Origin of the sequence: Streptosporangium carneum, assembly GCF_027922005.1 — a bacterium.
Lineage (GTDB): Bacteria > Actinomycetota > Actinomycetes > Streptosporangiales > Streptosporangiaceae > Streptosporangium > Streptosporangium carneum.
The window spans coordinates 227,680-283,252 of record NZ_BSEV01000007.1 but is presented as its reverse complement, the minus strand read 5'-3'; the positions used below and the strand labels follow the sequence as shown (position 1 = coordinate 283,252).

The following is a 55,573-nucleotide window of genomic DNA, read 5'->3' as shown; positions in this document are numbered from 1 at the left end:
TCTCCTTGACGTTGCGGAACTTCCTGGTCGTGCCCATCGCCCAGCCGTGGATGTCGATCGTGCCGGTCCGCGGGTCGACGGAGAAGGAGGTGGGGCTGTTCTGCGGCACGCCGTCGGGGCCGACGGTGGCCAGGCGTCCCAGTGTCTGGCTCGCGAGATAGTCGAGCTCGGCCTGTGTGAAGGTCATGCGTCCAGCGTGCAACCTCAATCATGGTCGAGGTCAAGTTAGAGTGGAGCGTGTCCAAGAACATGGAGATCACCGTCGGCCAGCTCGCCGCGCGCAGCGGCGTCGCCGTCTCCGCCCTGCACTTCTACGAGGCCAAGGGGCTGATCCGCAGCCGCCGCACGGCGGGCAACCAGCGCCGCTTCAGCCGTGACACGCTCCGCAGGATCGCCTTCATCCGGGTCTCGCAGCGGGTCGGGATCCCGCTCAGGACGATCCAGGACGCGCTGTCCGCCCTGCCGGACGAGCGCACCCCGACCCGGGAGGACTGGGCGAGGCTCTCCGCGACCTGGCAGAGCGAGCTCGACGACCGGATCAGGCAGCTTCAGCGGCTCCGCGACGGCCTGACCGACTGCATCGGCTGCGGCTGTCTCTCCCTCGACCGCTGCGCGCTGGCCAACCCCGACGACGCGGCGGCGGCCAGGGGACCGGGCTCGCGCCTGATGCTCGCGCGGCGTGAGAGCCGTGAGTGCTCTCCCTGCCAGGACACGGCCACCGGCGGCGGGTCAGAGGCCGTGTGCGCGTAGCCAGATCCGGTTGGCGCGCTGGTCGGCCAGGACGCGTCCGACGTCCTGGCCGGGGCCGGGCGCGTCCTGCTCAACGACCAGCCAGCCCTCGTAGCCGCGCAGCTCGCGCAGGACGCCGGGAAGGTCGACCTCTCCCGCTCCGAGGGCGGGGAAGGCGTCGCCCGCGATCACCGCGGCCAGGTCGCCGCCCGCTGCCCTCTCCCGGTCGCGCGCCCGCCTGCTGGCGTCCTTGAGGTGGACCTGCCTGATCCGGTCGCCCCAGTGCCGCAGCGCGGTCACCGGGTCGCCGCCAGCCAGCCAGAGGTGGCCGGTGTCCAGGCAGAGCGACACGTCGGTGAGGTCGAGGAGCCGCTCCACCTCCTCGGGGGTCTCCACGAGGGTGCCCAGGTGGTGATGGAAGACGGGTTCGATGCCGCGGTCCCTGCAGCGGTCGGCCGCCTCCTGGACCCGCGCCGCGAACTCGGCCCAGGCCTCGCCGGGCAGGCCGGGGGCGACGCCCCGCGCGAACCTCCCCGGATGGGGAGGGCAGGCGAGGGTGAGGCGCGGCGCGAAGCGCCCGTCGGCGACCGGCACGCTCGCGAACACCGCGAGCGCGGTGTACAGCCCGGCCAGGCCCGCGGCGAAGGCGTCCTCGTCGTCGTAGCGCAGGTCGACCTGCCCGCCCGCCAGGCCCATCCCGGTCCTGGCCAGCCGGTCGAGCAGCCCGGAGCCCGTGCCGAGGTAGCCGATCGGGCCGGAGTCGACCCCCTCGTACCCGACCTCGGCCAGCGCGTCGAGCAGGAGGTCGGGGCTGGGCGGCGCGCCGTGGGCGCGGTTGATCCCGAAGTTGACGGGCGCGTTCGCGACCTTGATCGACACGGCCTACTCCACGCAGGTCAGCCAGCGGATGGGGTTGTCGTGGGTGATCAGGCGGATGACGTCCTCGCCGACACCCGCCTCGCGCAGCCTGGGCAGGAAGGTGCGGAACAGGTGGCTGTAGCCCGCGCCGCCGTACCTCTCGATCTCGGAGACCCTGGACAGGCCGCTGCTGAGCAGCAGCCTGCGGGCGTGCCCCGCCTCGATGAGGTCGAGCGCGTCGCGCAGCCGGTCGGAGCCCAGGGAGGTGAGGCAGACGTAGCCGCCCGACTCGACGATCTTGCGTGCGCTCACGGGGTCGGCTCCCGCGTCGGCGACGCTGATCCGGTGGGCGGGCAGGCCCTCGGAGAGCAGGATCTCCATCAGGGTCAGACCGCCGCGGTGGTGGGCCGCGACCGGCAGGCCCGACAGGAGGGACGCCCTGGCCGCCGCGATCGCGCAGCGCTCCTCGACCGGGGTCGGCTCCTCGTCCCAGAAGCCGATCTCGCCGATCACGCCGGGGCGGGAGCCGGTGCCGTCCAGACCGTCGTCGATCTCGGCCAGCAGGTAGCGGGTGAGCGCGTCCACGTCGGCCTCCAGCGCCCAGCCGGGGGTGAACGGTCCCGCGAAGAACCCGGTTCCGGCGATCACCGCCACCCGGCTGCACGCCGAGACCCTGGACAGGGTGGCCGCGTCGCGGCCCGTGCCGATGCAGCTGAGCTCGACCACCAGGCCGAGCCCGTCGGACCGGCGCAGCTCGCGCAGCTCTCCGGCGACCGCCTGCTCCTCGTCCAGCCAGCGGTGCGGGTCGGACGGGGCGCCCGCCGCCCAGCGGAGGTCGGTGCGCAGGTGCTCGCGGGGCAGGACCGTTCCGTCGATGGCGGACACGGCGCAGGGGCCGTTGACAGTCCTGACGCTGATGGTCTTGACAAGGGGAGCCTCAGACATGAACGGACATTAGCTCACTTTTGGGACGAAAATCACCCAAGTCTGCAGGGTTTTACCTTGGAGTTGTCGGTTTCACTGTCAAAGCCGAGGGTGAGATCCCGGGTTTTCCCGGTCTGGAAGGGGATGGCGGAACGGGGATGTCGGCGCCCGGGAACTGTCGGTCGTCCTCGCTAGGGTCCCGCGCATGATCGCCGAACAGTTCGAAAGCCCGTTCAGCGCCGTCGGGCGCATGGTGGTGCTCGTCGACGACCTCGACGCGGCTCTGGCCTTCTATCGTGACGTCCTCGGCTTCACCGTGCTCCACGACCAGAGCGTGGACGGCTACCGCTACCTGCACGTCGGCCTGCCGGGGCAGCGGCCGGTCGGGCTGTGGCTCATGCCCGTCGCCGACGAGCGGGAGCGCGGGCTGGTGGGACGGCAGTCCGGCGGCCAGCCGCTGCTCGTCCTGTACACCGACGACCTCGACCGGGTCGGGGAGCGTCTCCGCGAGCACGGCGTGCGCGTGTGGAACGAACAGCAGGACGCCGCCAGTCGGTCCCTGCACTTCGCCGACCTGTACGGCAACACGCTGGTCGCCGCGGAGGTCCGCGTCCCGCCCTCCGTGTCCGGTTCCTAGTCCCTGAGCTCCCCGCCCGCGCGCTCCGGGATCGTGAACGCGTCATGTCCCGCACAATGACCGCAGATGGGGTGAGCGGCCCTATTCTTAAGCGAAACCGACAGGCCGGGAGAGTGCGTGGCTATCTCAGATGAGGTGCGGAAGACCCGCGACGAGTCCGGGCGCCCGTCGGAGACCGGCGACGCCGACGCTCTGAAGGACGACGCGGCTCGCCGGTCGAGCATCCAGAGCTGGCTCGACGGCATCAGGTCGACCCAGGCGGGCCGCCTCACCCTCAAGATCGTCATCGGTGTCATCGGCGCCGTGCTGGTGGTCGCGGGTCTCATCATGGTTCCCTTCCCCGGGCCCGGCTGGCTGGTCGTCTTCGCCGGTCTGGCCGTGCTGGCCACCGAGTTCCACTGGGCCCACCGCCTCCTGGAGTTCGGCAAGCGAACACTGGCCGGCTGGACGGCCTGGCTCGGCCGCCAGGGCTGGCCCGTGAAGATCCTGGTGGTCCTCGTCGCGGCCGCCGCCGCCCTGGCGATCGTCTACTACGGCCTCAAGCTCAGCTTCCACCTCGACCTGATCGCCGAGGCTCGCGAGCTCCTGAACCGCTGACGCCGCCGGTGATCCTTTGCCCGGAGCCGACGTTCACATAACCGTTTCGATGCGTCACCCTCCGTAGTGTCCTCTGCGTCTCAACCCCAAAGACGCAAGGAGAGTGACGCACGATGCGCACCCTTTCTTCGATGTTCGTCATCGTCGCGGCCGGAGCGGTCGTCATGACGGGCACGGCTCACGCCGACAGCGTGAACCTGACCGCGACGGTGAACCCCGGCGCGGAGGTGTCCCTCAGCCCCGAACTCGTCCCCACGGCCCCCTACAAGGGCCGCGTGCTGGTCAAGCTGGACAACAACACCCAGCCGACGGAGGTGCGGATCGGCAACTGCCACGGCCGGCACATCGGCAAGGTGGCCATCGCCGCCAACGACCACGCCGCCTACGTCGCGGCCGCCGACTCCCCGGCCCCGGCCTGCGTCCGCTTCAGGGTGAAGAACGTCGGCGACCAGCCCGTCACCGTCGCGGGCGTCGGCTACTTCTAGACCGGTCGTTTCCGGACAGGCGTCCCAGGGCCGGTCGTCCACCGGCCGGCGTCCGGGGACGGTGTTCCGGACCGGCGCCTCCGGGCCTGCGTCCGGGGGCGGTGTTCCGGACCGGCGCTTCCGAGCAGGGGCCCTGGGGGTGCCTCCCCGAGCGAACTCCCTGGCCGGTCCGACGCGGTGAGCCGGGCGAGGGCGGCGAAGGCCGTCCCGCCCGGCTTCTCTCATGGAGCCGTCGCCGGGCCGCCGGGGAAACGGCCGGAAGCGGCCGTTGATCCGGATCACCCTTGTCAGGCGGACCGATTCGTTATAGATCACAAACTATGAGGACCTCCCGCCCTAAGCTGCGGCCGTGCCTGTGACTCCTGGGATTCACCGACTGCTCGGCAGCGCTGTCATCGCGATCTCCGTGACCGCGCTGGCCCCGCCCGCCGCCCACGCCGCCCTGCCCGCCGACGTCACGTTGCCCGACACCCGGGTGACCGTCCGCGAAAGTCCTGGAGACCCTCTGACGGTGACCTCCTACACCTTCGACAATCTCGCCTACCTCCGCAAAGGCGATGTCTTCGGCAAACAGGCCGGCTACCAGGAGATCACGGTGTCGCCCGGGGGAGCCAAGGCGCTCGCGGTTCCCACCTCCTACAGCTCCGGTCACGACTCGGTGCTCCTGGCCGACCTGGTCGCGGAGAAGGCCGTCAAGGTCCAGACCGTCCAGAAGCCGCTCGTCGCCCACTTCGCCCACTGGTCCCGCGACGGCCGCAAGGTGGTCCTGACCGCCCAGCGGAAGGCCGGGACCGGCTGGGAGACCACCGGGTTCGTGATCGTCGACGCGGTGGCGAAGACAGCCCGCACCGTGGCCGTTCCCGGGGTGGACAAGGCCGCCAGGTTCCGGTGGACCCCGGACAACGCCCAGCTGGTGGCCGCCTACCAGAGCGGGCTGCGCTTCTACGGCCAGGACGGCTCCGTCAGACGCACCCTGACGAAGACCGGGGCTCCCGCCGGGGGCGAGGACGTCTTCTCCCCCTCGGGGAAGGGGCTGATGACCTGGTGCCCGGCGAGCTACACCGAGTACGTCTGCGTCTGGGACCGCGTCTCCGGCAAGCTCGCGGCCAAGGTGAACATCAAGCCGAAGGCCCTGCTCGGCTGGTGGGACGAGCGGAGCTTCATCGCCGTCGTCCCCAGTTCGAGCGGCTATCGGGCCGTGCTGGTCGACGTCAAGGGCAAGGGGCTGCGGGTCCTGGCCGACGTCTCCGCCGCCGACTGGAACAAGAAGATCTATCTGAGCTACACACGCGGCTGAGCGGCGAGTCCGAGCGGCGAAGCGGGCGGGGCCGGATCTCCGGCGCCGCCCGCGCCCGTGCGCGGCGACCGGTCGCCGTGTGCGCGGCGACCGAGCCCGCCCGTGCGCGGCGACCGGTCCGGCTGCCCCGGTCGGCCGGTCCGGCCGCTCTCACGAGGGGCGACAACCGGGCTGCAAGGGGGATGCAGGCGGACGAACCTACGGTGCGGCCATGGAGGAGATGCGCTACACCAAGACTTTCAGGCCGTTCCTGTTCATCCCCGGCGCGCACATCGTGTGGCTTCCGCTGGGACTGTTCTTCGTGGTTCCCGAGCTCATGGGCCACGAGATCGAGATGAAGCGCGGATCCGGGCTGACACTTGGGATCGTCTTCTGCGTCTTCGGGGTGGTCGCCGTCGTCGCGACCCTCCTGCTCGCCGCCTTCCTGAGCGGGTGCGACCGCAGGCGGGCGTTCCTGCGTGAGCACGGCCTGCGGGCCCAGGGCGTCGTCACCGCGGTCTCCGGCACGCCCAGCAGGATCAACGGCAGGGCGCTGATGCGCCTGCACGTCGAGGCGCCCGAGGTGCCCGGACTCGCGTTCAGGCAGCTCACCTTCGACCCGCTTCCCGAGGGAACCGCGGTCACCGTGGCCTACGACCCCGAGAACCTGCGCAGGGGATTGCTGGTCACGGCCTGAGGGGCTCCTCGCGCGCCCGCTCGGGGGCGCCCCGGGAGGCTCCGTACGGCCTGTCCCGAGGCCCCGGCGCGGGCCGGAGGCCCTCGGCGTCGCGCGGGCGGCGGGTCAGAGGTACAGGCCGGTGCCGTTGTCGGTCTGCGGTGTGGCGATGGCGTGCAGGTCGCGTTCGCGCATGACGAGGTAGAGCTGGCCGTGGACCTCGACCTCGTGCTGGTCCTCCGGGCTGAACAGGACCTTGTCGCCGACCTTGACGGACCGGGCGTTCGCGCCCGCGCCGCAGACCTCACCCCAGACGAGCCGGTTGGCCATCTTCACCGTCGCGGGAATGACGATGCCCGCGGTGCTGCGCCGTTCCTCGGACTCCTGCTCGACCTTGACCATGACGCGGTCGTGGAGCATCTGGATCTCGAATTTCGGGTCACCCACAGTAGAAGCTTATGGGAACGGCGGCACCGCGCCGGCTGATGTCCCAAGTCCGCCCTCTCTTCTCCCGTCAACCGCGCCGGCGGTTCGTCCGCCGCCGGTCGCCGCCGTGGCGGGTGCGGCCGAGTGCCTCGCCGGGGCTCGAGTCCGGGGCCGGAGGTATTGATAACACCTGAGGTACGGAAAGTAATATTTCGCGCTATGACGTCTTCTGAGCTCGTGAACGACTTCCTCAGCTGGCATCTGGAGGCCAATCCCATCCAGGCCGCCCTCATGGGAGCCGAAGGCTACGACCGGACCCTCGGCGACTTCACGGAGGCGGGCATCCTCGCCAGGGAGCGGGAGTCGCGGCGCTGGCTGGAGCGGTTCCAGGCGGTGGAGGAGGAGCAGGCGGGCAACCGGAGCGCGGAGAGCTTCGAGGACGGGATCGACCGCGGGCTCGTGATGTCCACGCTGCGCGGATCCCTGGCCTACGAGGCGTGGCCGACCTGGCGCCGGGATCCCTCCGTCTACGTGGGGGCGATCTTCGCCTCGATGTTCAGCCCGTTCCTGCACCGGCTGTCTCCCGAGGCGGAGCTGGTCGAGGCGGCCGTCGCGCGGCTGGCCGAGGTCCCCGACGTCCTGGCGGCATGCCGTGCGAACCTGGATCCGGCACTGGCGGCGGCGCTGCTGGTGGAGCGAGGGCTGGGCCAGGCGCGGACCGCGCGGCGCTTCCTCACCGAGACGGTTCCCGGCCAGGTCGCGGACGAGCGGTCGCGCGCCCGCCTCGCCGCGGCGGCGGAGCCCGCCGCCGCGGCGTTCGACGAGCTGGTCGGGTTTCTCGAGGGCTTCGAGGCCACGGGCACCTGGCGGATGGGCGAGGAGCTCTACTCGACGCTGCTGCGTGAGCGGGAGATGCTGGGCTACGGCGCCGACGAGCTGCTCAAGCGCGGCCAGGCCGCCTACGACGAGCTGGACGCGCAGATGCGCGAGGTCGCCAGGCGGCTTCCCGGCGGCTCCGACGATTGGCACGCCGCCGTCACCGCGCTCCAGGACGACCACGCGCCGACGCTGGAGGACATGCGGGCCGAGTACGAGTTCGAGACCGAGCGGGCCAGGGAGTTCGTGCGCGAGCGCGGCCTGGTGACGTTCGCCGAGGGCGAGGAGTGCCGGGTGGTGCCGTCGCCGGAGTTCCAGCGGCCCATCCTCTCCGTCGCCTCCTACATGCAGCCTCCGCCCCTTTCCCCCTCCAGGATCGGGCACTTCTTCGTGCCGTTCACCCCCGACTCCTTCACCGAGGAGCAGGTGCGCCAGCGGCTGCGCACCAACGCCAGGGCGCAGATGCCCTCCATCGCCGTCCACGAGGCCTACCCCGGTCACCACTGGCACCTGTCCTGGGTCGCGGGCAGCCCGCGCCGGGTTCGCAAGCTGTTCCGCACGCCGTACTTCGTCGAGGGCTGGGGCCTGTACGTCGAGAAGGTCATGCGGGAGCAGGGCTACTTCACCACTCCCGCCCAGGAGCTCGCCCACCTGGACTTCCGCCTGTTCAGGGCCGCCCGCATCGTCGTGGACACCTCGCTGCACTGCGGTGACATGAGCGTCGAGGAGGCGGAGGAGTTCATGACCACCAGGTCCTCGCTCACCCCGGGAACCTCCAAGGGGGAGGTCAACCGCTACTGCGCGTGGCCGACCCAGGCTCCCTCCTACCTCACCGGCGCCCTGGAGATCGACCGCATCCGCGACGACTACCTGGCCGCGGGCCGTGGCGACCTGCGCGCCTTCCACGACACCCTGGCGGGCTCGGGAGGCCTGCCCCTCGGTCTGGCCAGGAAGGTGGCCCTGGAAGGCTAGGGACATGTCCGAGAACGGGTCCGCGGGGGTGTCCGACGCCGAGGCGAGGGTGCTGAACGCCCTCGACGACGCCGAGACGGTCAGGCTGCTGGCCGATCTGGTGCGGGTGCCGAGCGTGACCGGCTCCGACGCCGAGTCGGAGCTGCAGCACCGCTGCGGGCGGCTGCTCGCGGAGGCGGGGCTGGACGTCGACCTCTGGAGGCTCGACCTCGACGCGCTCAGGGCCGCGCCCGGCTTCCCGGGAACCGAGGCCCCGCGGACCGAGGCCTACGGCGTGGTCGGCGTCACGGAGGGGGAGGGCGAGCCCGCACTCGTCCTGCAGGGACACGTGGACGTGGTGCCCGTCGGCGACCCGGCCAGGTGGGAGGGCGCCGACCCCTTCGACGCCAGGATCGCCGGCGACGTCCTGCACGGCAGGGGAGCCTGCGACATGAAGGGCGGGCTCGCGGCGAACCTCGCCGTCGCCGTCGCGCTGCGCAGGTCCGGCGTACGGCTCGCCCGCCCGCTGGCCGTGCACTGCGTGGCGGGGGAGGAGGACGGAGGACTCGGCGCGTTCGCCACCCTGGCCAGAGGCCACGGAGGCGCGGCGGCGGTGATGACCGAGCCGACGGGAGGGACGGTCATCACCGCGACCGCCGGCGCGCTGACGTTCCGGATCGAGGTGGAGGGGCGGGCGGCCCATGGCGCGACCCGCTATGAGGGGGTCAACGCCCTGGAGGTCTTCTGGCCGGTCTTCGAGGCGATCAGGCGTCTGGAGGCCGACCGCAACCGCGACGCCGACCCGGTCTTCGCGGGCAACCCGCTGCCGTACCCGATCGAGATCGGCACGGTCCGCGCGGGCGACTGGGCCAGCAGCGTGCCCGACCTGCTCGTCGCGGAGGGCAGGCTCGGCGTGCGCCTGGACGAGGACCCGGCACGCGCCCGTCTCGCCCTGGAGACCGCGATCGCCGAGCTCGGCCCGCCGTGGCTGAGGGAGCATCCTCCCAGGGTCACCTGGCCGGGAGGGCAGTTCGCGAGCGGGCGGCTGCCCGCGGGTCACGAGCTGCTGGACCAGGTGACCCGCGCGGTGGCCGAGGCGACCGGGAGCCGCCCCGCGGAGGCGGCCGCGCCGTACGGCAGCGACCTGCGCCTCTACGCCGCGGGCGGCGTCCCGGCCCTGCACTACGGGCCCGGCGACGTGCGCCTGGCCCACGCGCCGCGCGAGCGGGTCGACCTGCGCGAGGTGTGGGCCACCAGCAGGGCGCTGGCCCTGCTGGCCGTACGGCGCTGCGGGATCAGGAGCTGAGCGTCAGCCGGTCGTGACGCCGGACTCGACGGGCAGTCCCGCCTCGGTCCAGTCCTGGATGCCCTCGCGGTACTTGCGGACGTCGGTGTAGCCGAGCGCGGTCAGCCGCCGGGCCACCGCCTCGCTGTTGCCGCAGGCGGGGTTCGAGCAGTAGGTGACGATGGCGGCGTCCTTGTCGGGGAGCAGTTCGGCCGCGCGCTCGGCGACCTCGCTCTCGACCAGGGCGATCGCGCCGGGCAGGTGCTGCTGGGCGTAGTAGTCGCCGCCGAGGGCGTCCAGGACGACGACGGCGCCCGCCTCGATCGCGGTCCTCAGCTCGTCGCGGGTGATCAGTGCTGTCATGGCTGGCCCTCCAGGACCTAAAAGGACTATAGTCCGTTTGTGTGAGTGATCTGGAATCTAGCGGACCGCAGTCCGCTTCGTCAACCGAGTCGCTGCGCGTGCTGCTGGACGAGCCTCGGAGGGAGCGGGCCGACGCCGCGCGCAACCGTCTGAAGGTGCTGGCGGCGGCGGCGAGGCTGTTCCGTGAGAAGGGCGTGGACGCCGTCTCGATGGACGCGGTCGCGGCCGAGGCGGGAGTGGGCAAGGGCACGCTCTTCAGGAGGTTCGGCGACAAGGCGGGGCTGGCCGTCGCGCTCCTGGACGAGCGGGAGCGCGAGCTCCAGGAGGCGATCCTGAGCGGCCCCGCGCCCCTGGGCCCGGGAGCCCAGGCCGCCGAGCGGCTTGCCGCGTTCGTCGAGGCCTACCTCGACTACCTGCTGGGCCACCTCGACCTGGTCAGGATGTCGGAGACCGCGAGCCCGGGGGCCCGCTACCGCATCGGCGCCTACCGGTTCTGGCACCGCCACGTGGCGATCCTGCTCGCCGGGACCCGCCCCGGCTGCGACGCCGACCCCCTCGCCCACGCCCTGCTCGCCGCGCTGGCCGCCGAGCACGTGACGGCCATGGTCGCCGAGTACGGCGAGGCGCGCGCGCGGCGGGCGGTCCGCACGCTGGCCCTGGGGTGACCGGGGCGGATCGCGGCGACGACGTGGGGTCCGCGCTCCGGACGGCTGACGGGGCGGACGGGCCGCCGCCCGGCCTCCCGGCGCGGTGACGTCCCGATGCCCTGACGCCGGGACGCCTGCCCCGCGCGAGGCGTCACGACGTCGGGCCTTCCGCCCGGTCAGCCGTACGGCCGAGCGGACGAAAAGGCCCCGCGCCCTACCGGGCGTCGCTTCCCTGCGGCGCGCCGGGCGCCGCTAGCACCACCAGTCGGTCAGGTATGACGAGCCGACCCCGGCGGGACGCGCGCCCGCCCGCATGCACACCAGGGAGCTGTTGACGGTCTTCAGCGCGTTTCCGTAGTTCCTTCCGGTGCCGATGGTCCTCAGGTCGCACTGCCTCCACGTGGTTCCGCCGTCTCCGGAGATGTCGATCCAGATCTGGTCGCCGTTCTGGGAGTTCTGCACGCGCGTCCACGCGTACTGGACCCCGTTGATCTGCCCGGTGCGCAGCTCCAGCGTCCGCCCCGGCATCGGGGTCGACTTGACGGTGCTGACGCCGGTGGCGTTGACGGGGTTGACCATTCCGGCGCACGAGACCGGGACGGCGGCCCCGGCGGCGGCGTCTGTGGCGGCGTCTGTGGCGGCGTGGGCGGCGGCGGGGGCGATCAGCAGCGAGCCGGCCGCCACGACGCTGAGCGCCGCGCGCTTCCCGAAGGTCATTCGCATGGTGATCCTCTCCGTTTCCGAGCTCGGATGAGAACGTCTCGAGCTCTGACAGGGGTGGGGGAACGCGGTGACCGGCCGGTCTTTCGCTCCTGGCGCCGGCGCCGCGCTGTTTCCAGACCGAGGTTGCGGAAGGCCGGGACATCCCACAAGGAAGATTGCCAAGATGGGACGTTGAGATGTCCCAACCACCGCGAGCTGTGAGGTTTCGGATCTGCTGGGATACAGGTGAGACGACTGCCTCGGCAGCCCTGGGGCCCTGTGGCTCGCCTTCGCTGCGGAGACGCAATGACACAGGGGGAGGAAGTCCAACGGTTCGCCGCCCGGCTTCGGGCGCTCAAGGACCGTTCGGGGGTGAGTTTCGAGGCGCTGGCGCGCCGGAGCGGGATCAGCCGTTCCAGCCTGCACCGCTACTGCGCGGGCACCAAGATTCCCGCGGCCTACGGCCCGGTGCACGCCTTCGCCAAGGCCTGCGGCGCGAGCAACGAGGAGTCCCGGGAACTGCACCGGTTGTGGGCGCTGGCCGACGCCGCGCGACCGTCGTCCGCGGCGGCCGGGAGCCCCGCGGCGGCCGGGAGCCTCACGGAGGAACCGGACGCCGGGCGCCGGCGGGACGGCGCGACGCCGGACAGCGCGGCCCCAGACAGCGCTGCCCCGGACAGTGCGCCCCCGGAGGAGCCGCGGGTGGTCGCGCCCGCGCGGTGGTGGCGTCCCGGCGGCAGGCGGGTGGGGCCGTCTCTCGTCGCGGGGGTCGTCCTCGCCGCGGCCGCGGTGACCGTCGTCCTCATGTCGGGAGCGGGCCGCGGCGACGGTCTGCCGACCATCGCCGAGAGCCGGTCAGGCACGGTGACGGCCACCGTCCGGGTGTTCAACGTCGAGGGCGACTGCAAAACCAGGAAGGAACGGGTTCCGGCCTGCAGCATGGGCCTGGCCCGTGACCCGCGCAAGAGATACGACGTCCACAACGTGGTCGGCCATCGCATCTGGCACGGCGACGTCCTCAACGCCGACTGCGTCTTCCACGAGGGCGAGCGGGTCGAGGACGAGACGGGCGTCGGCACGACACGCTGGTTCCGGGTCTGGCTCGACGACGTTCCCGGCGGCGCCGCCTGGCTTCCCGCGGTCCGCACCCATGACGACCCGAAGGTGCCGCCCTGCACGGGATAGCGGCGGCCCGCGTCCCGTGGGAGAGCCGCGGGTGACGGGGCCCGCAGGGGTGCGCGGCCCGGAGGCGACGTCCCCGGCCGCGCGTCCCGGCGCGAGGACGCGTGGGCGCGCCGGCCTGTCCCGGGCGGGCTCGGGACAGGTCAGGCGTAGGCCCCGCGGACCTCGACGATGTCGGCCAGGGGGAACTCCAGGTAGTCTCCGGCCTCCTCGCACCACGCGTCGAGCACTCCGCTGCGCAGCTCGCCGTGGCTGATGGTCGCGGTCAGCCCGTCGGCCAGCCTGATCGCCGCCCGCACCCCCCGGTCGACCACGAAGCCGAGCAGCGACTGCTGGGCCGTCGGCAGCCGGGAGGCCATGCGGCCGATCACCGCCCACGTCCTGCCGTTCTGCTGGGCGGCGCCCCCGTCGACGGCGAGCAGCCGCTGGGCGTGCTCGCGCGGATCGGGCGGGATCTCGAACAGGGAGTAGGGCGGCTGCTCGAACTCGGCGACGCGGCCACCGGGCAGCAGGATCAGCCGCCCGCTCTGGGGCTCCTCGATCCGGGCCCGGCGAACGGTGATCTCCCCGGTGTCCTCGATCGGGACCGGGGCGTAGCCGTTCTCCCGCAGCGCGGCCAGGGTCTTGGCCGCGGGCACGGCACTGGCCAGCACGGTCGGCGCGAGCAGCCGCAGGCCCAGTCTGCCGAGCCGTCTGTGCCCGGCGATCTCGGCCAGCAGCACCGGGTCGGAGGCCTGCACGATGCAGGCGACCGTGGTGACGGTGACCTCGCCGTGCCGCCTGGCGACGTCGCGCACGAGGTACTCCAGCGGCTGCGGAATCGTGCCCACCTCGGCGAGCTCGGCCAGCAGGTCGTCGGCGGCGCACCCGGCGTCCATCGCCCGCCGTACGCTCATCGGGCTGAACCGCCACACCGAGGCGGCCCCCCTGGACTCGCGGTCGGCCGCCCGGTCGAGCAGCTCGGCCAGTTCGGCGGAGGGCGGGCCCGTCACCACGGCGGTGAGGTCGGCCCCGAACAGCGCGCTCCGCCGTACGCTGGCCAACGCTCTGGTCGAGCACTCCACCAGCACCGGATCGTTCTCCACGAGCGGCGTCGAGTCGTCGTTCTCGTCCCCCGCGGCGTCCAGGACGGCCAGCGCGCGGCCCAGGTCGGTGATCGTGTCGTAGGCGACCAGCCCGAGCATCCTGGCCTCGTCGAGCACGGCGGGCGCGCACTCGGCCAGGAGCGGCTGCTCGAGCAGCGGGGCGTGCCAGTGGGCGGAGCCGACCAGCCCCGCCCGGTCGGCGCACGCCGTGCTGGCGGGCAGGCGGGCCAGCACTCCGAGCACCGCCCGCCTGGCCCTGGCGACCATCGCCCCCATGGGGTCGTCGCCGAGCACCGTGCCGTACTTGCCGTCGATCCGGCGCAGCGAAGAGCGCTCCATCCGCCACCACGCCGACAGCAGCACCCGCAGCCTGGCCGCGGCGTCGTCCAGCCGCCAGCGGTCGAACTTCTCGGTCGGAACCAGCCCGCCCGCCGAGTCGTCCCAGGCCAGCAGTCTGGCCACCGCGCATATCTCCAGCAGCAGCCGGGTCTCGTCCTCGTCGCAGCCGGTGTCCCTGGCCAGCCTGCGCACCTCGCGCACGCCGACCCCGCCCGCCTTCAGCAGCGGCAGCGGGACCTTGGCGGTGTTCTCCAGCATCGCGGCGCAGCGCTCGACCATGTGCGGGGCGGCCAGCGTCATCAGGTGGTCGACGGCCTCGGGATCCACCGGGATGGTCGCCAGGTCCGGCGGGGCGGGGGTGAACGGCGGGTGGTAGCCGGGGCCGCGCAGCGCGAGCGCGACCTCCCTGGGCATCTCGGCGGTGTTCCAGCTCGGCCGGAAGAGCAGCCCGTGGTCGCCGGCCCACTTCTCCGGGGAGCCCGGCGCCACGAACCGGCCCCCGTCGACGTCACGGGCCGGGCCCTCCCAGGCGAACTCCTCCAGCAGCCGTCCCGTCCCGTCGGGCGCCCGCTCCAGCAGCGTGGCCAGCCGCGCGGGGTCGGAGAGCGTCTCGGCGACCTTGGCGATCGTGTGGCGCTTCGGGCCGTGGGGCAGGCCGAGCGTCCTGGCGAGCGCGCGCAGGGCGTCGGCGCTCACGGTCCACGAGTCGAGGTAGTGCGTGAGCGGCTCGCCGAGGCCGCACGGAGCGGCCCACCGGCGGGCGACGCCGTCGGCGATCCTGATCAGCCCCTCGTCGTCGGGCCAGGCCAGGGCGTGGTCGAACAGCAGGTCGACCCAGGGGGCGATCTCGGCCTCCGGCACGCCCATGAACCCGGCCAGCGCCTCGAGGTCGACGCGGCCGCCCATGGCCAGCGCCGCCTGCGCCACCTCCAGTGAGGGCAGCGGAAGGCCGCGCATGACCGCCGTCACCGCGGACCCGTTTCCCAGCCGCTGCGCCAGGGTGTCCAGGCGGCGCGGCCACGGCGGGGCGATGGCGTCCGGCCGGTTGGCCAGAACCCGGGTGAGCCGTTCTTCGTCGAGGGTCTTCAACCAGCCGTGCAGATGATCGTTCATCTCGCAGCTCTCTGCAGGAATCTCGCGTGGGGACTCTCCGTGAGCCATAAACATCCACGGTAATGCAGAGGGCATCTCGGCGGGATGCACCGCGCAGAATGCGACTGGTTCCAGCGATGTTCTCCGGGTTTTGACCGCTCCCGGGACCGCACGTGGGGGTACGCGGCGGCCCCGGGAGCCGGTCGGCGCCAGATGAGGGGAAGAGGCGGCGCCTTTTCGGGGAGGGCGATGGGGCCGGAACGGCCGCCCTCGGGACCGTCGTGGACGGCTGCCCCGAGGGTCTGGCGGGGACGGCTACCTGAGGACGGCCCAGACGATCTTGCCGTAGGGCGCCAGGGGGGCCCAGCCCCAGCGGGCGCTCAGCGACTCGACGATGTGCAGTCCGAGCCCGCCGATGTCCAGGGGTGACGGATCGCGCAGCGTGGGGAAGCCCGATCCCGGGTCGTTCAGCGCGCAGGCGACCAGGCCTCCCCGGCGCAGCAAGGAGAGCCTGATCGGTTCCTTGGCGCGGGACTCGGCCAGTCGCAGACCGTGCCTGAAGGCGTTCGTGGCCAGCTCGGAGACGACGAGCTCCATGTTCTCGCTCAGCTCGCTGAGCTTCCAGCCGGTGAGCGTCCCCGTCGCGAAGCTGCGGGCGGAGTGCACGGACTCTGCCTGCGGGGGGAGCACGAAGGTGGCGCTGGCCATGGCCGTCGACCCGGAGAGGAGGTCGCGGGCGGCGTCTGGCCACCAGCCGACGGGGGGCCACCAGTCAAGCGCCGTCCAGGAGGTTCGGGAGAGCGCGGTTTGGGTGGACTGCACATCGATCATCATGGTGCAAACTCCCGTGCAGGTGCAAGAGCGAATGCACGTGCATAAGGTGTGTGCAACCGCTACGGTTACCCATGAATTCGGCAATCGGGACAGAAAGGGGATCTTGTCCGCGGCTAGGGAATCTTGTGCCGCGAAGTGACAGACTGTCGATCAGGAAAGCGAGCGAGGAGCAACCACGTGTCCATGGACCCGCCAGGTACCGGTTCCACCGTTCGGCGCATCATGCTCGGCGCAAGCCTGCGCCGTCTGCGTGAGGAGAAGGGGCTCCCCCGTGAGGTGGCCGGATTCCACATCCGGGCCTCGGAGTCCAAGATCAGCCGGATGGAGCTGGGACGTGTCGGTTTCAAGACACGGGACGTGGAGGACCTGCTCACCCTGTACGGCGTGCTCGATGACGCGGAACGGCGCGGCCTGCTGGAGATGGTCCGCGAGGCGAACACCCCCGGTTGGTGGCACAAGTACGGCGATCTCCTGCCGAACTGGTTCACCACCTATGTGGGGCTGGAGGAGGCGGCGAACGTGATCCGCACCTACGAGGTGCAGTTCGTTCCCGGCCTGCTGCAGACGGCCGCCTACGCGCGCACCGTGATCCGGTTGGGCTACCCGGACGTGCCGGAGGCGGACATCGAGCGGCGTGTGCATATGCGCATGCAGCGTCAGGAGCGTCTGACGAAGAGGGACAGCCCGCGCCTGTGGGCGGTCATCGACGAGGCGGCCCTGAAGCGCCCGATCGGAGGACGGGAGATCATGCGGGAACAGCTCCAGCACCTGCTGGAGGTGGCCTCGCTGCCCAACATCACCATCCAGGTGATGCCCTTCCGGTTCGGCATGCACGCGGCCGAGGGTGGTGCGTTCAGCATCTTGCGGTTTCCCGAGTCCGACCTGTCGGACGTCGTTTATGTCGAGCAGCTCTGGGGTGCCCTCTACCTGGACAAACGTGAGGACATCGATCCATACCTCACGGCTATGGAGCAGCTGTGCGTGGAAAGCACCACGCCTGGGGGCACCGCCGAGATCCTCGGCGACCTTCTCAGAGAGATCTAAATGAAGCACACCTACAACGGCATGCCCGCCACGGACCTGGCCGGGGCGAGTTGGCGGAAGAGCCGTCACAGCAACTCGACGGGCAACTGCGTCGAGTTGGCCGAACTGCCCGACGGCAGTATCGCGGTCCGGAACTCCCGCTTTCCGGGAGGGCCGGCGTTGATTTACACCCGCGACGAGATCCGTGCGCTGGTGCTCGGGGTGAAAGACGGGGAGTTCGACAGCCTTACGGTGTAACGCCGTTTTCACACCAGGCGCGCGTGGTTGACCTCGGCGCGCCGGTGACGTAACTCGGGGAGCGGGTCGGCAGGAAAGAGTTGGGCCAACAGCGAATGGGGGTCCAAGCCGTGCTCGACCAGATGACCTTGTATCCCGTGGCCGACGACGTGCTCTTCGCACCGGGCGGTCGCGTCGTGATCCGCACCTATGGCGTCGCCTCGCAGGCCACAGGCGACGGTGCGATCACTCCGGTGTCCTACCGCACATGGGTCACCGGAGTGCGCGACCAGCCCTGTTACCGGCGGTGGGGCCACTTCGAGGACGCCCGCCGCGGTCACGAGGGGTTCTCGAGCGGCTGACGGGCCGAGGCCCGCGGCCCGGCGCGGTCGCGTCGACGGCCGCCTCGCGCGGGTCGCTCAGACGGGAGCGTTCCAGGCGAGCACGACCGGCTCGCCGTGTTCGAAGCCGAGCCTGGAGTAGGTGCCGGTGTCCAGACGGAAGAGACGGCCGTCCTGCGGAGGCAGGCCGAGCCAGCGGGCGCACAGCACCCGCAGGTAGTGCCCGTGGGCCACCAGGACGACGTCGCCCTCCGCCGCCCGAGCCCTGTCGATCACCCGGTCCACGCGCGCGGCGACCTGGGTCACGCTCTCGCCGGGATGCTCGGCGTCACCGGGGACGATCCCGTCGCGCCACAGATACCAGCCGGGACGCGTCCGGCGGATGTCCGCGGTGGTGATGCCCTCGTAGCCGCCGTAGTCCCACTCCCACAGGTCCGGGTCGACCTCGTAGCCCGTCAGCCCGGCGAGGTCGGCCGTACGGCGGGCCCGCAGGGCGGGGCTGACCAGCGTCAGGCCGAAGGACCTGCCCTTGACCAGCGGCGCGAGCGCCCGCCCCTGGTCCTCGCCCCTGCCGGTCAGCGGCAGGTCGGTGCGCCCCGTGTGGCGTCCGTTCCTGCTCCACTCGGTCTCGCCGTGCCGCAGCAGAATCATCTCGTCCATAGGGGATCCATCATGCCGCCACGGCCCGCGCGCCGCGCGGCGCCCCACGGACTTCCCGCGCGGGCACGGGGCACGCCACCCCGAGCGCACGCTCGGGGGAGGAGAGCGTGAGAAGCTGAGGCCGTGACGATATCCGTGGGTTTGGTGGGCGCGGGGCCTTGGGCGGAGATGGTGCACGCGCCGATGCTGGCGGCCGGACCGGACACGCGCCTGGCGGGCGTGTGGGCGCGACGCCCCGAGGTCGCGGCCAGGTTCGGCGTCCCGGTCTTCGACCGGATCGAGGAGCTGTTCGACAACTGCGAGGCGGTGGCGTTCTCCGTGCCGCCCGCCGTACAGGCCGAGCTCGGCGTGCTCGCCGCCAAGGCGGGCAAGGCGCTGCTGCTGGAGAAGCCGCTGGCCGCCGACCTGGACGGGGCCAGGCGGCTGGCCGAGGCGGTCGCTGAGGCGGGCGTCCCCTCCCAGATGGTCCTCACCTGGCGTTACTCGGAGGCGACCAGGGCGTTCCTGGCCAGGGTCTCGGCCATCGAGCCGTTCGGCGGGCACGCGGCCAACGTCTCCGGATCCCTGCTCGGCGGCGACTTCGCCACCCCGTGGCGGCTCGAGCGCGGCGCGATCCTCGACGTCGGCCCTCACATGATCGACATGCTGGACGCCGCGCTCGGCAGGGTCGCGGGGGTCCGCGCCCACGGTAACCCGAACGGCTGGGTCGGCCTGCTGCTGGAGCACGAGACGGGCGCGGTCAGCGAGGCGTCGCTGTGCATGAGCGTGCCGGGGGAGACGCCGCCCTCCCACGTGGAGGTCCACGGCCGTCTCGGCTGGGAGCGCATCGACGGCGGCCAGCTCGGCTCCGACGTCTTCGCCGTGATGCTCGCGGAGTTCGCCGAGACCGTGGAACGCGGCGGCGGCCACCCCCTCGACGCCGCCCACGGCCTGCGCCTCCAGGAGATCATCGACGCCGCCGAACGGCAGCTCGGCTAGGGGGGGCCGCGCACCGGAAGAAGAGGCGCGTGAACCCTTGACGAAGGGTTCACCAGGAGGATTGATAGCGTTTGTCCGACGCGCAGCGCGTAGCGAAGTCCGGTGTGAGCCCGGCGCTGTCCCGCAACTGTCATGGCCCCACGGGCCGAGCCAGGTCGCCTTCCGCTGTGCCGACGTCGTCGACCCTCGTGGAAAGGGTGACCCCGTCCCTTCACGGGTCTCTCTGTTCCGGTAACTGAAAGGACCCCGCGTGAGGCCCGTACGCACCGCCTTCGCAGGCGCGCTGCTCGGAGTGCTGACACTGGCCGGATGCGGCCAGAACTCCGCCCCCCAGGGCACGACCGCTTCGGCGGCCCCCACGTCCGCGACCCCCTCCGCGTCGTCGGCGACGGCGTTCGCCGGAAGCGACGGCTTCCCCGTCACGGTGCAGGCGGGCAACGGGCCGGTCGTCGTCCAGAGCAGGCCCGAGCGGATCGTCTCGCTGTCGCCGACCGCGACCGAGAGCCTCTTCGCCGTCGGCGCGGGCTCCCAGGTCGTCGCGGTCGACGACCAGTCCGACTATCCGGCGCAGACGCCGAAGAGCGCACTGTCGGGCTTCAAGCCGAACGTGGAGGCGATCGTCGAGAAGAAGCCCGACCTGGTCGTGCTCGCGAACGACATCGACGGCGTCGTCGCCAAGCTGGGCAAGCTCGGCGTCCCGGTGCTGCTGGAGCCCGCGGCGACCAAACTCGACGAGGCCTACGACCAGATCGCCGACCTCGGCGCGGCCACGGGCAACACGGCCAAGGCCCAGGAGGTCGTCACCGGGATGAGGAAGCAGATCGACGATCTCGCCGCCGCCGCGCCCAAGGACAAAAAGCTCACCTACTACCACGAGCTGGACAGCACGCCCTACTCGGCGACGTCGACCACCTTCATCGGGCAGATCTACGGACTGTTCGGCCTGACCAACATCGCGGACAAGGCTCCTGAGGCGGCGGGCGGCTATCCCAAGCTCTCCGCCGAGTTCGTGGCCAAGGCGGATCCCGACCTCGTCTTCCTGGCCGACACCAAGTGCTGCGGCCAGTCCAAGGAAACCCTCGCCAAGCGCCCCGGCTGGTCCGGGCTCTCCGCGCTCAAGAAGGACCAGGTCGTCCTCCTCGACGACGACATCGCCTCTCGCTGGGGTCCCCGGGTCGTCGACCTCGCCAAGCAGGTCGGCGACGTCGTCCGCAAGGCCACGACCAGCTAAGTGACCAGGCTCTCCCGCCCCTCGGCCCCTTCCGGCGACAAGGACGCTCCTGTCGGCGGCGAGATCGTCCCGCCCGGCGGCAGGAGCGTGGCGGCCCGGCGCGCGCCGCGGCGGGCGGCCGGGCTCGGTCTGGCGCCGGCGTCGGCGGCCTGCTTCTTCCTGCTGGCGAGCATGCTCGCCGCCCTGCTGGCGGGAGCCGCCGACATGGCTCCGGGGAAGGTGGCGCTGCAACTGCTCGACTGGCTGCCGTTCGTCTCGCTCGACTCGGGACTGGCGCCGGTCGAGCGGGCGCTGCTGTTCGAGCTCAGGCTGCCCAGGGTCCTGCTCGCCGCGATCGTCGGCGGGCTGCTGGCCTGCGCGGGCGCCGGTTACCAGGGCGTGTTCCGCAACCCGCTGGCCGACCCCTACCTGCTGGGCGCGGCGGCGGGAGCGGGGCTGACGACCACCGCGGCGATCGTGTTCATGAAGGGCGACGGCAGCGCCCTCGTCGTGCCGGTCGCCGCGTTCGCGGGGGCCGTCGGCGGCGTGCTGCTCGCCTACGCGCTGGGCAACGTCGCCGGGCGGGGCGGCGGCACCGCCACCCTGGTCCTCGCCGGAGTGGCCGTCACCTCCTTCCTCTCCGCGGTCCAGACCTTCCTGCAGCAGCTCAACGTGGAGGAGCTCCAGCGCATCTACAGCTGGATCCTCGGCAACGTCGGCGGCGGCTGGGACCAGGTCTGGCTGGTCGCCCCGTACGCCCTGGTGTCCGTGGTGGTCCTGCTCCTGTACGGCAGACTGCTGGACGTCCTGTCGGTCGGCGACGACGAGGCGGCCAGCCTCGGCCTCGACGTGGCCAGGGTCAGGCTCGTCGTGCTGCTGGCTGCCTCCCTGGCGACCGCCTCCGCGGTCGCGGTCAGCGGCCTGATCGGCTTCGTCGGCATCGTGGTGCCGCACGTGGTCCGTCGCCTGGCCGGAGGGTCCTACCGGGTCGTGCTCCCGATCTCACTGGTCGGCGGCGGGGCCTTCCTGGTCCTGGCCGACCTGATCGCCAGGACCGTGATCGCCCCGGCGGAGCTGCCCATCGGCGTGGTCACCGCGTTCGTCGGCGCGCCGTTCTTCGTGGCCGTGCTGCGCCTGACCAGGAGGGTGGACACGTGAGCCGCGTCGAGGTGCGGGACCTCGCCGTCGTCCTGGGGACGCGGACCGTGCTGTCCGGCGTCGACTTCGAGGTGGGCGGCGGTGACTGGCTCGCCGTCATCGGGGCCAACGGGGCGGGCAAGTCCACCCTCCTCAGAGCACTGGCCGGGCTGCTGCCGCACTCGGGAGAGGTGCTCGTGGACGGTGTGCCGCTGCGGAGGCTGAAACCCAGGCAGCGGGCTCGCCTGCTCGCCTACGCCCCGCAGACCCCGGCGCTGCCCGCCGACATGACGGTGTTCGACTACGCCCTGCTCGGCCGCACGCCGTACATTCCCCATCTCGGCAGGGAGAGCCGTGGGGACCGGGAGGTGACGGCGTCGGTGCTGGAACGGCTCGACCTGTCCTCCTTCGCCTCGCGCGCGCTCGGCCACCTGTCGGGCGGCGAGCGGCAGCGGGTCGTGCTCGCCAGGGCTCTGACGCAGCAGGCCCCCGTGCTCCTGCTCGACGAGCCGACCACCGCCCTCGACCTGGGACACCAGCAGCACGTCCTGGAGCTCGTCGACCGGCTCAGGCTGGCCGACGGGCTGACCGTGGTCACGACCCTGCACGACCTGAGCCTCGCCGGCCAGTACGCCGACTCGATGATGCTCGTCGCGGGCGGCGGGACGGCGGCCTCGGGCACTCCGGCCGAGGTCCTGACCGAGGAGCTGATCGGCAGGCACTTCGACGCCCGCGTCCGCGTCGCGACGGGCGTGGCCGGCAGGCCCGAGGTCCACCTGGAGCGTCCTTGACACACCCTCGAGACAACGGCGCGACGCCGGACCGGACTGTGGAGCGGACGATGGAACTGAGTCACCGCGAGGAGGACGGGGCCAGGCTGGCCTCGCTGCTGTGGGAGTTCGGTCCCGGCTGGAGGGCGATCTCCTCGGCGATGGTCGGCGGCGGCATCGGGCCCGCGAGGTGGGCGCTCAACGCCCAGGTGATCGGCGGCTACTCGCGCATGGACCCGGTCGAGCACCTGCTGGAGATGGCCCCGAGGGGGCCCGGCGTCGGCATGCTGACCGCCGCCTCGGTCGACCGCTTCACCACGGCGACGGACGGGGGAGTGGAGGCGGCGGCGACCGTCGGCCTGCGCGTCCCCACCTGGGCCGCGGCCCCCGACGGCGTCCCCGACCCCGAGCTCGCCCCCATGCATCTCCCCGGGACGATCAACATCATCGTCGCCGTGCCGGTCGCGATGACCGACGCCGCCCTGGTCAACGCCGTCATGACGGTCACCGAGGCCAAGACCCAGGCGCTGGCCGAGGAGGGCTTCCCCGGCACGGGCACCGCCTCGGACGCGGTCTGCGTGGCCGTACGCGAGGAGGGGCCGCGGGAGCTGTTCGGCGGCCCCAGGTCGACCTGGGGCGCCCGCGTCGCCCGCGCGGTCCACGACGCCGTACGGCGCGGCGCCCGCGACTGGATGAACCGTGACGGATCGACTACTTCAGGTTAGGGAATCGCGGGAAGTGCCATGCGGGTGGAAGTGAGACTCCCGATACTGGGCAGGTGACCGCGATGGCGACGACGGAGCCGACGACCGGGCGGACGGTTCTTCCAGGAGAGCCGCCGTTCACCGTCGACGACCTGCTCAGGTTTCCCGACGAGGGGAGCCGCTACGAGCTCTTCGACGGAAGTCTGCTGATCAGCCCCCCTGCGACTCCTGCGCACCAGCGTGCGGTCGTCCGTCTCGCGCGGATCGTCGAAGACGCCGCACCGGTGGAGTTCCAGCCGCTTCCGGGAGTCAACCTCCGGGTGGGGCCCCGTGACTTCTTCATCCCCGACCTCGTCGTGGTGCCGACGGAGGCCGTCGCCGAGACGGAGCTGATGTTCACGCCGGACGACGTCCTGCTGGCGGTTGAGATCGTCAGCCCGACCACCCAGATGCGTGACAGGCACATGAAGCGGTCCGCCTACGCGGCGGCGGGCATCGAGCTGTACTGGCGGATCGAACTGTCCGAGGGGCCCTGCCTGCACGTCCTCGAGCTCGTGGGAGACGACTACAAGCCCGCGGGAAAGCACGCCGCGGGCAGGGTGGCTGACCTGTTCGCCCCGTTCGAGGTGAGCTTCGACCCCGCGGTGCTGCTGCGCCCCCGCGGTTGAGCGGACCTCTCCTCCCCGCGCGTGTGCTCCTCCACATCCCTGCCCCCTCCACACCCGTGCGCTCCGCCGCGCGTGACTCTCGTGCGCCCCTGCCCGGCGCCGCGACCCCGCCTCCGCGCTTTTCGCGCTCTCCGTCGTGTGCGACGTCATCGGCCCGCCGTACGGTGACGGCGATCGACGTGTCCCTCACCGGGCTGTCCGATATAGATGCTTTGTCTGGAGCTGTGCTGGCTGAGGGGGCTCTGTCCGCCGGATCTTCCGTCGTGTGAGCTGGGTGATCAAGAGTTATTTCCCTGGCGAACGCCTGTCCGTATGCCGTTCTATTGACTTCTGCACTACGGTTGCCACGCTTGTCCTTATCCCCCTTATGGAGTGGCTATGCGGCGGTTCGGCTTGGCTCTGGCGCTCCTCGGCGGTTTCACGCTCGTGACCGCCGTGACGCCCCCTGCCCTGGCACACGAGCATCCCAGCGGGATCACCGACCTGGTGACGCCCGCGGTCGTCAGGGTCGAGGCCAAGGCGCACGTCGACATCACCCTGCTCGACCACATCGGCGAGCTGGTCCACGTGGAACGCAGCTACGAGGTGCCGATCGGCGAGGGCACCGGGACCGTCGTCAACCCCGAGGGCGGCATCGTCACCCTCACCCGGGTGGTCAGGACCGACAGGGACGTCGCGGTCTACGCGGCCAACAAGATCTTCGCCGAGCACCACAAGGTCAAGATCCCCGAGGACTTCGAGCGGCACACGGTCAAGGACGACCAGCTCAACCACCACCTGCAGGAGTGCTACCCGCCCAAGCAGCCGACGGCCACCTGCATCATCGACGTCACCACCGAGATCCGCGTCTTCCCCAACATCTCCCCGCCGGACAAGGAGGGGTTCAAGGCCGAGGTCGTCCGCGCGGGGGACCGGCCCGACAGCCCCGCCGTGCTCATGCCCGTCGGACGCGCCGACGGCAGCGCGGGCCTGCCGACGGCGCCGCTCGCCGCCCAGGTGCCGGACAAGGAGGCCTCGCCGGTCGCGGTCGCCGGGTTCACCGGACGGCCCGCCGCCACCCTGCCGGAGACCGTGGACATCGCCCACCTGAGCGCCGGAGGCGCGGGAGAGGGCGGACGGCGGTTCAAGGACCCGGAGAACAAGGTCGACGAGCCGCGGAAGCTGGGCGCGCTCGTCGACAGGGGGCTGCTCGGCGGCCCGGTGATCGAGGACAAGAAGGGCGAGGTCATCGGCCTGCTGATCGGTGGCGGCCAGGACGGGCGGATGATCGGCGTCAGGGAGATCGCCAAGGCGCTGGCCGAGGCGAAGGTCACGCCGAGACGCGGTCCGATCGACGCCGCCTTCGAGCAGGCGCTGACCCGCTTCCACACCCGCTACTACGGCGACGCCGTCCCCGCCTTCCAGCGCGTCCTGGACCTCTACCCCGGGCACACCGTGGCCGCGGCGCACCTGAAGACGGCCCAGCAGAAGCGGGGCACCGCCGAGGACGAGGGGGCCAGGAAGGCGGACGCCGCCGCGGCAGGCGGCGGAGCCGGGCTTCCCCTGTGGCCGTTCCTCGTCGCGGGCGGAGTGCTGGTGCTGGCCGTGCTGGCTGGAGCGTTCCTGATCTGGCGGAGGAGGGGAGCCGCGGAGGAGGACGAGGAGGACGAGGACACCGCGGGGGACACGAGCGGGGACACGACGGGAGACACGGCCGGGGGCGTCACGGGGAACACCGAGCCGGGCGGTCACCCGCAGCCCGGCCCGCTGTTCACCGGCCCTCCGTCCACGCCGAGGCGGCCGCCGCTCGACGAGGGGGCGGACGCCACGGTCGTGGTCGGCCGTTCCTTCCCCGCGCTGCCCAAGGTGACGCCCTCCTCGTCCCCCAGGGCGGGTGAGCCGGGCCAGCCCGTGCTGGTCGCGCGGGACCCTGCGGCGAAACCGGCCGCCGGGAGCGCTCCGGCGGCGCGGGACACCGGGACCAGGCCCACGGAGATCGTCCAGAAGTACTGCACCGCCTGCGGAATGCGGCTCGGACCCGCGCACCGCTTCTGCGGCTACTGCGGTCACCCGTCGGAGACGTGATGGCCCAGAACGACAGAGCCCTGATCGGCCAGGAGGTGGCCGGCTACCACGTCGAGGACCTCATCGGCAAGGGCGGCATGGCCGTGGTCTACCTCGCCGTCGACCCCCGGCTGAACCGCAAGGTGGCGTTGAAGATCCTCAACCCGCTGCTCGGCGAGGACGACCGCTTCCGTCAGCGCTTCGTCCTGGAGTCGCGGACGGTCGCCAGCATCGACCATCCCAACATCATCCCGATCTACGAGGCCGACTCCGCCGAGGACGGCACGCTCTACATCGCGATGCGCTACGTCGACGGTCCCGACCTGCGCCGCCTCTTCTACGACCGGGGGCCGATGCCGGTCAGCCAGGTGAGCCGGATCTTCGCCCAGGTGGCGGCGGCGCTGGACACCGCGCACGCGCACGACCTGATCCACCGCGACGTCAAACCCGCCAACATCCTGATCGCGGGCCACACCGAGGGCGACCACGCCTACCTCACCGACTTCGGCATCACCAAGCACCGCACCTCGATCTCCGGGCTGACCCAGACCGACCAGTTCATCGGCACCCCCCGCTACATGTCCCCCGAGCAGATCAACAAGGAGCACATCGACGGCCGCTGCGACCAGTACGGCCTGGCCTGCGTGGTCTACGAGGCGCTGGCCGGGCGGCTGCCGTTCCAGCGCGACAACGAGATCGCGCTGCTGTGGGCGCACCTGGCCGAGGCGCCCACGCCGCTCAGCACGCTCAGGCCGGAACTTCCGCTGGAGGTCGACGGCGTCATGATGCGGGCGCTGGCCAAGTCGCCCGAGCAGCGCTACGACACCTGCACGCAGTTCGTCGCCGAGTTGCGCGACGCGATCAGCGGCCAGTCCTACCAGCTCGCCCAGGCCGCGCCGAGGACGGAGGCCGGACCCGGGACCGCGCGGGGAGAGGGGAAGCCCTCCGCGAAGGGGGGCGGGAGACCGCAGGGGAGGAAGAAGGCGGGCGGGACCGGACGCGGCGGCAGGGGCGTCCTCGTCGGCGCGGCGGTGGCGGTCGCGGCCGTCGTCGCGCTGGTCGCGGTGCTCGCCACGATCCTGCGGGGCGGTGACGCGTGGACGTCGTACGCGGGCTCGTCCGCCGTGCCGATCGCCTTCGAGCATCCCGGCGGCTGGACCCCTCACCCGCACGCGGACGTGTTCGTGGTGACGTCGCCGAGGGCGACGGAGTTCGACGCGCTGTTCGGCACGCCGGTCACCGCCGACTGGGCGACGGTGAACGAGATCATCAAGAGCTCCCCGGGGGAGGCCACCGGGATCTACGCGCAGACCCTCGACACCCTCGACCCTCGAGGCGGGACCCAGCAGCTGCAGGAGACCCTGCAGTCGTCGCTGCCGGGCGCGGTCAACGTCTTCTCCGAGGTGGTTCAGGTGCGGGTCGGAGGACAGTCCGCCGTACGCCTGGAAGGGTCGATCGCCGACCCGCAGGGCGGCGGCAAACTGGACTTCACGGGATGGGCCGTGGAGCGGCCGGACGAACCAGCTCTTATGATCTATTTCTGCGCACCCGGCACATGTGACGTCACCCTGGCCAACCGGTTCGTGCGGAGCGTGTCCTTCCGGACGTCCTGACTTGTGACCCACTTGTAAGCCACTTGTCTGGGCGTTTTGTCCTATATGAATAAGCGGGGGGAGGGTTTAGTCTCCCCGCATGGCGGTTCCCTCTCCCCTGGCTCGGCGCTCCCGCACGGCGTCGACCGTTCGACGTTCCCGCACGACGTTCACCCCGCACCTCGCCGTGGCGTCGCTCACCCGCCACCTTCGCACCATCCCGAAGACCGACCTCCTGATCGGCCTCGGGGTCGTCGCCCTCGGCACGCTGGAGGCGTTCACCGTCGCCACCGAGTACGGTGCCGCCGAGACACCCGAACTGTGGTGGATCGGCCAGGCGGTCGTCACCGGCGCGCTGGTGTGGTTCCGGCGCAAGACGCCGGTCGCGGTCTTCATCCTGATGATCCTCGCCCAGTACGTCTGGCACCGTCAGGGCTACGAGCACTGCCAGACCTGGCAGCTCGCCTCCCTGCTGATCGTCTTCCACACGGTCGCCGCGGAACTCCCCCTCAAGCCGGGTCTCGCCTGGGCCGTGACCGGCATCCTGGTCTTCGACTCCGGGGCCGTCGACCACCGATGGCTCCCCTTCGACGAGGTCATCTTCCTCACGGTCGTCTTCGGCGCCGCCTACCTCACCGGTCTCGCCGTGCACGCCTACGCCGCCAGGGCCGAGCGCCTCGCCGCCCACGCCGTGCAGTTGGAACGCGACAGGGAACGCCAGGCCGCCGAGGCCGTCGCCCAGGAACGGGTCCGCATCGCCCGCGAACTGCACGACGTGGTCGCGCACAGCGTCAGCATGATGGTCATGCAGGCGGGGGTGCTGCGCCGTACGGGCGGCGGCGACGAGGAGATGCTGCTGGGCATCGAGCAGATGGGCCGCGAGGCGGTGGACGAGCTGCGCGTCATGCTCGGCGCGCTGCGCATGCCGCTCGACGAGGCCATCCCGCAACCCGGCCTGGACCTGCTGTCCGGCACGGTGAGCATGCTCGTCTCCTCCGGGCTGGAGATCACCTTCGACGTCGTCGGCGAGCCGGTACGGCTCCCGCCGGGCCTGGACCTGTCGGCCTACCGCATCGTGCAGGAGGCCCTCACCAACGCGGTCAAGCACGCGAACGAGTCCCGGATCCAGATCACGATCACCTACCACGCCGACCGCGTGGAGCTGGAGATCCTGGACGGCGGCGGTGGCGCCCCGTCCGAACTGTCGACGGGCAACGGCCTCGTCGGCATGCGTGAGCGCGCCGCGCTCTTCGGCGGCCGGTTCGAGGCGGGCCCCCGCCCCGAGGGCGGCTTCCGTGTCCACGCGTCCCTGCCGATCTCCCACCAGGAGGTGTTCGCCGATGAGCGGACCAAATGAGCCAATGACGCGGCACGCCGCCGAGCGGCGGGGCGAGGGGGAGAGATGACCATCCGCATCGTGATCGCCGACGACCAGGCGATGGTCCGCGCCGGGCTGAAGCTCGTCGTGGAGAGCGAGCCGGGCATGGAGGTCGTCGGCGAGGCGCCCGACGGCGTGGAGGCCGTCGCCGTGGCCCGCCGCACCCGCCCCGACATCGTGCTGATGGACATCTCCATGCCTCGCATGGACGGCCTCACCGCGGCCAGGCAGCTCCTCGACTGGCCGGACCCGCCGAAGGTCGTCATGCTGACCACCTTCGACACCGACGAGAACCTCTACGCCGCGCTCCGCGCGGGGACCAGCGGGTTCCTGCTCAAGGTCTCGCCGCCCGAGCAGCTCGTCGAGGCCATCCGCGTCGTCGTCGGCGGCGACGCCCTGCTCGACCCGGCCGTCACCACCCGCGTCATCGCCTCCTTCGCCGGTCGCCACGACCCCGCGCCCCCGCCGGAGCTGGCCGACCTCACCCCGCGCGAGCTGGAGGTGCTGCGCTTCCTCGCCCGGGGCCTGACCAACGCCGAGATCGCCGGGGAGCTCTTCGTCGGCGAGGCCACGGTCAAGACCCATGTGGCGCGGGTGCTCATGAAGCTTCAACTGCGTGACCGGGCTCAGGCGGTGGTGTTCGCGTACGAGTCGGGCGTGGTGCGGCCGGGGGCGTCGGTCTGACAGCCCGGACGGGGAACGGCGGCCGGGCAGAGCGGGCCGGGGAGACCGGCAGGACAGGCCGGGGCCCGGCGGGTTCTCGACGCGGCGAGGACGCTGGACACGCGGGCCTCCTGTCTGGTCTGGCCTGTCCGCTCTGCTGTCCGGTCCGGGCCCGTTCGGGCTCCCAGGGGACGTGCGGCGCGGCACGGGGACGGTGGTGCGACGGGTGGACCGACGCCGCGCGGGGCGGCCCCCAGGGTGGGGCGCGGTGTCGAGGGTGTGCGGTGCGGGGCCGTCACGAGGAGCGTAGGCCCCCGTCTCGTCCCCGGGCGTCCGCTTACGGGTGGACCCGCCATCCCCCGCGCGGCGTAACCGCTCTCGGGAGTGACGGGTCCTCGCGGCTGCTCGCCGGTCTCTCCGGGCCCTGCCGATGATCGGCGGGGTTCACGCCGTGGTGTTCGCGGAGGGGGCGGGGCCGTGGGCCGCCGAGGGGTAGTGGGAGACCCACTCCTCACGGCTCATCCGGAGCATCTTGACGCCCAGCGAGCCCAGCGCGACCGCCGGGAGGGCCCACATCACGATCGTGGTCGGGCCGTACGGAAGCACCAGGGACGTCCCGTAGCCGATCGCCACGACGAGCGGCACCCACCAGTGCGCGAACCCGGCCCGCCAGACGCCGACGAGGAGGATCGGCAGGCCGAAGAGGGCGAAGAAGATCCAGGGCATCTGGAAGCCGAAGACGACGCCGGGCAGGTTCAGCATCTCGTCGAGGGTCTTGGCGGCCTGCTCGGGGCTGTTGCGCTGCCCCAGCCACCACTCCACCGGGTCGATCAGGAGCAGGCCCGACAGGTTGATGTAGCCGAGCACGGTGAGCGGGCCCGCGATGTGCCCGAAGACCACGGCCCTGCGTCGCATCACGTGCAGCAGACCGATGGCCGCCAGAGCCATGAGCAGGTAGGCCCAGTGGTACATGGCCGACTGGAGCTGGGCCAGGGCCGGGTTGTCGCCGTAGCTGACGGCCTCCCGGTCGTCGCCCCAGGTGCCGGGGTCGAGGACGACGGCGACGGCCTGGAGGAGGGGAGCGACGATCAGCAGCGTGCCCGAGGCGACACGCCTGAAGTCTGCGGAGTCCTTGAACATGGGGGGATTCCTTGCTGTGTCCTGCTGTGCGGAACTGTCGCAAGGAAGGTAGGCCGCCCCGCCCCGCCAGGTCGTCCCTCCCCGGACGGACCCGGTGTCCCTCTGGCGGACTAAACCGACCGTGCGCGTCCGCTCACAGTTCGTCCGCCCCGTCGGATCGGTCGCCCCCTTCCCCGATGACGGACCGCCCCGATCGCGGGCCGGTGCGTCATCGGGGAAGGGAAGGCGCCCCCGGAAGTGAACATCCGATCTTCTCCGTCCCCCGACCGGTCTGGTAGAGATCTCCGGTGACATGTACGAGATCGGCGTCGAGGCGCCGGGAGGTCTCATGGGACAGGAGGCGTGATGCGCGGGGAGATCCTGTGGTTTCGTCTCCCCGTGCGGGGAGACTCGGCTGAGCGTCTCACGGGGAAGCTCGACGGGCTCGGCGTGCATCTCGCGAACCCCTTCACGGGAGCCGTGACCCTGCTGACGGACGAGGGGCGGACGGAGGTGACGGCGCAGGCGGCACGTGAGGGGCTGGGGGGCAGCCGTCCGCTGAACGTCAAGCTGTGGCTGGACGAGGACGCCGACGTCGTCCTGACGGTCAGATCGTCCTCCGGAGTCGACGTGCTCGAGTTCGACCTGGACGGTCTCGACCGCGACGAGGCCGACAGGGTGGCGTCGGCCGTCCTCTGGTGCGCCGTCACCGACCCTGAGTCTCTCGGCCTGGTGCTGGACAGCCGACTGCCGGACACCGCCTGCTCGTGGGAGGCGCATTTCGTCACGGGAGCCGCGCCGCCCTCATGGACGCCCGAGCTGCTCTGGAGCCGCGTCGACGAGGCGCGGTCGTCGCTGGACGTGCCCGCGCACTCGTGGCCGGTCTCCTGACGGGCGTCGATCCGCCCAGAGGCGAGCCGAGAATTCCTTGAGGCGGCTCAAGAACGTGAAGGACGGTCTGACATGGTTTTCGCGATCGCGATGAGAGTCGACGAGATGAGAGTGCTGTCCGGGGACGACGCTCCGCTGTGGGGCGTCATCTCCTTCGACATCGACTCGCACGCCTTTCCAGGGGTCGGGTGGAAGGACTTCCTCGGTTCGGTCGTCGGCTCGTTCGTGACCGCTCTCAGCGAGCTGGTCAGGGGAAGGAAAAGCGCCTGGGTCTACTTCTTCAACGGTTCGTTCCAACTGGTGCTGGAAAGGCGCGGCGTCTCGGCCGCCAGGCGAGGCGCCCGGGCGTCCGGGGGCGACGAGGTCACTGTGATCGCCTTGTACGACCCGGCGGTTGAGGAGTACGTGGAGGAGGCGAGGTGCTCGGTGAGTCTGGAGGAGTTGCTCGTCACCCTGCGCGGAGCCGTCCAGGAGATCCTTGAGGAAGGCCGGCGTCGTTCGATCACCGGCATGGGCATGGACGTGATGAAGGGCAACCTCAAGCACCTGGACGACCTGGCGTCGCGTCTTTCGACGTCGGCGGCTCAGAACACGAACTGACGCCTTCCACGGTGTCCGCCTCCGCCCCTGACGGCGGTCCGGGGAGGACGGTCGCGAGCGCTGGTCTCTCCGTCCGGACGTGCCGGTCTCGCACCGGCTTTCAGGAGCTCCTGGGCGGGGCGAGGCCGTTCATCAGGGTGGCGACCAGGGCGTCGACGAGGCCGGCAGGGGCCTCGGCCCTGATCGGGCCGGAACCGGTGAGCAGGCGGGGCAGGACCAGTTCGTGGCAGACGCCGACGAGCAGGGTGGCGGCGGCCTCGGGGTCGGCGTCGGGGGCCAGGCGGCCGAGGTCCTGTTCGGCGCGGAGGTAGTCGGCCAGGAGCGTGCGCAGCCCCCGGCCGTCTCCGAGGGGGTTGGGCAGGGCGTCGAAGCGGGCCAGGACCTCGGGCTGGGGGAGCAGGCCCGCGAAGGCGGGCAGGAACGCGGCGTGCAGCGCCAGGCCGTAGGCGACGCACGCGCGCAGGTTTTCGGCCACCGTCCCCTCGCCCGCTCTGGCGGGCAGCTCGCCCAGCTCGCGCTCGACCGACCGGACGTGGGCGTGCAGGGCGAGCGCGAGGAGCTCCTCCTTGCCCTCGAAGTGGTTGTAGAGCACGCCGTCCGCGACCTGCGCCTCCCGGGCGATGTCACGGACGGTGAGTCCGACGGTGCCGCGCCTGGCGATGAGACGCTCGGCGGCGGCGATCATGTGCTCGCGCAGGCTCGGGCCGTCGAGGCCGTCACGCAGGGCGGCTGCTTTTCTCGGTGACATCACGTCGAATCCTATTGACGGTCGCCGCGTCTCGGGCCGCCGATCCGGAGGACGGAGCGGACGGGGTCGAGACGCGGCGGAGGAGGCCGTGGAGCCGGACCGAGCCGACGAGGGCGGGGCAGGGACGCGACGGGACGCGACGGGGGATGACGAGCGTCCGACCGGGGCGTCGTGGCGTCACCGGCCTGGGCGCCGTGACGTCAGGGGCGGGTCGCGGTGATCAGCCAGGCGGCGCCGCGCAGCCGTACGGCGTCGGCCTCCTCGAAGGGGCGCAGCGCCTCGGTGAGCGCGCCGAGGGCCCGGGCGGCGGCGGCCTCGTCGACCTGGTCGAGCGCGAAGCGGACCGGCCCCCAGCCGCCCAGGAACGCCGCCGCGTCCTCGGTGCCCCTGCCCCATGTCTGGGGGGCGTCGACGGGGGTGGAGGTCACCTTCTCGAAGCCCGCGCCGGTGAGCACCTCGTGGATGCGGGCGGGGTCGGCCAGTGACTCGGGGCCCGGGGCGTTCGGCTCGGTCGAGGCGGGTCTCAGCGGGAGGTGCTCGGCCATGGCGGCGAAGACGCCGCCCAGGTCGTGGTCGGCCAGGCTCCGCATGGACAGCATGGCCAGGCGTCCTCCGGGGCGCAGCGCGCGGCCGATGTTGGCGAACGCGGCGACCGGGTCGGCGAAGAACATGATCCCGAACCGGCTGACGGCCACGTCGAAGTCGCCGAGGGGAACGGCGGGCAGGTCACCGGACAGAGGGGCGGGGAGGTCGCGGGACAGATCGCCGGGGGCGACAGGGAGATCGCCGGGGAAGCCGGTGGAAAGACGGCCGGAGGAGCCGGTGGAGCCGGGGGAGAGGCGGCCGGAGGAGCCGGTGGAGCCTCCGGAGGAGGCGGAAGAGGGGGAGTCGCCGGAGCGGAAGGGGTGGATCTGGGCGTCGCCCTGCTCGAAGGTCACGTTGGCGACGCCCTCCTCGGCCGCGCCGGCACGGGCTTGACGCAGCATGGGCGCGGACAGGTCGATCCCGACGGCGTGTCCGAGTCGCGCCCGCCGGGCGGCCAGGCGGGTCACCTGTCCGTTGCCGCAGCCCACGTCCAGCACCCGGTCGCGCTCGCCGATCGCCGCCGCCGAGAGCAGGCGGTCGTTGAACGCGTTGTTCACGGCGTCGTAGCGGTCCCGGTGCTCGGCCCAGTGGGCGCCCTCGTAGCCGTTCCAGGCCTCTGCCTGGTGAGTGTTGACGACGGAGTGCATCGCGTTCTCCCTGTGCGTGGTTGTCGGGCGTGCGTGGTTGTCGGGCGTGCGTGGTTGTCGGACGTGAGTGGCTGCCGGACAGCGCGGTCGGCCGGACGCCGCGGCGGGCCCGACGTCGTGCGAAGTCCTGTGTGATCACGACGTGTCATTATGAACGAGTGTTCATGAATGCTTGTTCATAATGAGGCGGCGGCCTGGACGTGTCAACAGGGACGGCGGCCCTGCGCCGGGCAGGCCGGGTGGCGATCGACGGCTGTGCGGCCGACCCGGCGTGAATTAAGATCATTCGTACGTACAGGTCAGAGAGGCCGTGTCCCTCGGACGCGCGGTCCGCCGCACGGATCGGCCGCGAACGTCAGATGGTGGAGGTCGAGGTGCTGGACGACAGGACGGCCGTGAGTCCGGTCCTCGCCGAGGGCTCCGGACAGGCGGGGACGGCCGGGCGGGCGGCGTCGCGCGGCGTGGACTCGGGGACGGGACCGCGACGGACGGAGCACGTCCCGATCTGCGCGGGGCCGCCACTGTGATCACCGTGCTGCTGGTGGACGACCACACCCTGGTCAGGACCGGTTACCGGCTCATGCTGAACGCCCAGCCCGACATCACGGTGGTCGGCGAGGCCGCGGACGGCCTGGAGGCGCTGGCGCTCTGCCGTGAACTGCTGCCCGATGTCGTGATCATGGACCTGCACATGCCCAGGCTGGACGGCGTGGCCGCGACGGAACGCGTCACCGCCGAGCTTTCGCGGACCAAGGTGCTCGTGCTCAGCACCTTCGACCTGGACGAGAACGTCGTCGCCGCCCTCAGGGCGGGCGCGAACGGCTTCCTGCCCAAGGACGTCTCCCCCGAGGAGCTGATCGAGGCCGTCAGGACCGTGCACGGCGGCACGGCGATCGTCGCGCCACGCCTGCTCCTCGGCCTCATCCGCACCCACGTCAGGGGCGAGCGGAAACGCGCCGCGCTCGGCGGGCTCACCGCCAGGGAGCAGGAGGTGCTCGTGCTCATCGGCAAGGGTCTGTCCAACGCCGAGATCGCCGCCGCGCTCGACCTCTCGCCGAGCACGGTCAAGAACCACGTGACGGCGCTGTTCGCCAAGATCGACGCACGGGACCGGGCGCAGGCCGTGATCGTGGCCTACGAGCAGGGGCTTGTCAGGATCGGGGAGTCCTGATCGGAGGGCTTTCCCGCGAGGTTCCCGACGACGGCGTCAGGTCGAACCAGCCCTTCTCGGCCAGGCGGAATCAGGGCCCTTGAGCCCGATCTCAAGGACAGGCTCGACACCGGCCTCAGGAACGTCCGCGCCAAGCTCGACACCGGCCTCAGGAACGTCCGCGCCAGGCTCGACACCGGCCTCAGGAACGTCCGCGCCAGGCTCGACACCGGCCTCAGGGGCGCGCCCGAAGCCGACTCCGGGAACGCCGGCGCCAGGGGTTCGGGCGGGTGAGCGGGCCGTGTTCACTCGCCGGGCCGCGCCGACGGCGCGGTTCGGGTCCCGTCCGGCGGGCACAAGGCCGAAGGCCACCCCCGAGTGATCGGGAGTGGCCTTCGGGTGTTCAGGTGTTCGGGTGTCGGGCGTCCGGTCAGCGGCCCTGCAGCGACTTGGCGTTGTCGCCGAAGGTCCAGCCCTTCGAGCCGTCCCAGTTGATGGACCAGGTCATCAGGCCCTTGAGGCCGCCGCTGAAGCTGTTCCAGCTCTGGGAGACCAGGGAGGGGGACATGTAGCCGCCTCCGGCTCCGGGCTGGGCGGGCAGACCGGGGACCTGCTTGTCGAGGGGAACCCTGATCGTGGTGCCCTGGATGACCAGGCCCTTGTCCAGGCAGGTGGTCTGGGCGACGAAGCCCTGAACCGTGCCCGCGGAGTAGGAGTCGCCGGAGCAGCCGTACATGCTTCCGTTGTAGTACTGCATGTTCAGCCACCAGAGGCGGCCGTTGTCGGCGTACTTCTTGATGATCGGCAGGTACGCGCCCCAGATCGAGCCGTAGGTCACGCTGCCGCCGGTGACGTAGGCCGTCTCGGGGGCCATGGTCAGGCCGAAGTTGGAGGGCATCTGGGCGAGCACGCCGTCGATGATCCGGATGAGGTTGGACTGCGACGCGGACAGCTGGTTGATGTTGCCGCTGCCGGACAGGCCGGTCTCGATGTCGATGTCGATGCCGTCGAAGTTGTACTTCTTCAGGATCGGCACGACGGTCGCGACGAACTTGTCGGCGACGGTGCTGGAGCTGAGGTCGATGCCGGCCGTCGCGCCGCCGATCGACATCAGGATGGTGGCGCCCGCGGCCTTGGCGTCGCACATCTCAGCCGGAGTGGAGACCTTGACGGTGGCGTCCATCCCGTCCTCCCACAGCACGGTGCCGTCGGAGCGGATGACCGGGAAGGCGGCGTTGATCACGTTGTAGCCGTGCTGCTTGATGCGGGGGTCGTTGATCGGGGTCCAGCCGAACGGCGGGTGCACGCCGTTGATCGCACCGTCCCAGTTCTCCCAGTAGCCCTGGGTGACCTTGCCCGCGGGCCTCGACTTCACCGGGCAGGTGACGCCGCCGGTCGGCGAGGGCGAGGGGGAGACCGTCGGAGAGGGGGAGACGGTCGGGGAGGGCGAGACGGTCGGAGACGGGGAGACCGTCGGCGAGGGCGAGACCGTCGGAGAGGGGGAGGTGGTCGGAGTCGGCGAGGGCGAGGGGCCGGGACCGTCGAAGCTGACGTCGTCGGCGTAGTAGGTGCCCTGCCCGTACCAGCCGTGCAGGTAGACCACGGCGCTGGTCTGGTTGGCTCCGGTGGTGAACGAGACGCTGAGCTGCGTGTACGTCGACGCCGACGAGGTCCAGCGGGACGAGCCGCCGTTCACGCCGAGGTACACGTAGCTGCCGCGCACCCAGGCGCTCACGTTGTAGGCGGTGTTCGGCAGGACGGTCACGGTCTGGGTGCACTGGGCGGTGTCGGAGCCGCTCGCCGCGCCGGCGAGAGCGCCGGAGCCGGAGCGGACCGGGGTGCTGACGACCGATCCCAGCCCGCCGGTGCATGACCAGGGGGAGAGGGATCCGGCTTCGAAGCCCGGGTTCGCGAGCAGGTTGGCCGCTTGGGCCGACGTCTGCGTGATGAGGACACCCAGGGTCGCCAGCAGTATCGACACTGCGAGCGCGAGTAGGCGGGGGGTTCGCTTCATGGGGGGTACAACCCTTCTGTCGCCCGGACGTGACAGGTCACCGGGCATAGACAGCGCGGCAAAGGGTTGATAGGCCGCGCTGTGGGGGGCTTGAGGTCAACAGGTGCAACGAATTATCGAGAGAAATTCAGTCAATGTCCATAACAAGTTTTATTCCTGGAATGTCAACACCTGCACCTCCGTGCCCGAATTGCTCCTTGCCATCCGGATCACCGACTCAACTCGGCCGCCTGGGGTCGGCCTTCCGTCGCGTTGTCGCTGACAAGGTCCACAGCTCAGGAGCCATTTGAGGCTGTCGTGCTGATAGGGGATCGCGGCCATTGTCACCGACCGTGCCGTCTGGAACGCCGATCGTGTCCAATGGGTCAGCCGCTCGCTCCGCCCCGTTTCGCCATATCCTGATCCGCCCTCCGCCTCGGCCCTCCGCCTCCGCGCCGCCCTCCGCCTCAGCCTTTCGCCTCGGTCTTCCGTGCCGCTCTCCGCCCTCCGCGTCGCCCTCCACTTTCCGCGCCGCGCCGCGCCGCGCCGCCCTGCCTTGCCCGGCCTCGCCTTGCCCGGCTCCGTGCTGCGTCGTTCCTGGGCCCGGTCGGTTTTCGGGGGCGGGCATCGGCCGTCTCACCGAAGGGGGCGCCTCACGGGTGGGGGGACGCGGCCATGTCGGTGCGCTCTGCTCCACGGTTCCCGCGGAGGCGGCGGGTGCCCGGCCGAGAAGCTCATATATGTGCATTAGAGCGTTTATGGCCGTCGACTGAGGTTTACTGGCGGTCGTCCACAATTACGCTAACTGGGTGGTTCCTGTGATTTTATCGAGCCTCATATGGGAGTGATCGCGAGGGGTGCTCAGGTTGGATGTCGTAAAAACGATCTCCCTTGTTTCCGGCGCCGCTCCGTGGCTTCCGGGAGTTCGGGAGGCCGTCGGCCGGGCGGGCGTCGGCCCTCTCGCCGAAAGGGGCATCTAGAGGGCGGGGCGGAGGCGGCCGACCCGGCGGCGACGTCGCCGACGTTCTGGAACGACCTGTTTCGCGGTTGGTGACGGGGTGAAACGGGAGGGCGGGGCGCGCGCCGCCGTCGACGGCGATCCGGGCCGCGTCGCCGCTCGCCGTACCGGTGCCGAGGGAGGTCCGCGGCCCGGGGCGGCGGAAGCGGGGATCGGTTTCTTGGGGGATTTAACGGTGTATACCCGACAAAGATGCCTCGTTTCCAAAGCGTGTCCTGCCTTCTTCGGCGATTAGGCCTTACTGGAAAGCTTCTTTGCTTTTACTCTCGATGCGTGGATCTCCAGGTTCGTCATCTGAGGGTGCTGTGCGCGATCGCGGACAGCGGGAGCATCTCCAGGGCGGCCGCGACCCTGAAGATGTCCCAGCCCGCGCTCACCGCTCAGCTGCGCCGCATCGAGCAGATGTTCGGCGATCCCCTGTTCGACCGCGGCCCCGACGGGGCTCGCCCGACCCGGCTGGGCGAGTGGCTGCTGGTCCGCTCCCGGTCCCTGGTCTCCGCCGTCGACGAGCTCGAGCGGACCGCCAGGCGCTACACGCCTCCTCCCGACGAGATAGCGCCGATACGCGTCGGCTGCGCCCCGACCCGCCTGAGGATCTACCTGGCGAGAACGCTCCGCCAGTTGCTTCCCGGCGCGGAGATCAGGCTGCTCACCGAGCAGACGATCGACACGCTGCCGCGCCTGCTCGAGTCGGAGCGGATCGAGCTGGCGACCCTTGACGACTATCCGGACCACAGGCTCTCCCCGCCGCCGGGCGCGGTGTACACCGCCATCGCGGTCGAGCCGCTGTTCGTCGGGCTGCCGTCGAACCATCCGCTGGCGGAGCGGCAGGAGATCGAGCTGCGCGACCTCGCGGAGGAAGACTGGGCCCTGCCCACCCCGCTGGAGTCGGGGCCGCGCGAGTACTTCTGGAGCACCTGCACCAGGCACGGCTTCACGCCGCGCGTGGCCTACGGGGTCAACCTCGAGGTGGGGGTCGACCTGGTGGCGGAGGGGCGCTGCGTCAGCCTGTTCCAGGCCACGGCCCCGGGCCGTGAGGGCATCGTGATCCGTCCGCTGATCGACTCTCCCCTGCGGTTTCGCCATCTCATCGGATGGACCGCTCCCGGCCCGATCAGCGCGCACGCCGACGACCTGGTCAGGGTGCTCACCACCACCTACTGGACGGAGTCGCAGCGCGCCCCCGCCTACCGTCACTGGTTGGAGAGGCACGGGCCGCTGAAGCAGCTGTGACGGGAGTCGGGAGGCCGTCCCCGTCTCCCCGGGCGGACCGGCGGCGCTGTCCGGATCCGTTCCGCGGAGGCAGGGGGACGGCCGGGGACCTCGTGCGGGAGACCGACGACGCGTCTTCCGGAAAGCCGTCCGCGCCCGGCAGGCCCGGTGGGGCGCGCGCCCGCGACGGCCTTGACCGGGAGGTCCGCCGGTTCCGCGATGTCTGTCGGATGATTGACTCTCTGAACTGATTTGCCTGCTCAAGTACCCCCTGGGGTATGGTGAAGGCGTTCGAAGGGAGAACGAGCGTGCAGATGGACGAGACGCTGGCGGGTGACGCCCTCGCCAGGCTTCGCAGGGCCAACGGTCAGCTCGCCGGAGTGATCGCGATGATCGAGGCGGGGGAGGACTGCGTCAAGGTGCTCACCCAGCTGGCGGCGGTCTCCAAGGCGCTCGACCGGGCGGGTTTCAAACTGGTGGCCACCGGACTGCGTCATTGCCAGGCCGCCCAGCAGCGTGGCGAGGAGCCCCCGATGGACCTCGCCGAGCTGGAGAAGCTCTTCCTCGCCCTGGCCTGATCGCCCTCCCGGGGGCGGGCCGGACGCCCGCTCCCCGGGCCGTGGGCCCGTCCTCGGGCCGAGCGGCCCCCGTTCCTCATGGAATGGGTCATCCGTGTTCTCCAGATACCCCCCGGGGTATTTTTCGTCTGCTGCATACCCCCCGGGGTACCAAGGAAAGGAGTGAGGTCATGGAGGTCATCCCCTTCAGGACCCCCGGTCTGGGAGACCAGACCTATCTGCTCACCCACGAGGGCAAGGGCGTGCTCGTCGATCCCCAGCGTGACATCGGCCGCTTCCTGGACGCCGCCGCCGAGCGGGACGTCGACCTGCGGTTCGTGCTGGAGACCCACCTGCACAACGACTACCTGTCAGGCGCCGAGCAGGCCGCGCTGCGCACCGGCGCCGAACTGGTGCTGCCCGCCGCCTCCGCGGCCGCCTACCCGCACACGCCCGCCTTCCACCTGGAGGACATCCCCGGCACGGACGGGCTGACCATCCGCCCGATCCACACCCCGGGCCACACCCCCGAGCACACCAGCTATCTGGTGCTGATCGACGGCGAACCGGTCGCGGTGTTCTCCGGCGGCAGCCTGCTCGTCACCTCCGCGGGACGTCCGGACCTGCTGGGACCCGAGCGCGCCGGAACGCTGGCCAGGCTCCAGTACGGCTCGCTGCGCCGGCTCGCCGCCCTTCCCCGTGACGTCGGCCTCTACCCGACCCACGGCGAGGGCTCGTTCTGCGGTGTCAGCGGCGCGGGCCGGCACACCTCGACGATCGGCGACGAGCTCGAGGGCAACGCGCTGCTCGGCCTGCCGGACGCGGAGTCGTTCGCCGGGGAACTGCTGGCGGACCCGATGCCGATCCCCGCCTTCTACGCCCACATGGGTCCGGCCAACGTCCTGGGCGTCCCCGCGCCGCCGGAGGGCGACCTCCGGGAGATCGGCCCCGAGGAACTTCCCGAGGAGCTGAGGGGCGGCGTCCACGTGATCGACGTCAGGCCCAGGGGGGAACAGGCCGCAGGGTTCGTCCCCGGCTCGACCGGGATCGAACTCGGCGACGACTTCGGCAGCTGGGCCGGCTGGCTGGTGCCGTACGGCGCGCCGGTCGCGCTCGTCGCCGAACCGGGCCAGGACGTGGCCGAGGCCGTCACGCAGCTCAGCAGGATCGGCATGGACGACGTCAGGGGCGTCGTCCGCGACCTCGGCGACATCGGGAGCGCCCGGTTCGACCTGGTGGACCTGGAGGGCTTCCTCGCCCTGACGTCCGGAGCCCAGGTGCTGGACGTCCGGATGCCCGTGGAGCGGCGCGCGGCCCCGCTGCCCGGTGCGACCGAGCGGTTCCTGCCCGACCTGGTCGCCGAGGGCGTCCCCGCCGAGCTGGACCGCGACCGCCGGGTGCTGGTCGCCTGCGGCTCGGGCCGCCGCGCATCGATCGCCGCGACGATCCTCGCCCGCGAGGGCTACCGGGCGGTGGTGCTCAACGGCTCGGGAGCCCACGACGTGGCCGCCGCCCTCGAGGCCTGACCCGTCACACAGAAGCCTGGCCGGCCGCCGCGGGGCCCGCGCGCCCGCCGCGCGGGGCCTGTCCGCCTCGCGCGCCGCCCGCCGCGCCGCCCGCCACGTCGGCGTCGCTTCCGAAGAACCACACCGAACGGAGAACTTCCTTGATCCTCTCATCCACCGTCGACGTGGCCTCCGCCCGTGCCCTGACCGCCTCGGGCTCCGGCGTGCTGCTGCTGGACGTGCGCACCCCCGCCGAGTTCGAGACCGCGCACATCGAGGGCGCGGTCAACCTCCCGCTGGACCGGCTCGACGAGAGCCTGCCCCTGCCCCAGGGGGAGGCGTCCGGCGGGGTCGTGCTCGTCTGCCAGTCGGGCGGCCGCGCCCGCACCGCCCAGGCGAAGCTGGCGTCCGCCGGAGTGCGGGAGACGGCGGTCCTGGCGGGTGGGATGGGCTCCTGGATCGCCTCCGGCGCCCCCGTCGTCCGGGGAAGGCAGCGCTGGAGCCTGGAGCGGCAGGTCCGCCTGGTCGCGGGACTCCTGGTCCTGGTCTCGGTCGTGGCGAGCCTCTGGGTGCCCTGGGCCCTGCTGGTCACCGGGTTCGTCGGCGCGGGGCTGACCTACGCCGGGGCCAGCGACAACTGCATGATGGGCATGCTCCTGGCCCGCCTGCCGTACAACCGCGGCACCGGCACCGGCACCGGTGCCGACGTGACGGGCGCGCCTGGCCGGGCGTGTCCGCGATGAGTGTGGCGCTGACGCTTGTCGGCGCGGTGGTCGTCGGTCTGACGCTCGGACTGCTCGGCGCGGGAGGCTCGGTGCTGGCCGTTCCCGTCCTGGTGTACGGAGTGGGTCAGCCGATGACCGTGGCCATTCCGACCTCCCTGCTGGTGGTCGCGGTCTCCAGCGCGGGAGCCCTGCTTCCCAGGATCGGCGGCGGGCAGGTGCGCTGGCCGGTCGCGGCCGTGTTCGCCGCAGGCGGCGTGCCCGCCGCGCTCGCCGGAGCGGCGGTCGGCCGAGCCCTTCCCGAGTGGCTGACGCTGCCCGGGTTCGCGGTCGTCATGGCCGTCGTGGCCGTGCGCATGATCCGGGGCGGCGAATCCCACGGCGGAGCCTGCCGGACCGGCGCGGGGCGGGTCGACCGCCGCCGCTGCCTGCCTCGCGCCCTCGCGGCGGGCGCCGGTGTCGGGCTCCTGACCGGAGTGTTCGGCGTCGGCGGCGGCTTCGCCGTCGTTCCCGCACTCACCCTGCTGCTCGGCCTGGCCGCGTCGGAGGCCGTCGCGACCTCCCTGGTGGTCATCCTGGTCAACGCGGCCGCCGGATTCGCCGGGCACGCGGGGGCCGCCGACCTGGACTACGGGATCGCGCTGACCTTCGCGGCGGGCGCGCTGCTGACCTCTCTCCTCGCGGGCAGGTTCGCCGGGAGGCTGCCTGAGAAGCGGGTGCGGCGCCTGTTCGCCTGGACCGTCCTCGCCCTGGCGCCGGTGGTCGCCGCGGGGGCCTTCGCGTGAGGTGACCCTTCCGCTCCGGGCGTCGGCTCCGCTCCGGGCGGTGACCGAAACCTTCGAGACCGACCGGAACGAGGCGCCGGAGCCCGAAGCTCCTCAGAGTCCTGCCGTAAGGGATGTGTCAAAATTTGGGTCTCTTGTGTATATTTTCCGTCATTGGGTCACATCTGAGGGAGGATTTATCGTGCGAGCGTTCCCACGGGTGCTCTTCGACGAGGCACACAACGAGTCATGGACCATCCGCAGGGACGTGGCCGAAACGATGAATCCGGGACATCCCGACGACAACAGCTACGCGCGCGCCGCGGACCTGCTGCGCCGCCTCGGCCACACCGTGACCGCGCACACCGAGGGGCCGATCACCCTCGCGCTCCTCGCGGGCCAGGACGTCTTCGTGATCGCGCACCCCTCGGCCAACCGCTGGGAGCGCACCACGGGCCTGGGCAGCCCGATTCTGCCCGTCGAGGAGCTCGACGCGATCGAGGACTACGTCGCGGCGGGCGGCGGGCTGGTCGTGCTCGCCGAGTGCGAGCAGGAGAAGTACGGCAGCAACCTCGCCGAGCTGCTCGACCGCTTCGGCGTGGGCGTCGAGCACACCACCGTGCAGGACCCCAGGAACTCCCACAACGGCGTGGCCTCCTGGATCCTGGGCGTCCCCGGCGAGACCGCGGAGGAGGACCCGCTGGCCGGGGCCCGCCGGGCGTGCTTCTACCGGGCCGGCGTCCTGACCGGCCCGGACCACGCGACCGTGCTGTTCCGCACCTCGCCGACCGCCGACCCCGCGGGCGCGCCGCTGGCGCTGGCCGTACGGCACGGCGAGGGCAGGGTCGTGGTCCTCGCCGACTCCGACCTGTTCGGCGACGACTCCATCGGCGACCACGACCACGCCGCCCTCTGGGGCAACCTCGTCACCTGGGCCGCGCGCGTCCCGGCCCCCTCAGCCACGGAGGCCGGGACGGGCGCCACTTCCGCCCATGAGGTCTTCGGGGAGCTCAAGACCGCCGTCGAGGCGCTCAAGCCGCTGCAGGCCAAGGACGGCTCCATCGAGGGCGACCGCGACCGGGCGGTCGAGCTGATCGCCGAGATCGTCGACCACGTCGCACGGCTCGCCCCCCGCTTCCCCCACGACGAGGCCTACCTCGCCGCGGTGGTCGCCGACTTCCGCAAGTGGGTCGAGCAGGGCCTGGGCGTCCCCGACTTCCTGGACTCGCTCAACGCCTTCCATCCCGACACCCAGCGGGTCGACGGCCTGGAGCACCTGGTCGTCTTCCCGATGTACACCCAGAACGGCACCACCTTCCGCTACATCGAGGCCGTGTGGATCCGCACCGTCTGGCCCGAGTGGCTGGCCAAGCTGGAGCGGGAGCGCTACGACAACCCGATGTTCGTGCCCATCGCCTTCGAGGACTTCACCTCCGGCTACGACACCAACTCCGCGGTGCTCTTCCCCGAGACCGTCGCGGTGCGCGAGATCCCAGCCCGCTTCACCTGGGGCGGCATCTTCTGCGACCGCGAGGCGGCGCGCTTCCGCGCGGTCAGCCGGGCCGCGGCGACCACGCTCAAGCTGGCGCTGCCGCCGGACGCGGCCAGGCTGGTCGAGTCGCAGGAGCTGGCCCAGGACACCTTCGTGCTCTGGGACCTGATCCACGACCGCACCCACAGCCACGGCGACCTGCCGTTCGACCCGTTCATGATCAAGCAGCGCATGCCGTACTGGCTGTACTCCCTGGAGGAGCTCCGCTGTGACCTGACCGCGTTCGGCGAGGCCGTGAAGCTGGAGCAGGAGGGCGTCCCGCACGCCCGCTACGTCCAGCTCGCCATCCTGTTCGACCGGTTGTTCCGCTTCCCGATCACCGGCGACCGGGTTCGCAACTACGACGGGCTCGGCGGGCAGCTGCTCTTCGCCTACCTCCACCGCAACGACATCGTCAGGTGGACGGACAACCGGCTGAGCGTCGACTGGTCCCGGCTCGCCGACGGCGTCGCCGACCTGCGCGGAGAGGTGGAGAAGCTCTACCGCGACGGGATCGACCGCGCCAAGCTCGCCCACTGGCTGGCCGCCCACCAGCTCGTCGCGGCCTACGTGGAGCCGCACCCCGCCTCCGTCTGGAACCGGGGCGTGGACGCGCTGCCGGTCGAGGGGTTCCCCAAGGCCGTGGTCGACGCGGTGCTGCCCGACGAGTTCCCCCTGAGCATGTTCTACGAGGCCCTGCGCCGTAAGCTCGGCGATGTCGTCGAGTCCACGAAGGGGATCCGAGCATGATCATCCTTGTCGCCGGCGCGGCCGGCCCCGCAGGCCAGGCCGTCGTGCGCCGTTTCACGGACAAGGGCCACACCGTCATCGGCGTCGACAAGTCCGGCGCCGACGGGACCCTCCCGGTCGACCTCCTCGACTTCGACGCCGTCAAGCGGCTCGCGGCCGACGTCGAGGCCGAGCACGGCAGAGTGGACGGCATCGCCCACCTGGTCGGCGGCTGGCGCGGGTCGAAGACCTTCGCCGAGACCAGGCTCGAAGACTGGGACCTGCTGCACGACCTGCTGATCCGCACCCTGCAGCACGTCACGCTCGCCTTCGAGCCGCTGCTCAAGGCGAGCGAGCGAGGCAGGTTCGCCATCGTCTCCGCCACCGCCGCCGAGCGTCCCACCCAGGGCAACGCCGCCTACGGCACCGCCAAGGCCGCCTCGGAGGCCTGGACCCTGGCCTTCGCCGACGCGCTGGAGGGCACGAACTCCACGGCGAACATCCTGGTCGTCAAGGCGCTGGTGAACCAGGCCATGCGCGAGGCGAACCCGGAGCGGAGGTTCCCCGGGTTCACCGACGTCGACGACCTCGCCGAGGCGATCGACGGTCTCTGGGACACCGACGTCAACGGAGACAGGATCGTCCTCGTCCGCGAGTGAGACGACCCCGCCCGAGGGCGGGACGAACGAGCACGACGGAGGCGGCCGGCCGTCAACCACCGGCCGCCTCACTGAGGGGAAAAGAAGTGACGGACGCCATCCGCAGACACGACCCGCTGGTCAAGGGGTTCGCCAGCGACAACTACGCCGGGGTCCACCCCGAGATCCTCCAGGCCATAGCCCTGGCCAACGAGGGACACCAGACCGCCTACGGTGACGACGTCTACACCCGGGCGTTGCAGGACGTCTTCAGGAGGCACTTCGGTCCGACGGCCGAGGCCTGGCCGATGTTCAACGGCACCGGCGCCAACGTGGTCGCGCTCCGCGCGATGACCGCCCCCTGGGAGGCGGTCGTCTGCGCCGAGTCCGCCCACATCCACACCGACGAGGGCGGAGCCCCCGAGCGCTCGGCGGGGCTCAAGCTGCTCACCGTCGCCACCCCTGACGGCAAGCTCACCCCCGAGCTGATCGACACCCAGGCCTGGGGATTCGGCGACGAGCACCGCGCCCAGCCCAAGGTCGTCTCGATCACGCAGACCACCGAGCTGGGCACGCTCTACACCCCGGAGGAGATCAGGGCGATCTGCGATCACGCCCACCAGCTCGGCATGCTCGTCCACCTCGACGGAGCCCGCGCGACCAACGCGGCCGCCGCGCTGGACGTGCCGCTGCGCGCGTTCACCACGGACGCGGGAGTCGACGTGCTGTCCTTCGGCGGCACCAAGGCGGGGCTGATGTTCGGCGAGGCCGTCGTGGTCCTCAACCCCGACGCGGTCCGCGGGCTGCGCTACCTCCGCAAGACCTCGATGCAGCTCGCCTCGAAGATGAGGTTCGTCTCGGTGCAGTTCGAGGCGCTGCTCGCCGGAGACCTGTGGCTGCGCAACGCCCGCAACGCCAACGCCATGGCCCGCCTGCTGGCCGACGCCGTACGGGATGTCCCCGGGGTCGAGGTGCCGCGTCCCGTGCAGGCGAACGCGGTCTTCGCGATCCTGCCCAGGGAGGTGACCGAGCGCCTGCAGAAGCGCTTCCGCTTCTACACCTGGAACGAGGCCACCGGCGAGGTTCGCTGGATGACCGCCTTCGACACGACGGAGGCCGACGTGAATGCCTTTGCCGCCGCCGTGGCGGAGGAGATACGCTCCTGTATGTGAGCAAGCACAGTCTGGGTCTGTGGCGGGCCGCCCTCGGCGGACCCGCTAGCCAGCCCTGACTGCGCAACCAGACGGCCGCCCGGAACCGGCGGCCGTTTCTCGTTGTGTACGCCCCCGGTGCGCGGCGGTCCCTTCTTTTCGCGAGGAGCGACCATGACCAAGCGTGTCTTCTCGGCTTTCAAGCCGACGGGCCATCTGACACTCGGCAACCTGCTCGGCGCCATCATGCCCGCCGTACGCCTCCAGGACGAGGCCGACTGCGTCTACGCGGTCGCCGACCTGCACGCCCTGACCGTCAAGCACGACCCCGAGCGGTTGCGCGCCCGCACGCTGGAGGCGGCGACCCTGCTGCTCGCCTGTGGCCTCGACCGGTCGCTGGTCTACATCCAGTCCCGGGTGCCCGCGCACACCGAGCTGGCCTACCTGCTGGAGAGCACCGCCTACTTCGGCGAGATGCGGCGGATGATCCAGTTCAAGGAGAAGTCGGCGAACCAGGAGGAGGTCCGCCTGTCCCTGCTGACCTATCCGGCGCTGATGGCCGCCGACATCCTGCTGCACCGGGCGGACATCGTGCCCGTGGGGGACGACCAGCGCCAGCACGTCGAGCTGACCAGGGACCTCGCGCTGCGGTTCAACCGCCTCTACGGCGACACCTTCACCGTGCCGGAGGCCGTCCATCCGCAGCTCGCCGCCAGGGTCATGGACCTGACCACACCCGACTCCAAAATGGGCAAGTCCGACGGCTCGGCCGCCGGAACGATCTATCTTCTCGACGAGCCCGCCGACATCCGCCGCAAGGTCATGCGCGCGGTCACCGACTCGGAGACCGAGGTCCGCTACGACCCCGCGGAGAAGCCCGGCGTCTCCAACCTGCTCACCCTGCTCGCGGTCTGCTCGGGGCAGCAGGTCGAGTCGCTCGCCTACCAGACGTACGGCGCGCTCAAACGCGAGACCGCGGAGGCCGTGGTCGAGGCGCTGCGGCCCGTCCAGGAGCGCCACGCCGAGCTGTCGGCCGACCCCGCCGAGCTGGCACGGCTCCTCGCCGCCGGAGCCGCCACGGCCGTCGAGCGCACCGCAGGCCTCATGGACTCGGCCCGCAGGGCCATCGGCGTGCTCTGAAGGACGCCGCCCGCCCCGGACGCGCCTGCTGAAGGGGCCGCGGCGGGGGCCGCTCAGGCGTCCAGGAGGATCGCGGTGTCGAGTGTGACGTCGATCGGAGGCGGGATGAGGAGCTTGTCGCCCATCTCCACCGTCGTGACGGTCTGGTATCGGCCGTAGGCGAGGTCACCGTGCAGGGTGACGCTTCCCGGCTCGGTCTCCGGGTCGACGACCAGCAGGAGCGGCACGCCGCCCCTGGCGTAGACGTGCGGCTTGTCCTCGCGATCCTCCCGCGCGCCGGCGGCGGAGACCACCTCGGCGACCAGGACGAGCCCGTCCGACAGGACCTCGCGCTCGCCCCAGCGGGGCGCGTCCCGCGGTCCCACGGCGAAGTCCGGGACCAGCGGCTCGCCGCTCCAGGAGGCGCACACCTCAAGCCCGGGCCAGACGCGCCAGCCCCGCGTCCGGGCGGCGGGCAGGAAGGCCTCGACGAGCAGTGCGACGATCCACGAATGGCGGGGAGAGCTGAGAGGGCTCACGATCACCCTTCCGTTGACGACCTCGACGCGGAAATGCGGTGTCTCGGGAAGGCGGTCGACGAACTCCCGGAGGGTGACGGGCGCTTTGCGCCCTGCCGTCCCGGTGTCCCGCCGATCCGGCCCGGATGTCGTGACCACGGCACACCCCGTCCGTTCTGGAACGTTTCCAACGCGAGGAGTATCGCACTGATTCCGTACGGTGACGAAGCGTTCGCCGACGGGAGGGCGGATTCCGCTCCCCGCGAGACGCGCGGCCGCGGGCTCACGGCTCCCGGTGACGCGAGGTGACGCCGGGTTCCCGGAAGGGCGCGGCGAGAGTCAGGACTTTCGGCCCGTCTCGTTCTCGTACTGGGTGAGCTGCTGTTCCAGGGCCTTCATCAGCTCGAACACCTGGCTCGGGGGGATGCGGATCCGGCTGACGATCCTGGTCGGCACACTGACGAAGTGCTGGCCGGACGAGGGGTCGTTGGCGAGCTGGGGTGGTCTGGTGATCACTGCGAAGTCCAGAACAAAGCCATCCTGGGTGTGCCACACCGACGCGAAGTTGGCGTACTGCCCGGACTCCACCTCGGCGGAGATGCTCACCTCCAGGCGGTTCTCCGGTTCGTCGTTCACCATTCTGTTTTATCTCCTCCGGCCGGATCGGCTCCATGCTGCCCTGGCCGGGGGGTCGGCAGCGCGGGGACGCGCCGACCTCGTCGAGGCGGACGCCGTCAGGGGCGGTTCGTCAAAGAATGGACGGCAGCGGCTGGGCGCCGCGTTGAGCCAGCATGTCGGTCATCAGCTTGATCTCTCCTGTCTGGCCGTCGACGATGTGCCGCGCCGTGGTGGCCACCTCGTCGCGGTCCGACAGTTTCAGCAGCCCCTGGCTCATCTGCACGCCGCCCTCATGATGACGGATCATGAGCTGGAGGAAGAGGATCTCCTGGTCCTTGCCCGTGGCCTCGCGGAGCCTCTTGAGCTCATCCTCGCCGGCCATACCGGGCATCGTGCCGGAGGCGGCCGCCGTTACGCCGTGGCCGTGACCGGCCATCCACGCCATCGGCGGACGCTCGCTGGACTGCTCCAGACCCCACTGCTGGAGCCAGCCGCTGAACATCCCGCGCTGTGCGGTCTGGGTGACGATGATGTCGTAGGCGAGCCGTCTGACCGCGTCGTCCTTGCTGCCGTCCCTGGCGATGAAGGACATCTCGACGGCCTGGGCGTGGTGGGTCGACATGTCGCGGGCGAACCCCGCCTCAGATGAGGCGTCGGTCGGCGCGGTGCTCCTCCCGACGATCAGCAGCAGCGCCGCCGCGGCGGCAAGGCAGGTGAGCAGCACGACGAGCGCCGTGCGGCGTCCGGACTTCGCAGTGTTTCCAGCGGGGGTTTCCATCGCCTGCCCAGAGTACCCACTGTGGCGAATCGTCGCTGTATCACGCATTGTGATTCCTTTATTCTCCACACACACGGTTAGGGCATAGTCTGACCCGGAGTTGGTTGCCGGCTGGAGGGTCGATGACGAAGGAAAAGGCGCAGGCGAGGCGAGAGAATCTCGCCCGGATGCGTGCGGAGCAGAAGCGACAGGAACGCAGGGCGGCGTTCCTGATGTGGGGCGTCGGCGGCGTCGTCGTGGTTCTGCTCGTCGGGCTGGTCGGCTTCTACCTGGTCAACGAGCGGGCGACGACCTCGCTGGACGGCGTCACGAGCGCCAAGTATCCAGGCAGCGTGCACGTCCAGACCAAGGTGAGCTACAAGGAGAACCCGCCCATGGGCGGTGAGCACAACCCGGCCTGGCAGACCTGCGGCGTCTACGACAAGCCGATCAACAGCGAGAACGCCGTCCACTCGATGGAGCACGGCGCGGTGTGGATCACCTACCAGCCGGACCTGCCCAAGGAGCAGGTGGCCAAGCTCAAGGAGCTGGCCTCCAAGGAGTACATGCTCCTGAGCCCCTATCCCGGACTGCCCGCCAAGGTCGTGGCCAGCTCCTGGAACAAGCAGCTCAAGCTGGACAGCGCCGACGATCCGCGCCTGCCCAAGTACATCGCCAAGTACAGGAACAACAGCACCGAGACCCCCGAGTTCGGCGCGACCTGCAGCGGTGGCATCAACAGCACGACCGCCGAGGCTCCGATCCCGGCGACCACCCCGACGGGCGCCCCGAGCCAGGGGGAGTCCACGGCTCCCACGACGAGCCCGTCGCCGAGCGCCACGCCGAGCTCCTGACCTGACGGGCACGGCCCGCGTCACACGGTACGGCTCCCGCCTGGCGGGGGCCGTACGCGTGCGGGGACACCGAAACACCGCGGCGACGCCGTAGGCCGCACACCGCCGGTACCGGGAAGCGGTCAGGCCAGCACCTGTCCGAGGGGCACCGCCTCCAGGCCGTGGGCCTCGGCGACGGGCAGGTTCGTCAGGTGCCCCTCGTGCGTGTTCAGTCCGGGGGCCAGCACGGGATCGGCGCGCAGCGCCTCACGCCAGCCCCGGTCGGCGATCGCCAGGGCGTAGGGCAGGGTCACGTTGGTCAGCGCGTAGGTCGAGGTGTGCGGGACGGCGCCCGGCATGTTCGCCACGCAGTAGAAGATCGAGTCGTGCACCCGGTAGGTCGGCTCCGCGTGGGTGGTCGGCCGGGAGTCCTCGAAACAGCCGCCCTGGTCGATGGAGATGTCCACCAGGACCGAGCCGGGGCGCATCCGCGAGACCAGTTCGTTGCTGACCAGCGTGGGAGCCTTCGCCCCCGGCACCAGGACCGCGCCGATGACCAGGTCGGCGCTCAGGACCGCGCGCTCGACCTCGTAGCTGTTCGACGCGACCGTCTGGCAGTGGCCCTGGTAGATCACGTCGGCCTGGCGGAGTCTGTCGATGTTCTTGTCGAGCAGGATCACCTCGGCCTGCATGCCCAGGGCGATCACCGCGGCGTTCATGCCGGAGACCCCGGCGCCGATCACGACCACGTTGGCCGCGTGCACACCGGAGACCCCTCCCATGAGCACGCCGCGCCCGCCCTCGGGACGCATCAGGTGGTAGGCCCCGACCTGGGGGGCGAGCCTGCCCGCGACCTCCGACATCGGGGCGAGCAGCGGCAGGAAGCCGTTCGCGTTCTGCACGGTCTCGTAGGCGATGCCGGTGACACCCGACTCGAGCATGGCCCGCGTGCACGCCTCGGAGGCGGCCAGGTGCAGATAGGTGAAGAGCACCTGCCCCTTGCGCATCCGGTGGTACTCCTCGGCGACCGGCTCCTTGACCTTCAGCACCAGGTCGCCCTCGGCCCACACCTCGTCGGCCGAGTCGAGGATGGTCGCGCCCACGCTCTGGAAGTCGGAGTCGGGAATCGAGGACCCCGACCCCGCGTCTTTCTCGATGAACACCTGATGACCATGGCGGACGAACTCCTGGGCTCCGGCAGGGGTGAGGGCCACGCGGTACTCGTGGTTCTTGACCTCGCGGGGAACTGCGATCTTCACGGCTCCTCCAGATTTGTGCACCTGTGTCGTCTTCACTCTGCGTTCCCGGGAAAGGGGGTACTACGCGCAAGGTGCAAGGAATCGCTGGTGCTTGATAACAGGCTGTCAAATGGCAGCGGTTGTCATATTTCCGAGGCCGGGTTGACGTCCGGTTACCGGGTCCTTTGAGTGATCGGTAGGCTCGCCGCGAGCCGACGCGAGAATGAATACGGGGACATGACGATGGGGATGCATGCGGGATCGGGTGGTCCGGGTGGCCCACCGGTGCCCCAGGGACCTCCACCCGGCCGCCGCGGCCGCCGTACGGGACCGCCGGATCCCAGGGGCGGCCCGGCCGCTCCCCATGACGGTTCGGGGAACCCGGGGGCGCGCGGCTCGCAGGCCCCCGGACGGACCGCGCCCGGCCAGACGGCGTCCGGCCGGACGGCTCCCGGGCCTCCCCGGGCGAGCAGGGGCACCACGATCGTCCTGATCCTCGCCCTGGTCGTCGTCGTGCTGACCGCCGGTGTGCTCGGCACCCTCGCGGTTCTCATGACCCGCAACCCCGACATGCCGCTCGGCGCCACGCCACCCCGGCGTCTGGCCGTCCCCATCCACTTCGCGCCGGTGACGGGCTCGCAGCAGGGACCGTGCACCGACTCCGACGCCAGGCCCGACGACCTCGGCCAGGTCTGCTACACCCTCGCCCCCGGCGTCAGCGTGAACGCCGTACGGAAGATCGAGGCGGTCCAGGAGCAGAACGGCGCGTACTCGGTCAGGATCGCGTTCGCGCCCGCGTTCCGCGACCAGATCAACGACCTGACCAAGGAGGCGGTCACCCAGCAGATCGCGATCGTCGTGGGGGAGAAGGTGGTCGCCGCCCCCAGAGTCGCCCAGGTGATCACCGAGGACAGCCTGAGCATCGCGGGCTCCTTCACCAAGGAACAGGCCGACGCCATGGTCGCCAGGTTGCTCGACGCGGGCGGAACGCCGAGCCCCGGCGGTGCCACGGGCACGGTGCCTCCCGGCGACGCTGGCACACCGGGGAGCACAGGGACCACCGGGACGTCCCCCACTCCAGGGTCCTCTGGCACCACGGGAACTCCCGACACCACGGGAACTCCCGACACCACGGGAGGCACCGGAACCCAAGGCAGCACCGGGACCCAGGGGAACACCGGAACTCAAGGCAGCACCGGGACCCAGGGGAACACCGGAACCCAGGGGAACACCGGAACGCAGGGAGGCGGAGGGACCCTGCCCACGGGGTAGCGCTCTACCGGGAAACGTCCCCGGTCGCGCGCCGCGCATCGGCGCCGACCCGCTCCGCGTCGCCGCTCGCCGTACCGGCGCTGCAAACGATCGCCAGTGTGGCGGAGGTGCTCGGGGTGACGGTGAGTGCGATGAGGGGACGCGGTGGCTACGGAGGTGGTGAGGGGACGCGGCGACCGTGAGTGCGGTGAGGGGAGGCCGTCTCGTCGGAAGGCGGTCGTTCAGACGAACAGGGCCCGGAGGGCCTCGATCGCGAAGTAGGCCGCGAAGATCACTGTGACCGCCCACAGGAGCCACGGGATCTGCCGGACGCGGCCGACCGCGGCCTGGACGATCGTGTAGGAGATCACACCGGCGCCGACGCCGTTGGTGATGCTGTAGGTGAAGGGCATCAGGGCGATCGTCAGGAACGCGGGGACGGCGAGGGTCAGATCATCCCAGGGGATGTTCTTGGCCTGGGTCATCATCAGCGCGCCCACCAGCACCAGTGCGGGGGCCGCCGCGGCGGCGGGCACCACGGAGGCGATCGGGGTGAAGAACAGGGTCACCACGAACAGGGCCCCGGTCACCAGGGCGGCCAGGCCCGTTCGCGCGCCCTCGCCGACTCCGGCCGCCGACTCGACGAACACCGTGTTCGCCGAGGCGCTGGAGAGTCCGCCGACCGCCCCCGCGACGCCGTCGACCGTCAGGATCGCTCCCAGCCTGGGCACCCGGCCCTCGGCGTCGACCAGGCCCGCCTCGTCGCTCACCCCGATGATCGTGCCCATCGCGTCGAAGAACCCGGACAGCACCAGCGTGAACAGCACGACCGTCGCGGTCAGCGCCCCGGCGCGGGAGAAACCGCCGAACAGGTCGACCTGGCCGACCAGTCCGAAGTCCGGCGCCGCGATCACCCCCTCGGGCACCCGGGGCACCACCACGCCCCAGCTCGCCGGGTCGATCCTGACGACCGAGTTGACGATGATCGCCAGGACGGCGGTGACCGCGATGCCGATCAGGATGGCGCCCCTGGTCCTGCGCACGAAGAGCACGATCATCAGCAGCAGGCCGAAGCTGAAGACCGCGACCGGCCAGCCCGTCAGGTGCCCGGTCGCGCCGAGCTGCACCGGCGTCCCCGTGCCCTTCGCGACGAAGCCGGCGTCGACCAGCCCGATCAGCGCGATGAACATCCCGATTCCCACGCTGATCGCGTGCTTCAGGGCGAGCGGTATGGAGTTCATGATGAGCCTGCGCAGTCCGGAGACCGCCAGCAGCACGATCACCAGGCCCTCCAGCACGACCAGCCCCATCGCCTGGGCCCAGGTCATGTGCGGCGCGGCCTGGTAGGCGACGACCGCGTTCAGTCCCAGCCCGGCCGCGACGCCGAAGGGCGCGTTGCCGACCACGCCCATCAGCAGCGTGCTCACCGCGGCCGCGAGGATGGTCGACGTGGTCAGCTGCAGGATCGACAGCTTCGCCCCGGTGACGTCCGTCGCCCCGCCCAGGATGATCGGGTTGAGCAGGATGATGTAGGCCATGGCCATGAAGGTGGTGATGCCGCCCCTGACCTCACGGCCGACCGTCGAACCACGCGCCGACAGTTCGAAGAACCGGTCCATGACTCTCCCCTCGCCTGCGGGGGATGATCCGTTCCTACCCCCGTCGGCGCGATCTCATGAGATTCGGCGTGATGTCGAAGGAGGCAGCGCGATGTCGTGGGGCCGGATGGGCACGCGGGTCAGCGGCAGGCCGGTCGCGGCCCGTACGGCGGCGGCCACGGCGGGGGTCGACGACAGCGTGGAGGGCTCGCCGGCCCCGCGCAGGCCGTAGGGGGCGTGCGGGTCGGGGTTCTCCAGGATCGTGAGCCGCATGGGCGGCATGTCGAGGATCGTGGGGATCAGGTAGTCGGTGAAGGACGGATTGAGCACCCGCCCGCCCGTGACCTGGATCTCCTCCATCAACGCCAGCCCCAGCCCCTGCGCGGAGCCGCCGTGGATCTGCCCCTCCAGGGCGAGCGGGTTCAGGACCCTCCCCACGTCCTGTACGGCCGCCAGCTCGACGACCTTGACCAGGCCCAGCTCCACGTCCACGTCCACGACAGCGCGGTGCACGCACAGCGCCAGCTGCGCGTGGGAGTCGCCCTGCCCGGTGACCGGGTCCATCGGGAAGGTGGGGCGGTGACGGTAGCGTCTGGTCTCCTCGACGGCGCCCGCCAGTTCCAGCGCCTCGACCAGGGAGAGCCCGCCCTCCCGCAGCGCGTCGAGCCGCGCGCGCACGGCCTCGCACGCCGCCTTGACCGCGCCGCCGGTGA

57 protein-coding genes (2 of these 57 running past the window's edge) are annotated in these 55,573 nt (G+C 71.2%); 38 read left to right on the top strand and 19 right to left on the bottom strand.

Translation table 11 applies throughout. From position 1 onward, the window contains the following. Window positions 1-187 carry the start of a PPOX class F420-dependent oxidoreductase gene (locus PKF00_RS18245; RefSeq protein WP_271218742.1) on the bottom strand. The gene continues 212 nt to the left of window position 1, outside the view, so the window shows 187 of its 399 coding nt (coding positions 1-187); the start codon lies at window positions 185-187; its stop codon lies beyond the left edge, outside the window. A gap of 23 nt (window positions 188-210) precedes the next feature. Here PKF00_RS18245 and soxR point away from each other — a divergent pair, with 23 nt between their 5' ends. Beyond that, window positions 211-750, top strand: a complete 540-nt coding sequence (gene soxR, locus PKF00_RS18240) for a redox-sensitive transcriptional activator SoxR (RefSeq protein ID WP_271218741.1) — start codon at window positions 211-213, stop codon at window positions 748-750. Here the strand turns inward: soxR and PKF00_RS18235 are convergent. Together PKF00_RS18235 and PKF00_RS18230 are read right to left on the bottom strand one after the other, a co-directional pair. Continuing rightward, window positions 730-1,608 (bottom strand): sugar phosphate isomerase/epimerase family protein, encoded by an 879-nt coding sequence (locus PKF00_RS18235; RefSeq protein ID WP_271218740.1) that lies wholly within the window; start codon window positions 1,606-1,608, stop codon window positions 730-732. The genes soxR and PKF00_RS18235 overlap by 21 nt on opposite strands. Window positions 1,609-1,611: 3 nt before the next feature. Continuing rightward, window positions 1,612-2,532 carry a phosphotriesterase family protein gene (locus PKF00_RS18230; RefSeq protein ID WP_271218739.1) on the bottom strand — a complete coding sequence of 307 codons (921 nt, stop codon included), beginning with the start codon at window positions 2,530-2,532 and terminating at the stop codon, window positions 1,612-1,614. A 184-nt stretch (window positions 2,533-2,716) separates the two neighbouring features. Between PKF00_RS18230 and PKF00_RS18225 the strand changes: the two genes are divergently transcribed. The 5 genes from PKF00_RS18225 (at window position 2,717) to PKF00_RS18205 (ending at window position 6,203) form a co-directional block, all read left to right on the top strand. Beyond that, window positions 2,717-3,148: a VOC family protein gene (locus PKF00_RS18225; RefSeq protein WP_271218738.1), complete on the top strand. Its 432-nt coding sequence runs from the start codon at window positions 2,717-2,719 to the stop codon at window positions 3,146-3,148. Between the two features lie 117 nt (window positions 3,149-3,265). Beyond that, window positions 3,266-3,745 (top strand): TIGR02611 family protein, encoded by a 480-nt coding sequence (locus PKF00_RS18220; protein WP_271218737.1) that lies wholly within the window; start codon window positions 3,266-3,268, stop codon window positions 3,743-3,745. 113 nt (window positions 3,746-3,858) lie between these two features. Continuing rightward, window positions 3,859-4,230, top strand: a complete 372-nt coding sequence (locus PKF00_RS18215) for a hypothetical protein (protein ID WP_271218736.1) — start codon at window positions 3,859-3,861, stop codon at window positions 4,228-4,230. 349 nt (window positions 4,231-4,579) lie between these two features. Then, a complete protein-coding gene (locus PKF00_RS18210) occupies window positions 4,580-5,527 on the top strand; it encodes a hypothetical protein (protein WP_271218735.1) in 948 nt (315 codons plus the stop codon). Between the two features lie 211 nt (window positions 5,528-5,738). After that, window positions 5,739-6,203 (top strand): DUF3592 domain-containing protein, encoded by a 465-nt coding sequence (locus tag PKF00_RS18205; RefSeq protein WP_271218734.1) that lies wholly within the window; start codon window positions 5,739-5,741, stop codon window positions 6,201-6,203. Between the two features lie 105 nt (window positions 6,204-6,308). On the opposite strand, the gene PKF00_RS18200 is transcribed toward PKF00_RS18205, so the two are convergent. Beyond that, window positions 6,309-6,629, bottom strand: a complete 321-nt coding sequence (locus tag PKF00_RS18200; protein WP_271218733.1) for a GroES family chaperonin — start codon at window positions 6,627-6,629, stop codon at window positions 6,309-6,311. Window positions 6,630-6,827: 198 nt separating this feature from the next. On the opposite strand from PKF00_RS18200, the gene PKF00_RS18195 reads away from it, so the two are divergent. Together PKF00_RS18195 and PKF00_RS18190 are read left to right on the top strand one after the other, a co-directional pair. After that, complete coding sequence (locus PKF00_RS18195) at window positions 6,828-8,456, top strand: DUF885 domain-containing protein (RefSeq protein WP_271218732.1); 1,629 nt, start codon at window positions 6,828-6,830, stop codon at window positions 8,454-8,456. 4 nt (window positions 8,457-8,460) lie between these two features. After that, window positions 8,461-9,741 carry an ArgE/DapE family deacylase gene (locus tag PKF00_RS18190; RefSeq protein ID WP_271218731.1) on the top strand — a complete coding sequence of 427 codons (1,281 nt, stop codon included), beginning with the start codon at window positions 8,461-8,463 and terminating at the stop codon, window positions 9,739-9,741. A 3-nt stretch (window positions 9,742-9,744) separates the two neighbouring features. Here the strand turns inward: PKF00_RS18190 and PKF00_RS18185 are convergent, their stop codons facing one another. Next, the gene (locus PKF00_RS18185; RefSeq protein WP_271218730.1) at window positions 9,745-10,083 is read right to left on the bottom strand and encodes a rhodanese-like domain-containing protein; all 339 of its coding nucleotides are present in this window, start codon (window positions 10,081-10,083) and stop codon (window positions 9,745-9,747) included. A gap of 98 nt (window positions 10,084-10,181) precedes the next feature. Here PKF00_RS18185 and PKF00_RS18180 point away from each other — a divergent pair, with 98 nt between their 5' ends. Further along, on the top strand, window positions 10,182-10,748 hold the full coding sequence (locus PKF00_RS18180) for a TetR/AcrR family transcriptional regulator (RefSeq protein WP_425582251.1): 567 nt from the start codon (window positions 10,182-10,184) through the stop codon (window positions 10,746-10,748). A gap of 234 nt (window positions 10,749-10,982) precedes the next feature. On the opposite strand, the gene PKF00_RS18175 is transcribed toward PKF00_RS18180, so the two are convergent. Continuing rightward, window positions 10,983-11,453, bottom strand: a complete 471-nt coding sequence (locus PKF00_RS18175; RefSeq protein ID WP_271218728.1) for a hypothetical protein — start codon at window positions 11,451-11,453, stop codon at window positions 10,983-10,985. A gap of 285 nt (window positions 11,454-11,738) precedes the next feature. Here PKF00_RS18175 and PKF00_RS18170 point away from each other — a divergent pair, with 285 nt between their 5' ends. Next, on the top strand, window positions 11,739-12,617 hold the full coding sequence (locus PKF00_RS18170) for a helix-turn-helix domain-containing protein (RefSeq protein ID WP_271218727.1): 879 nt from the start codon (window positions 11,739-11,741) through the stop codon (window positions 12,615-12,617). 140 nt (window positions 12,618-12,757) lie between these two features. On the opposite strand, the gene PKF00_RS18165 is transcribed toward PKF00_RS18170, so the two are convergent. Both PKF00_RS18165 and PKF00_RS18160 read right to left on the bottom strand, forming a co-directional pair. Then, window positions 12,758-15,151 carry a helicase-associated domain-containing protein gene (locus PKF00_RS18165; protein WP_271218726.1) on the bottom strand — a complete coding sequence of 798 codons (2,394 nt, stop codon included), beginning with the start codon at window positions 15,149-15,151 and terminating at the stop codon, window positions 12,758-12,760. A 294-nt stretch (window positions 15,152-15,445) separates the two neighbouring features. Next, complete coding sequence (locus PKF00_RS18160; protein ID WP_271218817.1) at window positions 15,446-15,961, bottom strand: ATP-binding protein; 516 nt, start codon at window positions 15,959-15,961, stop codon at window positions 15,446-15,448. A gap of 186 nt (window positions 15,962-16,147) precedes the next feature. Here PKF00_RS18160 and PKF00_RS18155 point away from each other — a divergent pair, with 186 nt between their 5' ends. The 3 genes from PKF00_RS18155 to PKF00_RS18145 all read left to right on the top strand — a co-directional run bounded on the left by PKF00_RS18155 (window position 16,148) and on the right by PKF00_RS18145 (window position 17,586). After that, entirely contained in the window at window positions 16,148-17,008 is an 861-nt protein-coding gene (locus PKF00_RS18155; RefSeq protein WP_425582248.1) for a Sco1979 family transcriptional regulator, read from the top strand. Continuing rightward, window positions 17,009-17,245 (top strand): DUF397 domain-containing protein, encoded by a 237-nt coding sequence (locus PKF00_RS18150; protein ID WP_271218725.1) that lies wholly within the window; start codon window positions 17,009-17,011, stop codon window positions 17,243-17,245. Window positions 17,246-17,367: 122 nt separating this feature from the next. After that, window positions 17,368-17,586 (top strand): hypothetical protein, encoded by a 219-nt coding sequence (locus tag PKF00_RS18145; RefSeq protein ID WP_271218724.1) that lies wholly within the window; start codon window positions 17,368-17,370, stop codon window positions 17,584-17,586. Between the two features lie 57 nt (window positions 17,587-17,643). On the opposite strand, the gene PKF00_RS18140 is transcribed toward PKF00_RS18145, so the two are convergent. After that, window positions 17,644-18,225, bottom strand: coding sequence for a histidine phosphatase family protein (locus PKF00_RS18140; RefSeq protein ID WP_271218723.1), 582 nt, complete (start codon window positions 18,223-18,225; stop codon window positions 17,644-17,646). 123 nt (window positions 18,226-18,348) lie between these two features. On the opposite strand from PKF00_RS18140, the gene PKF00_RS18135 reads away from it, so the two are divergent. From PKF00_RS18135 to PKF00_RS18090, 10 genes are all read left to right on the top strand, one after another. After that, entirely contained in the window at window positions 18,349-19,203 is an 855-nt protein-coding gene (locus tag PKF00_RS18135; RefSeq protein ID WP_271218722.1) for a Gfo/Idh/MocA family protein, read from the top strand. A gap of 250 nt (window positions 19,204-19,453) precedes the next feature. After that, window positions 19,454-20,434: an ABC transporter substrate-binding protein gene (locus PKF00_RS18130; RefSeq protein WP_271218721.1), complete on the top strand. Its 981-nt coding sequence runs from the start codon at window positions 19,454-19,456 to the stop codon at window positions 20,432-20,434. A 171-nt stretch (window positions 20,435-20,605) separates the two neighbouring features. Next, entirely contained in the window at window positions 20,606-21,571 is a 966-nt protein-coding gene (locus PKF00_RS18125) for a FecCD family ABC transporter permease (RefSeq protein ID WP_271218815.1), read from the top strand. Beyond that, complete coding sequence (locus PKF00_RS18120) at window positions 21,568-22,341, top strand: ABC transporter ATP-binding protein (RefSeq protein WP_271218720.1); 774 nt, start codon at window positions 21,568-21,570, stop codon at window positions 22,339-22,341. The genes PKF00_RS18125 and PKF00_RS18120 overlap by 4 nt, the downstream gene beginning before the upstream one ends. A 50-nt stretch (window positions 22,342-22,391) precedes the next feature. Next, a complete protein-coding gene (locus PKF00_RS18115; protein ID WP_271218719.1) occupies window positions 22,392-23,045 on the top strand; it encodes an adenosylcobinamide amidohydrolase in 654 nt (217 codons plus the stop codon). 62 nt (window positions 23,046-23,107) lie between these two features. After that, a complete protein-coding gene (locus PKF00_RS18110) occupies window positions 23,108-23,692 on the top strand; it encodes a Uma2 family endonuclease (protein ID WP_271218718.1) in 585 nt (194 codons plus the stop codon). 378 nt (window positions 23,693-24,070) lie between these two features. Further along, a complete protein-coding gene (locus PKF00_RS18105; RefSeq protein WP_271218717.1) occupies window positions 24,071-25,756 on the top strand; it encodes a hypothetical protein in 1,686 nt (561 codons plus the stop codon). Continuing rightward, window positions 25,756-27,348: a serine/threonine-protein kinase gene (locus PKF00_RS18100; RefSeq protein WP_271218716.1), complete on the top strand. Its 1,593-nt coding sequence runs from the start codon at window positions 25,756-25,758 to the stop codon at window positions 27,346-27,348. Before PKF00_RS18105 ends, PKF00_RS18100 begins: the two co-directional genes overlap by 1 nt. Window positions 27,349-27,427: 79 nt before the next feature. Further along, a complete protein-coding gene (locus tag PKF00_RS18095) occupies window positions 27,428-28,684 on the top strand; it encodes a sensor histidine kinase (RefSeq protein ID WP_271218715.1) in 1,257 nt (418 codons plus the stop codon). A gap of 45 nt (window positions 28,685-28,729) precedes the next feature. Continuing rightward, a complete protein-coding gene (locus PKF00_RS18090) occupies window positions 28,730-29,389 on the top strand; it encodes a response regulator (protein WP_271218714.1) in 660 nt (219 codons plus the stop codon). Window positions 29,390-29,812: 423 nt separating this feature from the next. Here the strand turns inward: PKF00_RS18090 and PKF00_RS18085 are convergent, their stop codons facing one another. Beyond that, window positions 29,813-30,508 (bottom strand): hypothetical protein, encoded by a 696-nt coding sequence (locus PKF00_RS18085; RefSeq protein ID WP_271218713.1) that lies wholly within the window; start codon window positions 30,506-30,508, stop codon window positions 29,813-29,815. Window positions 30,509-30,853: 345 nt separating this feature from the next. On the opposite strand from PKF00_RS18085, the gene PKF00_RS18080 reads away from it, so the two are divergent. Then, window positions 30,854-31,378, top strand: a complete 525-nt coding sequence (locus PKF00_RS18080; RefSeq protein ID WP_271218712.1) for a hypothetical protein — start codon at window positions 30,854-30,856, stop codon at window positions 31,376-31,378. Between the two features lie 72 nt (window positions 31,379-31,450). Further along, a complete protein-coding gene (locus PKF00_RS18075) occupies window positions 31,451-31,978 on the top strand; it encodes a hypothetical protein (RefSeq protein WP_271218711.1) in 528 nt (175 codons plus the stop codon). A 100-nt stretch (window positions 31,979-32,078) separates the two neighbouring features. Here the strand turns inward: PKF00_RS18075 and PKF00_RS18070 are convergent, their stop codons facing one another. After that, window positions 32,079-32,726: a TetR/AcrR family transcriptional regulator gene (locus PKF00_RS18070; protein ID WP_271218710.1), complete on the bottom strand. Its 648-nt coding sequence runs from the start codon at window positions 32,724-32,726 to the stop codon at window positions 32,079-32,081. A gap of 200 nt (window positions 32,727-32,926) precedes the next feature. Continuing rightward, a complete protein-coding gene (locus PKF00_RS18065) occupies window positions 32,927-33,958 on the bottom strand; it encodes a class I SAM-dependent methyltransferase (protein WP_271218709.1) in 1,032 nt (343 codons plus the stop codon). 359 nt (window positions 33,959-34,317) lie between these two features. Between PKF00_RS18065 and PKF00_RS18060 the strand changes: the two genes are divergently transcribed. Both PKF00_RS18060 and PKF00_RS18055 read left to right on the top strand, forming a co-directional pair. Continuing rightward, complete coding sequence (locus PKF00_RS18060) at window positions 34,318-34,485, top strand: hypothetical protein (RefSeq protein WP_271218708.1); 168 nt, start codon at window positions 34,318-34,320, stop codon at window positions 34,483-34,485. After that, window positions 34,482-35,129, top strand: a complete 648-nt coding sequence (locus tag PKF00_RS18055; protein WP_271218707.1) for a response regulator transcription factor — start codon at window positions 34,482-34,484, stop codon at window positions 35,127-35,129. Before PKF00_RS18060 ends, PKF00_RS18055 begins: the two co-directional genes overlap by 4 nt. Window positions 35,130-35,538: 409 nt before the next feature. On the opposite strand, the gene PKF00_RS18050 is transcribed toward PKF00_RS18055, so the two are convergent. Continuing rightward, complete coding sequence (locus PKF00_RS18050) at window positions 35,539-37,122, bottom strand: glycosyl hydrolase family 18 protein (RefSeq protein WP_271218706.1); 1,584 nt, start codon at window positions 37,120-37,122, stop codon at window positions 35,539-35,541. Window positions 37,123-38,392: 1,270 nt separating this feature from the next. Between PKF00_RS18050 and PKF00_RS18045 the strand changes: the two genes are divergently transcribed. The 9 genes from PKF00_RS18045 to trpS all read left to right on the top strand — a co-directional run bounded on the left by PKF00_RS18045 (window position 38,393) and on the right by trpS (window position 48,068). Continuing rightward, on the top strand, window positions 38,393-39,352 hold the full coding sequence (locus tag PKF00_RS18045) for a LysR family transcriptional regulator (protein WP_271218705.1): 960 nt from the start codon (window positions 38,393-38,395) through the stop codon (window positions 39,350-39,352). A 293-nt stretch (window positions 39,353-39,645) separates the two neighbouring features. After that, complete coding sequence (locus tag PKF00_RS18040) at window positions 39,646-39,909, top strand: metal-sensitive transcriptional regulator (RefSeq protein ID WP_271218814.1); 264 nt, start codon at window positions 39,646-39,648, stop codon at window positions 39,907-39,909. A 170-nt stretch (window positions 39,910-40,079) separates the two neighbouring features. Next, entirely contained in the window at window positions 40,080-41,414 is a 1,335-nt protein-coding gene (locus PKF00_RS18035) for an MBL fold metallo-hydrolase (RefSeq protein WP_271218704.1), read from the top strand. Window positions 41,415-41,554: 140 nt separating this feature from the next. Then, on the top strand, window positions 41,555-42,136 hold the full coding sequence (locus tag PKF00_RS18030) for a rhodanese-like domain-containing protein (RefSeq protein ID WP_309298413.1): 582 nt from the start codon (window positions 41,555-41,557) through the stop codon (window positions 42,134-42,136). Next, window positions 42,133-42,900 carry a sulfite exporter TauE/SafE family protein gene (locus PKF00_RS18025; protein WP_271218703.1) on the top strand — a complete coding sequence of 256 codons (768 nt, stop codon included), beginning with the start codon at window positions 42,133-42,135 and terminating at the stop codon, window positions 42,898-42,900. The genes PKF00_RS18030 and PKF00_RS18025 overlap by 4 nt, the downstream gene beginning before the upstream one ends. 181 nt (window positions 42,901-43,081) lie before the next feature. After that, window positions 43,082-45,160, top strand: coding sequence for a DUF6421 family protein (locus PKF00_RS18020; RefSeq protein ID WP_271218702.1), 2,079 nt, complete (start codon window positions 43,082-43,084; stop codon window positions 45,158-45,160). Next, the gene (locus PKF00_RS18015) at window positions 45,157-45,798 is read left to right on the top strand and encodes an SDR family NAD(P)-dependent oxidoreductase (protein ID WP_271218701.1); all 642 of its coding nucleotides are present in this window, start codon (window positions 45,157-45,159) and stop codon (window positions 45,796-45,798) included. The genes PKF00_RS18020 and PKF00_RS18015 overlap by 4 nt, the downstream gene beginning before the upstream one ends. Before the next feature lie 86 nt (window positions 45,799-45,884). Beyond that, on the top strand, window positions 45,885-46,949 hold the full coding sequence (locus PKF00_RS18010) for a threonine aldolase family protein (protein WP_271218700.1): 1,065 nt from the start codon (window positions 45,885-45,887) through the stop codon (window positions 46,947-46,949). Window positions 46,950-47,102: 153 nt separating this feature from the next. Further along, a complete protein-coding gene (gene trpS, locus PKF00_RS18005) occupies window positions 47,103-48,068 on the top strand; it encodes a tryptophan--tRNA ligase (RefSeq protein ID WP_271218699.1) in 966 nt (321 codons plus the stop codon). Between the two features lie 53 nt (window positions 48,069-48,121). Here trpS and PKF00_RS18000 read toward each other — a convergent pair whose 3' ends face one another. The 3 genes from PKF00_RS18000 to PKF00_RS17990 all read right to left on the bottom strand — a co-directional run bounded on the left by PKF00_RS18000 (window position 48,122) and on the right by PKF00_RS17990 (window position 49,961). Continuing rightward, the gene (locus PKF00_RS18000) at window positions 48,122-48,724 is read right to left on the bottom strand and encodes a Uma2 family endonuclease (RefSeq protein WP_271218698.1); all 603 of its coding nucleotides are present in this window, start codon (window positions 48,722-48,724) and stop codon (window positions 48,122-48,124) included. Between the two features lie 180 nt (window positions 48,725-48,904). After that, window positions 48,905-49,204 (bottom strand): DUF3467 domain-containing protein, encoded by a 300-nt coding sequence (locus PKF00_RS17995; protein WP_271218697.1) that lies wholly within the window; start codon window positions 49,202-49,204, stop codon window positions 48,905-48,907. A 109-nt stretch (window positions 49,205-49,313) separates the two neighbouring features. After that, a complete protein-coding gene (locus PKF00_RS17990) occupies window positions 49,314-49,961 on the bottom strand; it encodes a DUF305 domain-containing protein (protein ID WP_271218696.1) in 648 nt (215 codons plus the stop codon). A 122-nt stretch (window positions 49,962-50,083) separates the two neighbouring features. Here PKF00_RS17990 and PKF00_RS17985 point away from each other — a divergent pair, with 122 nt between their 5' ends. Continuing rightward, window positions 50,084-50,794: a thioredoxin-like domain-containing protein gene (locus PKF00_RS17985; RefSeq protein ID WP_271218695.1), complete on the top strand. Its 711-nt coding sequence runs from the start codon at window positions 50,084-50,086 to the stop codon at window positions 50,792-50,794. A gap of 122 nt (window positions 50,795-50,916) precedes the next feature. Here PKF00_RS17985 and ald read toward each other — a convergent pair whose 3' ends face one another. After that, a complete protein-coding gene (gene ald / locus PKF00_RS17980) occupies window positions 50,917-52,032 on the bottom strand; it encodes an alanine dehydrogenase (protein WP_271218694.1) in 1,116 nt (371 codons plus the stop codon). A 264-nt stretch (window positions 52,033-52,296) separates the two neighbouring features. On the opposite strand from ald, the gene PKF00_RS17975 reads away from it, so the two are divergent. Continuing rightward, the gene (locus PKF00_RS17975; RefSeq protein ID WP_271218693.1) at window positions 52,297-53,283 is read left to right on the top strand and encodes a SecDF P1 head subdomain-containing protein; all 987 of its coding nucleotides are present in this window, start codon (window positions 52,297-52,299) and stop codon (window positions 53,281-53,283) included. Window positions 53,284-53,504: 221 nt separating this feature from the next. On the opposite strand, the gene PKF00_RS17970 is transcribed toward PKF00_RS17975, so the two are convergent. Beyond that, window positions 53,505-54,881 carry an NCS2 family permease gene (locus tag PKF00_RS17970; protein WP_271218692.1) on the bottom strand — a complete coding sequence of 459 codons (1,377 nt, stop codon included), beginning with the start codon at window positions 54,879-54,881 and terminating at the stop codon, window positions 53,505-53,507. A 54-nt stretch (window positions 54,882-54,935) separates the two neighbouring features. After that, window positions 54,936-55,573, bottom strand: partial view of a molybdopterin cofactor-binding domain-containing protein gene (locus PKF00_RS17965; RefSeq protein ID WP_271218691.1) — the end only. The gene runs 1,606 nt beyond the window's last position; only the last 638 of its 2,244 coding nucleotides appear in the window; its start codon lies beyond the right edge, outside the window — the gene reads right to left on this strand; it ends in the stop codon at window positions 54,936-54,938.

Coding starts and splice junctions, on each gene's coding strand:
- PKF00_RS18085 (WP_271218713.1), bottom strand. CDS start 30,508: ATGTTCAAGGACTCCGCAGACTTCAGGCGTGTCGCCTCGGGCACGCTG.
- PKF00_RS18095 (WP_271218715.1), top strand. CDS start 27,428: ATGGCGGTTCCCTCTCCCCTGGCTCGGCGCTCCCGCACGGCGTCGACC.
- PKF00_RS18050 (WP_271218706.1), bottom strand. CDS start 37,122: ATGAAGCGAACCCCCCGCCTACTCGCGCTCGCAGTGTCGATACTGCTG.
- PKF00_RS18140 (WP_271218723.1), bottom strand. CDS start 18,225: ATGGACGAGATGATTCTGCTGCGGCACGGCGAGACCGAGTGGAGCAGG.
- PKF00_RS18080 (WP_271218712.1), top strand. CDS start 30,854: ATGCGCGGGGAGATCCTGTGGTTTCGTCTCCCCGTGCGGGGAGACTCG.
- PKF00_RS18090 (WP_271218714.1), top strand. CDS start 28,730: ATGACCATCCGCATCGTGATCGCCGACGACCAGGCGATGGTCCGCGCC.
- PKF00_RS18205 (WP_271218734.1), top strand. CDS start 5,739: ATGGAGGAGATGCGCTACACCAAGACTTTCAGGCCGTTCCTGTTCATC.
- PKF00_RS18150 (WP_271218725.1), top strand. CDS start 17,009: ATGAAGCACACCTACAACGGCATGCCCGCCACGGACCTGGCCGGGGCG.
- PKF00_RS18040 (WP_271218814.1), top strand. CDS start 39,646: ATGGACGAGACGCTGGCGGGTGACGCCCTCGCCAGGCTTCGCAGGGCC.
- PKF00_RS18015 (WP_271218701.1), top strand. CDS start 45,157: ATGATCATCCTTGTCGCCGGCGCGGCCGGCCCCGCAGGCCAGGCCGTC.
- PKF00_RS18175 (WP_271218728.1), bottom strand. CDS start 11,453: ATGCGAATGACCTTCGGGAAGCGCGCGGCGCTCAGCGTCGTGGCGGCC.
- PKF00_RS18060 (WP_271218708.1), top strand. CDS start 34,318: ATGGTGGAGGTCGAGGTGCTGGACGACAGGACGGCCGTGAGTCCGGTC.
- PKF00_RS18225 (WP_271218738.1), top strand. CDS start 2,717: ATGATCGCCGAACAGTTCGAAAGCCCGTTCAGCGCCGTCGGGCGCATG.
- PKF00_RS18165 (WP_271218726.1), bottom strand. CDS start 15,151: ATGAACGATCATCTGCACGGCTGGTTGAAGACCCTCGACGAAGAACGG.
- trpS (WP_271218699.1), top strand. CDS start 47,103: ATGACCAAGCGTGTCTTCTCGGCTTTCAAGCCGACGGGCCATCTGACA.
- PKF00_RS18230 (WP_271218739.1), bottom strand. CDS start 2,532: ATGTCTGAGGCTCCCCTTGTCAAGACCATCAGCGTCAGGACTGTCAAC.
- PKF00_RS17985 (WP_271218695.1), top strand. CDS start 50,084: ATGACGAAGGAAAAGGCGCAGGCGAGGCGAGAGAATCTCGCCCGGATG.
- PKF00_RS18065 (WP_271218709.1), bottom strand. CDS start 33,958: ATGCACTCCGTCGTCAACACTCACCAGGCAGAGGCCTGGAACGGCTAC.
- PKF00_RS18190 (WP_271218731.1), top strand. CDS start 8,461: ATGTCCGAGAACGGGTCCGCGGGGGTGTCCGACGCCGAGGCGAGGGTG.
- PKF00_RS17995 (WP_271218697.1), bottom strand. CDS start 49,204: ATGGTGAACGACGAACCGGAGAACCGCCTGGAGGTGAGCATCTCCGCC.
- PKF00_RS17990 (WP_271218696.1), bottom strand. CDS start 49,961: ATGGAAACCCCCGCTGGAAACACTGCGAAGTCCGGACGCCGCACGGCG.
- PKF00_RS18110 (WP_271218718.1), top strand. CDS start 23,108: ATGGCGACGACGGAGCCGACGACCGGGCGGACGGTTCTTCCAGGAGAG.
- PKF00_RS18105 (WP_271218717.1), top strand. CDS start 24,071: ATGCGGCGGTTCGGCTTGGCTCTGGCGCTCCTCGGCGGTTTCACGCTC.
- PKF00_RS18170 (WP_271218727.1), top strand. CDS start 11,739: ATGACACAGGGGGAGGAAGTCCAACGGTTCGCCGCCCGGCTTCGGGCG.
- PKF00_RS18160 (WP_271218817.1), bottom strand. CDS start 15,961: ATGATCGATGTGCAGTCCACCCAAACCGCGCTCTCCCGAACCTCCTGG.
- PKF00_RS18075 (WP_271218711.1), top strand. CDS start 31,451: ATGGTTTTCGCGATCGCGATGAGAGTCGACGAGATGAGAGTGCTGTCC.
- PKF00_RS18185 (WP_271218730.1), bottom strand. CDS start 10,083: ATGACAGCACTGATCACCCGCGACGAGCTGAGGACCGCGATCGAGGCG.
- PKF00_RS18215 (WP_271218736.1), top strand. CDS start 3,859: ATGCGCACCCTTTCTTCGATGTTCGTCATCGTCGCGGCCGGAGCGGTC.
- PKF00_RS18100 (WP_271218716.1), top strand. CDS start 25,756: ATGGCCCAGAACGACAGAGCCCTGATCGGCCAGGAGGTGGCCGGCTAC.
- PKF00_RS18070 (WP_271218710.1), bottom strand. CDS start 32,726: ATGTCACCGAGAAAAGCAGCCGCCCTGCGTGACGGCCTCGACGGCCCG.
- PKF00_RS18125 (WP_271218815.1), top strand. CDS start 20,606: ATGCTCGCCGCCCTGCTGGCGGGAGCCGCCGACATGGCTCCGGGGAAG.
- PKF00_RS18145 (WP_271218724.1), top strand. CDS start 17,368: ATGACCTTGTATCCCGTGGCCGACGACGTGCTCTTCGCACCGGGCGGT.
- PKF00_RS18035 (WP_271218704.1), top strand. CDS start 40,080: ATGGAGGTCATCCCCTTCAGGACCCCCGGTCTGGGAGACCAGACCTAT.
- PKF00_RS18115 (WP_271218719.1), top strand. CDS start 22,392: ATGGAACTGAGTCACCGCGAGGAGGACGGGGCCAGGCTGGCCTCGCTG.
- soxR (WP_271218741.1), top strand. CDS start 211: ATGGTCGAGGTCAAGTTAGAGTGGAGCGTGTCCAAGAACATGGAGATC.
- PKF00_RS18195 (WP_271218732.1), top strand. CDS start 6,828: ATGACGTCTTCTGAGCTCGTGAACGACTTCCTCAGCTGGCATCTGGAG.
- PKF00_RS18155 (WP_425582248.1), top strand. CDS start 16,148: ATGGACCCGCCAGGTACCGGTTCCACCGTTCGGCGCATCATGCTCGGC.
- PKF00_RS18025 (WP_271218703.1), top strand. CDS start 42,133: ATGAGTGTGGCGCTGACGCTTGTCGGCGCGGTGGTCGTCGGTCTGACG.
- PKF00_RS17970 (WP_271218692.1), bottom strand. CDS start 54,881: ATGGACCGGTTCTTCGAACTGTCGGCGCGTGGTTCGACGGTCGGCCGT.